Source organism: Sutterella sp. AM11-39 (genome assembly GCF_003472385.1).
Classification (GTDB): domain Bacteria; phylum Pseudomonadota; class Gammaproteobacteria; order Burkholderiales; family Burkholderiaceae_F; genus Duodenibacillus; species Duodenibacillus intestinigallinarum.
The window spans coordinates 57,672-105,579 of record NZ_QRLV01000008.1; the positions used below are offsets into that span (position 1 = coordinate 57,672).

At 56.9% G+C, this 47,908-nt stretch carries 33 protein-coding genes and 3 pseudogenes (1 of these 36 running past the window's edge); 12 read left to right on the top strand and 24 right to left on the bottom strand.

Annotated elements, in window-relative coordinates; genetic code table 11:
* The 3 genes from ligA to smc form a co-directional block, all read right to left on the bottom strand.
* Positions 1–506 carry the 5' end (the start) of an NAD-dependent DNA ligase LigA gene (gene ligA, locus DW133_RS07480; RefSeq protein ID WP_369907945.1) on the bottom strand. The gene continues 1,639 nt to the left of window position 1, outside the view, so the window shows 506 of its 2,145 coding nt (coding positions 1–506); its start codon is at positions 504–506; its stop codon lies off the left edge, out of view.
* An 83-nt stretch (positions 507–589) separates the two neighbouring features.
* Complete coding sequence (locus DW133_RS07485; RefSeq protein WP_118276032.1) at positions 590–1,750, bottom strand: hypothetical protein; 1,161 nt, start codon at positions 1,748–1,750, stop codon at positions 590–592.
* Positions 1,751–1,805: 55 nt separating this feature from the next.
* Positions 1,806–5,321, bottom strand: a complete 3,516-nt coding sequence (gene smc, locus DW133_RS07490) for a chromosome segregation protein SMC (protein ID WP_118276033.1) — start codon at positions 5,319–5,321, stop codon at positions 1,806–1,808.
* Positions 5,322–5,501: 180 nt separating this feature from the next.
* Here smc and dapC point away from each other — a divergent pair, with 180 nt between their 5' ends.
* The 5 genes from dapC to DW133_RS07515 all read left to right on the top strand — a co-directional run bounded on the left by dapC (position 5,502) and on the right by DW133_RS07515 (position 11,638).
* The gene (dapC, locus tag DW133_RS07495; protein ID WP_118276064.1) at positions 5,502–6,719 is read left to right on the top strand and encodes a succinyldiaminopimelate transaminase; all 1,218 of its coding nucleotides are present in this window, start codon (positions 5,502–5,504) and stop codon (positions 6,717–6,719) included.
* Between the two features lie 93 nt (positions 6,720–6,812).
* On the top strand, positions 6,813–7,634 hold the full coding sequence (gene dapD, locus DW133_RS07500; RefSeq protein WP_118276034.1) for a 2,3,4,5-tetrahydropyridine-2,6-dicarboxylate N-succinyltransferase: 822 nt from the start codon (positions 6,813–6,815) through the stop codon (positions 7,632–7,634).
* A gap of 6 nt (positions 7,635–7,640) precedes the next feature.
* Positions 7,641–8,774 (top strand): succinyl-diaminopimelate desuccinylase, encoded by a 1,134-nt coding sequence (dapE, locus tag DW133_RS07505; protein WP_118276035.1) that lies wholly within the window; start codon positions 7,641–7,643, stop codon positions 8,772–8,774.
* Positions 8,774–9,673, top strand: a complete 900-nt coding sequence (gene prmB, locus DW133_RS07510; RefSeq protein WP_118276036.1) for a 50S ribosomal protein L3 N(5)-glutamine methyltransferase — start codon at positions 8,774–8,776, stop codon at positions 9,671–9,673. Before dapE ends, prmB begins: the two co-directional genes overlap by 1 nt.
* Before the next feature lie 60 nt (positions 9,674–9,733).
* Positions 9,734–11,638: an ABC-F family ATP-binding cassette domain-containing protein gene (locus tag DW133_RS07515; RefSeq protein ID WP_118276037.1), complete on the top strand. Its 1,905-nt coding sequence runs from the start codon at positions 9,734–9,736 to the stop codon at positions 11,636–11,638.
* Between the two features lie 78 nt (positions 11,639–11,716).
* Here DW133_RS07515 and DW133_RS07520 read toward each other — a convergent pair whose 3' ends face one another.
* The 13 genes and pseudogenes from DW133_RS07520 to accD form a co-directional block, all read right to left on the bottom strand.
* Positions 11,717–12,460 carry a MipA/OmpV family protein gene (locus DW133_RS07520; RefSeq protein WP_118276038.1) on the bottom strand — a complete coding sequence of 248 codons (744 nt, stop codon included), beginning with the start codon at positions 12,458–12,460 and terminating at the stop codon, positions 11,717–11,719.
* 99 nt (positions 12,461–12,559) lie between these two features.
* The gene (locus DW133_RS07525; protein WP_118276039.1) at positions 12,560–13,186 is read right to left on the bottom strand and encodes a response regulator transcription factor; all 627 of its coding nucleotides are present in this window, start codon (positions 13,184–13,186) and stop codon (positions 12,560–12,562) included.
* 9 nt (positions 13,187–13,195) lie between these two features.
* Positions 13,196–15,037, bottom strand: a complete 1,842-nt coding sequence (locus DW133_RS07530; RefSeq protein ID WP_158571155.1) for a sensor histidine kinase — start codon at positions 15,035–15,037, stop codon at positions 13,196–13,198.
* A 195-nt stretch (positions 15,038–15,232) separates the two neighbouring features.
* Positions 15,233–17,065: a carbon starvation protein A gene (locus DW133_RS07535; RefSeq protein WP_118276041.1), complete on the bottom strand. Its 1,833-nt coding sequence runs from the start codon at positions 17,063–17,065 to the stop codon at positions 15,233–15,235.
* Between the two features lie 225 nt (positions 17,066–17,290).
* A complete protein-coding gene (locus DW133_RS07540; RefSeq protein WP_118276042.1) occupies positions 17,291–17,986 on the bottom strand; it encodes a fumarylacetoacetate hydrolase family protein in 696 nt (231 codons plus the stop codon).
* Positions 17,987–18,061: 75 nt separating this feature from the next.
* A complete protein-coding gene (pssA, locus tag DW133_RS07545) occupies positions 18,062–19,012 on the bottom strand; it encodes a CDP-diacylglycerol--serine O-phosphatidyltransferase (protein ID WP_118276043.1) in 951 nt (316 codons plus the stop codon).
* A gap of 272 nt (positions 19,013–19,284) precedes the next feature.
* Positions 19,285–19,929: pseudogene (locus DW133_RS07550) on the bottom strand (phosphatidylserine decarboxylase); the annotation flags it as partial.
* A 35-nt stretch (positions 19,930–19,964) separates the two neighbouring features.
* Complete coding sequence (locus tag DW133_RS07555; RefSeq protein ID WP_118276045.1) at positions 19,965–20,186, bottom strand: hypothetical protein; 222 nt, start codon at positions 20,184–20,186, stop codon at positions 19,965–19,967.
* Positions 20,187–20,302: 116 nt separating this feature from the next.
* On the bottom strand, positions 20,303–20,818 hold the full coding sequence (locus DW133_RS07560; RefSeq protein WP_118276046.1) for a peptidylprolyl isomerase: 516 nt from the start codon (positions 20,816–20,818) through the stop codon (positions 20,303–20,305).
* A gap of 23 nt (positions 20,819–20,841) precedes the next feature.
* On the bottom strand, positions 20,842–21,258 hold the full coding sequence (locus DW133_RS07565; protein ID WP_158571156.1) for a DUF805 domain-containing protein: 417 nt from the start codon (positions 21,256–21,258) through the stop codon (positions 20,842–20,844).
* 96 nt (positions 21,259–21,354) lie between these two features.
* The gene (gene bamC, locus DW133_RS07570; protein ID WP_118276048.1) at positions 21,355–22,512 is read right to left on the bottom strand and encodes an outer membrane protein assembly factor BamC; all 1,158 of its coding nucleotides are present in this window, start codon (positions 22,510–22,512) and stop codon (positions 21,355–21,357) included.
* 196 nt (positions 22,513–22,708) lie between these two features.
* A complete protein-coding gene (dapA, locus tag DW133_RS07575) occupies positions 22,709–23,602 on the bottom strand; it encodes a 4-hydroxy-tetrahydrodipicolinate synthase (protein WP_118276065.1) in 894 nt (297 codons plus the stop codon).
* Positions 23,603–23,659: 57 nt separating this feature from the next.
* Positions 23,660–24,541, bottom strand: a complete 882-nt coding sequence (accD, locus tag DW133_RS07580) for an acetyl-CoA carboxylase, carboxyltransferase subunit beta (protein ID WP_118276049.1) — start codon at positions 24,539–24,541, stop codon at positions 23,660–23,662.
* Between the two features lie 267 nt (positions 24,542–24,808).
* On the opposite strand from accD, the gene DW133_RS07585 reads away from it, so the two are divergent.
* On the top strand, positions 24,809–25,636 hold the full coding sequence (locus DW133_RS07585; protein ID WP_118276050.1) for a ZIP family metal transporter: 828 nt from the start codon (positions 24,809–24,811) through the stop codon (positions 25,634–25,636).
* Positions 25,637–25,712: 76 nt separating this feature from the next.
* Here the strand turns inward: DW133_RS07585 and DW133_RS07590 are convergent, their stop codons facing one another.
* On the bottom strand, positions 25,713–26,228 hold the full coding sequence (locus DW133_RS07590; RefSeq protein ID WP_118276066.1) for a DNA starvation/stationary phase protection protein: 516 nt from the start codon (positions 26,226–26,228) through the stop codon (positions 25,713–25,715).
* A gap of 215 nt (positions 26,229–26,443) precedes the next feature.
* A complete protein-coding gene (locus DW133_RS07595; RefSeq protein ID WP_199588851.1) occupies positions 26,444–27,895 on the bottom strand; it encodes a sodium:alanine symporter family protein in 1,452 nt (483 codons plus the stop codon).
* A gap of 178 nt (positions 27,896–28,073) precedes the next feature.
* Here DW133_RS07595 and DW133_RS07600 point away from each other — a divergent pair, with 178 nt between their 5' ends.
* Positions 28,074–29,093, top strand: coding sequence for a tRNA-dihydrouridine synthase (locus DW133_RS07600; protein ID WP_118276051.1), 1,020 nt, complete (start codon positions 28,074–28,076; stop codon positions 29,091–29,093).
* Between the two features lie 6 nt (positions 29,094–29,099).
* Here the strand turns inward: DW133_RS07600 and DW133_RS07605 are convergent, their stop codons facing one another.
* The 4 genes from DW133_RS07605 to DW133_RS07620 are packed head-to-tail and all read right to left on the bottom strand — an operon-like array spanning position 29,100 to position 38,669.
* Entirely contained in the window at positions 29,100–29,570 is a 471-nt protein-coding gene (locus DW133_RS07605; RefSeq protein WP_118276052.1) for a YbaK/EbsC family protein, read from the bottom strand.
* Positions 29,571–29,572: 2 nt separating this feature from the next.
* A complete protein-coding gene (locus tag DW133_RS07610; RefSeq protein ID WP_158571157.1) occupies positions 29,573–31,597 on the bottom strand; it encodes an ATP-dependent RecD-like DNA helicase in 2,025 nt (674 codons plus the stop codon).
* Positions 31,590–35,126 carry a UvrD-helicase domain-containing protein gene (locus tag DW133_RS07615; RefSeq protein ID WP_118276054.1) on the bottom strand — a complete coding sequence of 1,179 codons (3,537 nt, stop codon included), beginning with the start codon at positions 35,124–35,126 and terminating at the stop codon, positions 31,590–31,592. Before DW133_RS07615 ends, DW133_RS07610 begins: the two co-directional genes overlap by 8 nt.
* Before the next feature lie 3 nt (positions 35,127–35,129).
* Complete coding sequence (locus DW133_RS07620) at positions 35,130–38,669, bottom strand: exodeoxyribonuclease V subunit gamma (RefSeq protein WP_147408899.1); 3,540 nt, start codon at positions 38,667–38,669, stop codon at positions 35,130–35,132.
* Between the two features lie 304 nt (positions 38,670–38,973).
* Between DW133_RS07620 and DW133_RS07625 the strand changes: the two genes are divergently transcribed.
* Together DW133_RS07625 and DW133_RS07630 are read left to right on the top strand one after the other, a co-directional pair.
* The gene (locus DW133_RS07625) at positions 38,974–41,811 is read left to right on the top strand and encodes a valine--tRNA ligase (RefSeq protein ID WP_118276056.1); all 2,838 of its coding nucleotides are present in this window, start codon (positions 38,974–38,976) and stop codon (positions 41,809–41,811) included.
* A 19-nt stretch (positions 41,812–41,830) separates the two neighbouring features.
* Complete coding sequence (locus tag DW133_RS07630) at positions 41,831–42,631, top strand: hypothetical protein (RefSeq protein ID WP_147408900.1); 801 nt, start codon at positions 41,831–41,833, stop codon at positions 42,629–42,631.
* Between the two features lie 6 nt (positions 42,632–42,637).
* Here the strand turns inward: DW133_RS07630 and DW133_RS07635 are convergent, their stop codons facing one another.
* Together DW133_RS07635 and htpX are read right to left on the bottom strand one after the other, a co-directional pair.
* Complete coding sequence (locus tag DW133_RS07635; protein ID WP_118276058.1) at positions 42,638–44,122, bottom strand: amino acid permease; 1,485 nt, start codon at positions 44,120–44,122, stop codon at positions 42,638–42,640.
* Between the two features lie 280 nt (positions 44,123–44,402).
* Positions 44,403–45,290, bottom strand: a complete 888-nt coding sequence (gene htpX / locus DW133_RS07640) for a protease HtpX (RefSeq protein WP_118276059.1) — start codon at positions 45,288–45,290, stop codon at positions 44,403–44,405.
* Positions 45,291–45,569: 279 nt separating this feature from the next.
* On the opposite strand from htpX, the gene yjgA reads away from it, so the two are divergent.
* The 3 genes and pseudogenes from yjgA to DW133_RS10210 all read left to right on the top strand — a co-directional run.
* Positions 45,570–46,133, top strand: a complete 564-nt coding sequence (yjgA, locus tag DW133_RS07645; RefSeq protein WP_118276060.1) for a ribosome biogenesis factor YjgA — start codon at positions 45,570–45,572, stop codon at positions 46,131–46,133.
* Positions 46,134–46,200: 67 nt separating this feature from the next.
* Positions 46,201–46,806 (top strand): annotated as a pseudogene (mog, locus tag DW133_RS10205) (molybdopterin adenylyltransferase); the annotation flags it as partial.
* Positions 46,807–47,199: 393 nt separating this feature from the next.
* A pseudogene (locus DW133_RS10210) lies at positions 47,200–47,817 on the top strand (alpha/beta hydrolase); the annotation flags it as partial.
* Between the last annotated feature and the right edge of the window lie 91 nt (positions 47,818–47,908).

Below are 47,908 nucleotides of genomic sequence, written 5' to 3' on the forward strand. Positions count from 1 at the left end.
ATGGAACGAATCGTGCGGGCATTGGCCGTCACATCTTCGCCAAAGGTTCCGTCACCACGCGTCTGCGCGCCCACGAGAACGCCGTTTTCGTATCGAAGATTAACGGCAAGCCCGTCAAACTTGAGTTCCGCGTCATAGACAATCGCCGCGTCCGTTTCGTTGAGCCCCAATTCCTTGCGCACGCGCTCGTCAAAGGCCAGAGCGCCCTCATCTGTGAAATCCGTTTCGGTTCGGATGGAAAGCATGGGCACTGCGTGACGCACCTTGGTGAGATCGCTGCGTACCTCTCCGCCCACACGCAAGGTCGGGGACGTAGCCGACTTCAACTGCGGATAGCGTTCTTCGAGCTCGCTCAAAGCCCGGAAAATTCGGTCGTACTCGGCGTCCGGCACGGACGGGTTGTCCAATACGTAATACTCGTAATTCCACCGATCCAACAGCTCGGCGTACTGTTGCATGCGTGTGCGCACTTCTGCGTCGGGCCCATCAAAACGGTCGTCCGTCACGGTCTTGTTTCCTTTTTTCAACTTGAAAAAGCCTCCGGAGCAAGCGGCGCCGGAGGCTCTTTGTACCGCAAAATCCTCGGCCGTCAGTCAGCCGAGAAAATCAGGCAGGCACGGCGGGAACCGGCGGGAACGCCATGCTCGGCCATGGTGTTGTGCATGCCCTTGAGAGCCGACTCGATGCGGCTTGCAGCGCGCGAGCCAATCGGATTGCCCGAAGCATCCGTCATCACGGCGTCGATTCGGCAGCAAAGATCGTTGGCAATCGCAAAGAACTGGCTCAGGGGATCGGAAGCGGGCGCCATCAGCGGCACTTCGAACGAAAGCTCGATTTCGTTGCCGAGTGCCTGCGGGGGCAGGATATGGAAGACAGCCGTCGAAATACCGGGCACGTACCTCTGATATCGATCGCTTTCCTTCACGAAGCCGCAAGCCTTGGCCGCAGCGTCGAGCTCTTCCTCTCCGATGTCCTTGGCGGCCACGAGCTTAACGCACAGGCGCTTGTCAAAGGCCTGAATGATGCGCTGGATGCGCTCGGCGCCCTGAATCATTTCGTTGGAGTCGGGCGTTTCGGATTCTCCCTTGAGTTCGATTGCGAACTGCTCGGCATGAATCATGAATTTCGAAGCCGTCGGCTGATCGACGCAGCGCGAACGATTGGCAAGCAGCATCGAAAGATAAATCTGCGTGCACTCGGTCACGCGATCGGCGCCGTCGTACCACAGGCCGCTGACCTTGTCGAAGCACTGAACGCGCACGAGATCCTTCAGAAGAGGTTCAGCCTCAATATCGGCAATGCGCTGCTTGAGCAGGCGAATATCGAAAGAACCGTCAAGCGGCGTGATGTTGATCACGGCTTCTACCGCCGGATCCACTTCCGGCTTGCGGCGCTGAACGGTCGGCGCGCGCAGGGCATCCTGGGACACAACCGGTTGCGCAACGGGTTCAGCCGGCTGCTGAACCGGCACCGAAACGGTTTCTTCGAGCGGCTGAGTGGAAACCGCGGCAGCAGCTCCTGCCGCAGCCTCAGGGTCTTCATCGGCAGCCGTAAGTACCGGCACCGACTCCTCGTCAACGGATGCATTGTCGGAAAGAGCGCCTGCATTGCGTTTGTCGCCCGCGGCTTTCTTGAGCAGATTGTCGCCAACTTCCTGTGCGTGCTTGTCTTTCTTATGCTGGAAGTACCAGACGACACCAATGACAATCGCAATGAAAATAGCTATGTACAGGGGTTCAATATTAGGCATGCGCCTGACTCCGTTAACGTTTGAACAATCGGAAATTGTAGTGCAAGAGACCGTTTTATTGGGCTGCCATCTCGGAGGCCTGCTCCACATCCACTGATACGACACGAGAAACGCCGGGCTCTTTCATGGTAACGCCGACCAGGGTTCGCAAATGCTCCATCGTGACTCGGTGATGCGTAATCATCATGAACTGCGTGTTGCTGCTCATCTGCAGGATGCGACGGGCCAGTCGATCCTGATTGGCTTCATCGAGCGGTGCGTCGACTTCGTCAAGCAAACAGAAGGGAGCCGGGTTGAGTTTGAAGATGGCAAAGACGAGCGCCGTGGCCGTCATTGCCTGCTCTCCGCCCGAAAGCAGTTTGACGCTGGCGTTTTTCTTGCCCGGCGGCTGAGCCGACACCTCGACGCCCGCTTCCAGAATCTCTTCGCCGCTCATCCGCAGTTCGGCACTGCCGCCGCCGAAAAGCCCCGTAAACATCTCCCGGAAGTTCTTGTTGACCTCCGTAAATGTGGTGCGCAACAGCTCTCGGGTTTCGGCATCGATCTTGCGAATCGTTGCTTCCAGGTTGGCGATGGCTTCTTCCAAGTCCGCCACCTGTCGTTCGGTTTCTTCCATCGCGCGGCGGCTTTCCTGAAGGTTCTCAAGCGCGGCATGGTTGACCGCTCCCAGCGCGGCAATGGCTTCGTTTAGGCGCGAAACGCGGCTCTTGAGCGTGGACGCGCGCAACCCCTCTTCCTGCACCTGCAACGCCAGCGCCTGACGATCGGCCTGAGCGGCATCCAAGTGCTCGGTAAAGACCGCGCTTTGCGTAATCCAGCTTTCTCGGCGCACCTTGAGGTCCGCGATTTCCTGCAGCAACGGCGTCTGGGCGGCGTTCAAATCCGCATTGCGGGTGCGTGCGGCTTCAAGTTCCTCTTCGGCTCGGGCGCACTCAGCCTCGGCCGCCTTGTGCGCTTCGTTTTTGCCGTTGAGTTCCTCAAGCACGCGCGACAGCCCCTCGCGTTGGGCAGTCTCGTCCAGGCTTTCGCGGCGAGCGGCCAGTTCTTCCATATGCGCCGTCAGATTTTCAATTTCCTCGTCGGCTCCGCTCTGTCGCTCCTTCGCATCGCGCACGCGTTCCTGATTGGTCTGCAACTGCACGCGCATGAGTTCGATCTGACTTTCCAGACTTCTGACTTTTTCCGTCAGAGCCGACGAAGCGTGTTCAGCCTCTTCAAGCGCCACCTTGGCGTCAAGCGTCTTTTGTTGAACCTCTGCAAGCGTCTGATCAGCTTGCTCGAACGCCGCATCCGTCTCTTCCTGCTGCGCCATGAGTTCTTCGTGACGCATTTTCAGTTCGGCTTCCTGATCGGCCGTTCGACGGCTCTTTTCACGCCAGGCATCAATGGCGGCGGACAGTGCCGAATATTCGACCTGCAGCATGTGCAGCTCGTTGCGGCTTGCATCGGCCGCGCGGCTCGTTTCGGCAGCCTGCGCTTGAGCCACTTTCAGGGCCCCCTGCTGAGCCACCAGTTTTTCGTCAATCGCATCGAGCTCATCGCGCTCGCGTGTGGACTGTTCCGAAAGCGTGCGAATTTCGGCCGCCCGAGACATGACGCCGGCACTTTCGCTCTCCTCAGCCCAGAAGCTGATCGAAATCGCGTCAACAATATGGCCCTTTGGCGTGACAAAACGCTCGCCACGGGCAAGTTCCGAGCGTCGAGCCACCGCCTCATCGAGCGTATCGGTGACATAAACGCCGGCAAGCCATTCCTCGAGCGCCCCTTTTACCTTAGGGTCGTCCGAGGCGACTTTTTCGGCAAGCGGTTTGGCAAGCTTAGGCAGAGATGCCGTCTGCCCCTTGGGCTCACCGTAAAACACGAGGCGCGCGGGAGGCGGATCGTATTCAAAACCGGCCGCTCGTTCGAGAACGCTCATGTTGAGCGCCCCTGCTTTGGCGCTTAACACCGCTTCGAGCGCCACGGCCCAACCGTCTTCAACCGTAATCTTTTCGAAAAGACGCGCGGCTTGGGAGAGTCCCATTTTGCCGAGCCATGCCGGAAGCTTGCCTTCGGCCTGAGACTTTTGCTGCAGCGCTTCAAGCGCCTGCAGTCGAGCTACGGTACGGGCGTGAATCGCACTCAGGCGTTCCTTTTGAGCACGGGTCTCATCGTTGGCGTTGCGAGACAACTCAAGCTCGGTCTTTTTTTCCTCAACCGTTGCCGTCAGTTCTTCAAACTGCGCCTGCGTCTCTTCAATCAGCGCCGAAAGCTCGGCAAAGCGCTCTTCATCGGGCGCCTGCCCCGATCGGCGCTCGGCTTCGATCGCTTCCAGCCGCGCTTCAACGTCGTTTAATTCACGCGTCAAAGCCTGCATCTGGACGTTTAGAACTTCCATTCGCTTTTCATGTGCGGCAGCATCCTGTCGGGCCTTTTCGTAAGCCTCTTTTTTCTCCTCGCATTCCTGCTGAAGTTCCAGTGCGCTTTCCTGAGCGGCCGCACACTCTTCGGTCATGGCCTCAGCGTTTTCGCGCAGTTCCTGCTCCTTGGCGGCGAGTTCGGCCAACCGACTCAAAGCGGTATCCCGTTCGTTGCGGCGTCGTGCAATGCTCTCTGCCGCATTGGCGATTTCGCGGGCAAGCGAATCCTTTTCCGTAATGATGCGTGCAATCGCCCCTTCGAGTTCAGTGACGCGGGCATTGGCCTGCCAAGCCGCTTCGCGCGCCTTGTCAGCCGCTTCGCGCCTAACGCGGGCCTCTTCCTTTAAAGCATCAATCTGCGTTGTAAGTTTTTGCAGTTCGCCTCTTCCCTGCAGCAAATCGGCTTCACGCGCCGCAATCTGCGCGTTGACCTTATTGACCGCCGCTCCCGCATCTTGCTCCTGCAGGAAGTACCACAAGAGTTCCGCCGTATCCCTTTGGCCGGTGAGTTCCTTCCATCGAGCGGCCACTTCGGCTTCGGCCGTCAGGCGCTCGATTTCGGTACGCTTCGTCTCCTGCAGGTAGCTGACCTTCTCAAGATTGTTGCGCGTACCGGCCAGCGCCGTTTCGGTTTCACGGCGACGATCCTTGTACTTGCTCACGCCGGCGGCTTCTTCCAGATACACGCGCAGCTCCTCAGGCTTGGCCTTGATGAAGTTGCTGATCATGCCCTGGCTGATAATCGCGTAGGAGCGGGGCCCCAGGCCGGTGCCCATGAAGATGTCCTGCACGTCGCGGCGGCGCACCTGCTGATTGTTGATGAGGTACGCATTGCTGCCGTCGCGCGTGACGACGCGCTTGACGGAAAGCTCCGTATAGCGCCCCCAGGCCCCCTTGATCGTGCCGTCGGAGTTGTCGAGCACCAGTTCGACCGAAGCGCGGGAAGATGCCGGACGATTCACCGAACCCGAAAAAATGAGTTCGCTCATGGACGTCGAGCCGCGCAATTCGGAGACGCGCGCTTCGCCCAGCACCCAGCGGATGGCGTCAATCACATTGGATTTGCCGCAGCCATTGGGGCCGACAATACCGGCCACCGCCCCCGGAAATTCGATGACGGTGGTATCGGCAAAGCTCTTGAAGCCGGAAATGCGAAGCTGTTTTAGACGCACGGTTTGTTAAGTGAAAAAGGATGCCAACAAAAAAGAAAGCGCCTGAAAAAGAAACATGCGGCGCTTGTGTTCGGATTGTACCGTCACCGCGCATTTTCAAGGCAAAAGCCACCTTATAATTTTTTGGATGTGCCCGCGCCGTTTTTCACTAAGGCCTCTTCTTTTACAAAGGATTCTCCCGTGCCCAATCCCGGACTTTCTCGCACCCGCCCCTACCCTTTTGCCCGACTGCGCAAACTCTTCGAGGGAATTGTTCCGGCCGAAGGCAAACTCAAGCCGATTTCGCTCGGCATCGGCGAACCCTGTCATCCGATTCCTCAGTGCATTGGCGAAGCGATTGCTCAGAACATTTCGCTCATGAGCTCCTACCCGGGCACGGCAGGCAACCCTGCCCTGCGTGAAGCCATCAGCGCCTGGTGCGAACGCCGCTACGGGCTGGCCCCGGATCCCGCGACCGAAATCCTGCCGGTGCTCGGCACCCGCGAAGCCCTTTTCAGTCTGGTCCAATGCCTTGTCGACCCGACCGTCAAAGGCGGCGCCAAAGTCGTGATGCCCGTTCCCTTCTATCAGATCTACGAAGGCGCAACGTTTCTGGCCGGAGCCGATCCCGTGTACTTGCCGCTGACGCGCGAAAACGGCTACAAACTCGATTTGTCCGTATTGAGTCCCGAAACACTTTCTCAAACTCAGCTTGTCTACATATGCTCTCCGGGCAACCCGACGGGATCCGTCTTTGATTTGGACGACTGGAAAAAACTCTTTGCTCTTTCGGATCAATACGGTTTTGTCATAGCAAGCGACGAGTGCTACAGCGAAATTTATTTCGAAGAAGGCAACGCTCCGATCGGCGCCATGACGGCGGCCAAAGCCTGCGGCCGAACCGATCTGAAAAACATCATCGTATTAAACAGCCTTTCCAAGCGCAGCAATGCGCCGGGTCTGCGCAGTGGCTTTGTGGCCGGTGACCGCTCGCTCATCGCCTCTTACCTTCTTTACCGCACCTATCACGGCTCGGCCATGAACCCGATGATTCAGGCCGCTTCAATTGCTGCCTGGAACGACGAGGCGCACGTCGTGGAAAACCGCCGTCTGTATCGTGAAAAATTTGCCGTCGCGCAACCCATTCTGAACTCTGTGATTGACGCGCCCATGCCGCAGGCTAGCTTCTACCTCTGGGCCAACGTCGGTGAAGACGATGAAGTCTTTGCTCGCGAACTCTATCGTCAGACGGGTGTCACGGTGCTGCCGGGCTCCTACCTGTCGCGTAACGTGACACTTGCCGACGGCTCAACCATGAACCCGGGCGCAGGCTACGTGCGCATCGCACTGGTTGCCGAGCCCGAGCGCATCGGCGAAGCGGCAGAGCGCATCCGCAACTTTGCTCTATCGCGCAAGTGACCTATCATCCGTAAAACCGATTTTTTAACAAACGGCGCGCAGGGAGGCTCGGTACGCGAGCAAGTGCGCCAACCTTTGAAAGGAACACAAGAAATGACTCAGGAACTTACCTCCATTATCGAATCCGCATGGGACAGCCGCGATCAGTGGAATGCCGAAACGATCGCTACCGATCAGCGTGAAGCCATCATGAGCGTGCTCGCGGGCCTGAACAACGGCTCGATGCGCGTGGCAGAAAAGACCGCCGAAGGGTGGCTTACGAACCAGTGGATCAAGAAGGCAGTTCTTCTGAGTTTCCGTCTGATGCCCAACGAAGTGATGAAGGCCGGTCCCTTTACCTGGTACGACAAGCTGCCCGTGAAGTTCCACGACAACGACGGCCAGAAGATTTCCGAGTCCGGCATCCGCGCCATCCCCGGCGCCATCGCCCGCTACGGCTCCTTCATTGAACCGGGCGCCGTGCTGATGCCCTCCTTCGTAAACGTCGGCGCACGCGTGGGCTCTGGCACGATGGTCGATACGTGGGCCACCGTGGGCTCCTGCGCTCAGGTCGGCAAGAACTGCCACCTCTCGGGCGGCGTTGGCATCGGCGGCGTTCTCGAACCCGTGCAGGCCGGCCCCACGATCATTGAGGACAACTGCTTCATCGGCGCGCGCAGCGAAATCGTCGAAGGCGTGGTCGTCGAAGAAAACTCCGTGATTTCCATGGGCGTTTTCATCGGTCAGTCAACCAAGATCTACGACCGCACAACGGGCGAAGTCCTGCGCGGCCGTGTGCCGGCCGGTTCCGTGGTCGTCCCGGGCTCGTTGCCGAGCAAGGACGGCACTTACAACCTCAACTGCGCCGTCATCGTCAAGCGCGTCGATGCCAAGACCCGCTCCAAGACCTCCATCAACGATCTGCTGCGCGACTGATCGGTCATGCCCGTCATTGATCTAGCCCAAAAGCTGCTTGCCCGCCCCTCGGTCACGCCCGACGAAGCAGGATGCATGGCCGTTTTGCAAGCAGCGCTTGAGCCCTCGGGTTTTGCGTTTGAAATCGAACGCACGCCCAACGGCACCACCAACGCCTGGATCACGCACGGCAACGGCGCGCCCCTATTCGTCTTTGCCGGACACGTTGATGTGGTTCCGGCAGGCGATCCTGCCCTATGGACAACGCCTCCTTTTGAGCCGACCGTGCGAGATGGCAAGCTCTACGCCCGCGGCGCAGCCGACATGAAAGGATCTGTTGCGGCAGCCGCCGTTGCCTTTGCGCGTCTGGTTCAGGAAAAACCGGATCATCCGGGAACGCTTGCTTTTCTGATCACTTCTGACGAAGAAGGCGACGGATATGAAGGTACCAAACGTGTGGTACAAAAGCTCAAAGATGAAGGTGTGACGATTGACGCCTGCATCGTTGGCGAACCCTCTTGCTCGAGGTTTTTCGGTGACACGATCAAAAACGGTCGTCGGGGTTCTCTAAACGGAAAAATCACGATTCGGGGCAAGGCCGGACACGTCGCCTACCCGCATCTGGCGCGCAACCCCATTCACGAAGCTGCACCGTTTTTTGCCGAACTCGCTGCTAAGCAATGGGATCAGGGCAACGACTACTTCGGTCCGACCACCTTCCAGATTTCCAACATTCAGGCCGGCGTTGGCGCCGTCAATGTGGTCCCCGGAGAACTCACGGCGCTCTTTAACATTCGATTCAACACCGAGTGGACGGCTGAGCGCCTCATCAAGACCATCGAGGATCTTGCCGCCAAATACACAATTGACGCGCGCTTTGAATGGAAGCGCAGCGCCGAACCGTTTGTAACGAATCCGGGCAGCATGACGCAAAAGCTGACACAGGCCATTGCCGACGTCACGGGGGTGAGGCCCGAACTTTCAACCAGCGGCGGTACCTCGGACGCGCGCTTTATCAGCAGCATCAGCCGCGAAACCGTAGAATTCGGGCCTATCAACGCAACGATTCACAGCGTCAACGAATGTGCGGGCATCGACGAACTCGAAGCGCTCGCCGAAATCTACTACCGCACCGCTAAAGCGTATTTGGAGAACTTCTGATGTCTCATCATCAATATCCGACCGAACTGCACACCGTCTGCGACGTGGTTCGCTGGGCCATGAGCGAGATGGAGCGCTTTGACGTGAGTCTCGGGCACGGCACGGCCGACTACTGGGAAGAAGCCACTTTTCTTGTGCTGCGCACCCTCAAGCTTCCGTTTGACCGCCTCGAAGCCTTCTGGAATGCGCACCTCACGCAGGACGAGCTCTGGGAAGTTCTGAAAAACATCGAGTCTCGCGTGCACAACAAGGTCCCCGCGCCGTATCTCGTGCACGAGGCCTGGCTCACCGAACACCCCTTCTATGTGGACGAGCGCGTGCTGATTCCGCGCAGCTACATTGCCGAACTTCTTGAAGAAGGGCTCGAGCCTTGGGTTGAGCCTGAAAACGTACACACGGTGTTGGACATGTGCACCGGCAGCGGTTGCCTTGCGATCCTCGCGCAGATGGCATTTTCCAAAGCGCAGGTCACGGGCGCCGACATCAGTGCCGATGCACTCGAAGTCGCCAAAATCAACCGCTCGAAGTACGGCCTTGACGACACGCTGGAACTTGTCCAGACCGACATCTTCTCGCATCTGGGCAAGCGCAAGTTCGACCTCATCATCTCCAATCCTCCATACGTGACGCAACAAGCCATGGAAGAGCTCCCTGCCGAATACCGTCACGAACCGGCGCTGGCTCTGGAAGCCGGAGACGACGGAATGGACTTCATGCGCCGCTTCATGCCCGCGCTCAAAGAACACCTGACGGAAAACGGCGTAGCCATCGTTGAAATCGGAGACGGCCGCGAAGCGTTCGAGGCTATCTGGCCCGAACTGCCCGTCACGTGGCTTTCGACCGAAGAAGAAGAAGACATGGTCTTTGCCGTGCGCGCCGAAGACCTTCAGCACCTGTAAGCCGACACTTTTGCCAATGTTTGTCAGGGCGCGGCTTTCTCGCGCCCTGAAATTGTTTCCATGCTCAGACTCCAACACCTTTCGATTGTGCGCGGCACGCGTACGCTGTACGACAACGTCAATCTGGTCGCCTCCGACGGCGAGCGCATTGCGCTCGTCGGTGAGAACGGAAGCGGCAAATCGTCGCTTTTTGCCGCCATTCTGGGCGAACTGAGTCCTGAATCGGGCACCATCGACGTGCCGGAACTGGTTTCCGAAGTCGCGCAGAGCGTGGAAGAGACCGATCGCGAAGCGTTGCAGTACGTGCTTGAAGGCCACGCTCCGCTCGTGGCGGCCCAAGCTGAGCAATTCGCCGCACACGAAAGCGGCGACGACATGCGCATTGCTGCGGCCGCCGCACATCTGGCGGAAATCAACGAAGGCGCTGTAAAGGCCCAGGCGCTCACGATCATGAACGGTCTGGGCTTTCTGCCAGGGGATGAAAACCGTACCGTGCGTGAATTCTCGGGCGGCTGGCGCAATCGCCTGGCTTTGGCTCGTTGTCTCATTAACCCGGCACAGCTGCTGCTTTTGGACGAACCCACCAACCACCTGGACATCGACAGTCTCATCTGGCTTGAAGCCTGGCTCAAGCGTCTGACCTGCACTGTCATCATCATCAGCCACGACCGAGAGTTTCTCGATCGTGCCGTGCAGACGACTTGGGCTGTTGAAGACGGTACCATCACGCGCTACGGCGGCAACTATTCGTTCTACGAAATGCAGCGCGTCCAGAACCTGCGCCTGCAGGAGGCCAACCGCAAAGCCTATGAGCGTACGGCCGCTCACCTCAAAAGCTACATCGAGCGCTTCCGCTACAAGGCCACGAAGGCGCGTCAGGCACAGTCGCGCATCAAGATGCTCGAGCGTCTCGAAGTCGTCGAACCCGTGCGCAGCGCCACCAGCTGGCGCTTTGCGTTCGAACAGCCCGAACGCATGCCCACGCAGCTGGTAACCCTTGAAGATGTTGCGGCCGGCTATGGTGAGAACCGCGTTCTAAGCGGCGTCAATCTCTGTATCCGCTCGGGCGAACGCATCGGTGTGCTCGGCGTCAACGGCGCGGGCAAGTCCACGCTCATCAAGACGCTCGTCGGAAAGCTCGAACCTCTGCACGGCACGGTGCGCGACGGCCAGGGACTTCAGATCGGCTACTTTGCTCAGCATCAGCTCGAAGCACTCGATCCCGACGAAACGCCTCTTGACGTCATGAAGCGAAAAGCCCTCTTGGTTCGTGAACAGCAGCTAAGAGACCATCTCGGAAAATTCCGCTTTTCGGGCGACAAGGTCGACACTTTGATCGGCGTTCTTTCGGGCGGCGAAAAAGCTCGCCTGGCTCTTGCTCTGATTGTCTGGGACAAGCCCAATCTGATCGTCTTGGACGAACCGACCAACCATTTGGACATGGCCACCCGCGAAGCGCTCACCGTGGCGCTTTCTTCCTTTGAAGGCACCTTGCTGCTCGTCTCACACGACCGCCATCTTCTGCGCAGCGTCTGCGACAAGCTCATTTTGGTGCACGACGGCGCCGTGACCGAATACGACGGTGACCTCGACGACTACGCGGCTTTTGTTCTGCAGCACCGAAAGCTGTCGCAGACAGCCGACAAGCCCGTGACTCCGCAGCAAGCTTCTGCAGGAATCAATCGCAAAGAACAACGCAAACTCGAAGCTCTTGAGCGCAACCGCATTGCGGCACTCAAAAAGCCGCTTCTCGCGAAGCTCGCCAAGGTGGAAAAGGAAATGGGCAAGGTCAGCGAAGAGCTTGCCTCGCTAGACGCACAGCTTGCTGACACCGCATGGTACGAAAAGACGCCTGCTGAAACCGTAGCCGACGTCACGCGCCGGCGCGGTGAAGCAGCCGGCGTTCTCGAAGAGCTTGAAGCTCAGTGGCTCGAGGTTTCCGAACAAATCGAAGCCTGCGTCTGACGCTAATCTCTCGTTTTTTGGAAAAAAACGAGCAGATCGCCCGACAAGCGCTGCTCGTTTTCTTTGTGTCAGACTTGTTTAGAAGCGCCAGTTGACGCCGCCGCCAAAGCCCAGACGCACGCTGTCTTCAACCATCGGGCTGTCCTTGACTTCGCTGCCGAGGTGACGTACGGAGCCTTCCAGCCAGATCGAGAGGTGATCGTTGAAGCTGTAGTCAAACACCATGCGGGCGTAGGGTGTCACGGAGCTGTCGGCTTCGTATTCTTCCAGACCGCTTCTGGCGGACTCGGCTGCGGAAATACCGTAGTAGTAGTCGTTGAAGTTGGCGCTCGACCAGGTCACACCGATCATCGGCGTGATCCCCAAGCGCTGGATCTGAAAGCGCTTGGCGGCATTCACGTCAACGAGAATGCCGTTGCTCTCGCCCAGAATGTCTCCGGAAATCTTGGCGCCGAAACTGGCCCAATCACCGGTGTAGCGGTAGCTCAGATTAAGAAAGGCGCTCGCATCGCGATCGTCCAACTGCTTCATCTGACGGTCGTCACTGTCGCCGGCATCAAATTCAAGCGGCATATACGACACGCCGAGCATGACGGCATGCTTGGGACTCTTCAAAAGATAGCCGCCCGCTTCCAGGCCGTGCAGATAGAAGTATTCCGTCTCGGCGTTCATGATCGGAGCCGGAACAACTTCGATATCCACGCCTTTGTATTCGCTGGCGTTCATGTGGATACCCGCACCGAGCGCGTATTCCGCAGCGAAAGTGCTGCCGGCGCACAGGGCGCATGTTGCGGCGACCGCCAGAGTGATTGTTTTGTTCATGGTGGTAATGATCGAAAAAGTTCGGCAAAAATTCTCTTGCCGGTAAAAAAAGTTTTCTGGATTTTGACATTGGCGCCGCCGGCGCAGGGGCCAAAAAATTCAAATTGCGCCGGCGCTTTTGAGAATATTTTTAAGATGTTCCGGACTGGCTGCCGAAAGCTTCTTCATTGCGTGTGAGCGATGCAGTTCAGCCGTACGCGGCGAAATGCCGAGTCGCTCACCGACGATACGGCTCACAAGCCCCTGCGCCACCAGCTTAGCCACCTCGAGCTCGCGCTCCGTGAGCCTTTCAACCAACGCGGCCGCAGCCTCGTCGCTCACCTTGCCTTCGGCCTTCATGACGCTGTCGCCGGCAGCCCGCATCACCGAGCGCACGAGGCGCTCCTCATCAACCGGCTTTTGCAGGAAGTCGTAGGCGCCGTCAAGAATCGTCCGTACGGCCATGTCAATGTCGCCGTGTCCGGAAATAAACACGATCGGGATATTTGATTGCCGCTCGTTGAGTAGGCGTTGGCACTCCAAGCCCGTCAGTTCGGGCATACGCACGTCAAGCACGAGGCAGCCGGGCACAGACGGACGATCTTCGGCAAAAAAGCGGCGAGCCGAGGTGTAAGCCGCTACCTGCCAGCCGTCAAGCTCAAGATAGAGCTTTAAAGCCGCGCCGAGCGCTTCGTCGTCGTCAAGAATTCGAATCAGGGCCTTTTGCTTGATGTAATCGGGTTCCATGCTTGATTCCTAAGCCGTTCGGTCATTTTCGGTTTGTTGTTTATCGGCTTTCTGCTTCTTGGATCCGCGCAGATTGATATCAATGACAGCCGTCAAACCGCGCGTTCTGTTGCGCACAAAATGTAGCCGAGCGCCATGCGACTCGGCAATGCCGCGCACAATCTGCAGCCCAAGTCCGAGCCCCTCTTCCTTGACGCTCATCAGAGGTTGCGTCAGGCGCTCAAAGTCCGCCTCGCTGAGCGTCTCGCCGTTGTCCGAAACAGTCAGACGCACCTTGTCGATGGCAAGATGTTCGAGCCCCACGCGCACTGTCGGGCGTTCCGTATTTTGACAGGCCTCGCAGGCATTTTTCACAAGATTGTGCGTCACCAGTTCCCACTCCAGCGGATTGGCTTCAAAAATGACGCCCGGATCGGTTTCCACAAAAATGTCGACCTTCGGGTAACGCCCTGTGCTTCGAAAGGCGGCAATCGACTGATCAATAATGACTTTCAAGTCGACTTTTTGTCGTGATTTGCGAATGCCCTTGGCATACGAGCGCACATTGTCGATGATGCTGTTGGCTCTTTCAATCTGAGACTCAATATTGCCGAGCACCTCGGTAAGAAGCCGCGTGTTGGGCTCCTCGCGAGAGAGAATCTTTCTGGCGCTCTTGCTAAAGAGCAATGCAGCGCTCATCGGTTGCCGTAGCTCGTGCGCAATCATCGACGAGAGCTGACCGACAATACCGCTTTTTTGCAGACGCTCGATGCGCTCGTGCGTTTCGTTGGCCTGGGCTTTGAGTTCCTTTTCTCGCTCCAAAGCATCACGAAGTTCCTTGGTACGGATAGCCACGAGCCTTGTGACGCGTACCGAGTGAGCAATCCATGCCAGCAGAAAAACAAAAAACGCGATGATAAGGTTGCCGTATTCGTCCCATATGCGACTAAAGGTCCAATTGCGCATCCACTCATAAGGTCCCAAACGCAGTGAGCGGTATAGCTCGTCGACGGCACGGTAGTCGGTGCCGACCGTCCAGTAGTGACCGTCGCCGGTGGGCGCCATTGAAAAAGCTGCGTACACCACGGCTTTAGTAATTTCGGGAGGAGCGGCGGGAGCCGATGCGAGCACCCAACTCGGATACAGTTCAGTCGAGCGTTGACACACGCCGTTTTTCACCTGCGCGGGCGTTCTGTCACGCGGCTCAATGACGCGATACGAACCCCTTTCCTGCGGGTGCTTTTGCAGGTAATGTTCAAGCCAGCATTGACGCAGAATTGCCACGTCAACCTTACCTTCTCGCATCAGATCAAAACCCGCTTTGAGCCGGTCGTCGGGACCGACGAAAGCCACTGAACTGAAAAACTTTTCAAACGGATAACCGCGGCGGACGACCTCTCCCATCGGAATCAAATAACCTGTAAAGCCGCCTGCACTTGATGCTGCCGCCTTTTTCCCCTTCATGTCGACAAAGCTTTGAATTGTCGAATCCGAACGGACCACAAAAGCAGAACCTTCCCCATGATTGGGATCCGGATAAGCTTTGCTTGCCAGAGAAGCAACCGCCACCGCTCCGCTTTGCATCAGGCGCCAGTAAAAACCCGCGCTTGAAAGAAAAATATCGACCTCTTCATCACGAATGGCTTGCGCGAGCTCCGTCATCGTATATTCGCGCACGCGCACGTTCTCTTCGCCGAACGATCGACGAAGGGAGTGAATCGTAGCGTTTACCACCGCTTCGTTGGGAGACGGCCGCGTGTAGGCAACGATGCCGAAATTGATCGGTCGCGGCAATTGCACCGAGGTGGCATATGCGCCGAAATCATCCAGCCGCGAAACCAAATTGAGAACAATGCCGTCCTGCGCTGGCACAACAGTCTCGGCTCGGACTGTCACACAAAAAAAAGCGCAGCTTAAGGCCGTCAGAAATCTTTGGAAGCGGGTCATCTCAAAAAACACCGTCGGTTGCAGTACGTTCGAATTTTGCCGAAATTTGAGGACGCCCGAAACGCAAAACCTCGCCAAAGCGAGGTTTTGCAGTTTCATCAAAGCTAGGGAAGCGAAGACTTATTCTTCAACGACTTCCTTCACTTCAACGCCGTACTGATCGCGCGTGATGGTCTTCATGTTGATGAGAACCATCCAACGACGCAGCGTGCCGAAGATCACGAACGCCATCAGCAGCATCACAACGCAGGAGAGCGTAGCGAGCAGATGCTGGCCATTGGGCAGATATTGGTTGACAACCAACCAGATGCCGGCCCAGATCGTGATAACGGTCATCAGCAAGCCGGGCACGCCGGTCATCCAAGCATACTTGCCCTTGTTCATGCGCAGCAACACGGTCGTGCCGATCAAAAGCGTCACAGAGGCTAGCAACTGGTTGCAGATACCGAAGAGCGGCCAAATGCTGGAAATATCCCCCGAATACACAAGGTAGCCCCAGGAACCGGTAAACAGCACGCTGGTGATGATGATGCCCGGCACCCAATCCTTCTGATTGAACTTCGGCGAGATGTAGCGGCCGATCATTTCCTGCAGGAAGAAGCGACCGACGCGGGTGCCGGCGTCAACGGCGGTCAGAATGAAGACTGCTTCAAACATGATCGCGAAGTGGTACCAATAGGCCATCAGATCTTCCATCCAGGGAATACGGGAGAAGATGTAGGCCATGCCGACGGCGAGCGATACGGAGCCGCCCGGACGAGCAGCCAGAGTTTCCTGCACTTCAGCTTCAAGCATAGGCAGGTTCTGAACCTGCATGCCGAGTTCGGCAAACTTGGCAGCCGGCGCATTGATAGCGAAGTAGTCGGCAGGCACGAGCACGCAAGCCGCCACCAGAGCCATCACAGCCACGAAGCCTTCAGTAAGCATCGCACCGTAACCAACGAAAAGCACGTCCTTTTCGTTGCCGATCATCTTGGGCGTCGTACCCGTACCGATCGTGGCGTGGAAACCGGACAAAGCACCGCAGGCGATGGTAATGAAGATGAACGGAATCACAGGACCGCCCACAATCGGGCCGCCGCCGTGGATGAATTCGGTGATGGCGGGCATCTTGAACTCGGGCATCACAAAAAGAATGCCAAGAGCAAGAGCCAGAATCGTCCCGACCTTCAGGAAGGTCGACAGATAGTCACGCGGCAACAGCAACAGCCAGACCGGAAGCACCGAAGCAAAGAAGCCGTAGACCGGGATCAACACCGACATCGTCTTGCGGTCAATGTCAAGGAATCCGAAGTATTCGGGGTGCGAAGCAACCCACGGGCCGGAAAGGATGCACAGGAACAGCAGCACCACGCCCAGAAGCGTTGCGCCGAGAACGTCGCCCTTACGCCAAATCTGCAGGTACAGACCCATGATGATGGCGATCGGAATCGTTGCGACAACCGTGTAGGTCGACCACAGCGAGTCATGCATGGCGTTCACGCAAGCAATCGACAGACCGGCAAGCGTCAGGATCAAAATTGCGAGCACGGCCCAAGATGCCACAAAACCCGTGGTGGGATCGATTTCGCGCGTGGCAATATAAGCCAGCGAACGGCCCTTGTGACGCACCGAGCAAAACAGCACGACCATGTCATGCACGCCGCCGGCGAGCACACAGCCGATCAAAATCCACAACAAACCGGGCAAATAACCGAACTGTGCGGCAAGCACGGGACCGAGCAGCGGACCGGCAGCGGCAATAGCGGCAAAGTGATGCCCGAACAGCACGAACTTATCGGTCTTGACATAGTCCTGACCGTCAGCGTACTTCACAGCGGGGGTCACGCGGTTGGCATCCACGTTAAGCACCTTGGCTGCAATAAACAGGCCGTAGAAACGATATCCAATTGCAAAAACGCAGAGCGCTGCAAAGATGATCGTTACGGCATTGACTCCGTCGAACGACGACATGAGAGCTCCTTTCTCTTGAAAAATGTCTTTTTTGTTATCAACGGTCCCCGAGAGAGGCCGCAAAAAAATCTGCCTTGGAAACTATGGCAAGATTTTGAAACAGTTTATGCAGACAACATGTGAAATAAAAACCTTTGATTAGGTACTTACCCTAGCTAACGCATAAAAAAAAGACGGTTTTAAAAGAACCGCCTTCTTTTTGCCTAATTTTGGGCTTTTCGGTGCTTACACAAGCTCGAATTCGATCATGCCGATGCCGTTGCAGCCCGCGCGCACAATATCACCGCGATGCAGTGTGGAAACGCCTGAGGGACTGCCGGTAAAGACCAGATCGCCGGCCTTGAGTTCCCAATACGAGGAGATTTCGGCGAGCACTTCGGCAACCGACCAGATCATGTCGCGGGTGCTGCCCTTCTGCTTGCACTCGTTATTGACATAAAGCCACAGTTCAGTGTCGCTCGGATCAAGCACGTTTTCCTTGCGCACAATATGCGAAACAGGCCCCGAATAGTCAAAGCTCTTGGCAGTGGTCCAGGGACGGCCCTTGGCCTTGGCTTCGGCCTGCAGGTCGCGGCGAGTCAAGTCCACGCCCACGGCCCAACCCCAGATGCACTCGGCTGCCTGCTCGACCGTTAGATCCTTGCCGGACTTGCCGACGGCAACCACGAGTTCGACTTCATGCTGCAGGTTTTCGGTGTGCTGAGGAAACGGCACCTGAGCCGTTTTGCCTGCATCAATCGGGAATATCGCATCGGCGGGTTTGGCAAAAAAGCACGGCGTCGTCTTGCCAGTACCGCCCATTTCCTTGTCGTGATCAGCGTAATTGCGGCCGACGCAGTAGACACGGTTGACTGGGAAAAACACATTCTTTTCGCCGGAAACGGGCACAACGGCCTGCGGCGCGGGTGCAAACACAAACATGAAAACTCTCTTTGATGAAACAAAAATTTTCCCGCCCCAAAAACACCGTCTTGAAGCGGGACTTTGTAAATGGTATCAAGGCTTCACTGAGGGACTGGACTCGCTCTGTCGAGCACTCGGGTCAGTCTTCGTTTCGGCCGGTTCTTCTTCGGGGAAGTCAGGGCCCGCTTCAGCAACAGACTCGGGCTCAGACGAGCCAAAATCAACCGTGTATTCGCCAGGCAGCACGGGATTGGGCTTGTCGCTGATGAAAAGCCACAGCTGATAAGCGTAGCCGCTCAAGGCATACACGCAGAAGATCGTGAAGATTGCCAGCGGCGGATTGCTTGAAATCAGGATAAAGGCCAAAGCGCCCGCCACCATGACGATAAAGGGAGCGTTTTTGAGTGAAACGCCCGACTTACCGGAATAAAACGGCGCGTTGCAGACCATGGTGAGGCCCGCGTAGATCGTCAGCACGAAAGCAAACCAAGGCAACGATTCACCCAGGAAGGTCGGCATCTTGTTTTCAACGGCAAGCCACACGAAACCGGCCAGAAGCGCTGCGGCGGCCGGACTCGGCAGCCCCTGGAAGAAGCGTTTGTCAACAACGCCGACGTTGCAGTTAAACCGCGCCAAGCGCACACCCGCGCACAGACAGTACACGAAAGCCGCAGCCCAGCCCAAGCCGCCGAGCGTATACAGGCAGAACTTGTACATCACAAGGGCGGGAGCCACACCGAAAGCCGTCATGTCGGCAATCGAGTCGAACTGCACGCCGAACTCGCTTTGCGTGTGCGTCAGACGAGCCACGCGTCCGTCCATGCCGTCAAAGAGCATGCTGAGCATAATCATCAGCGCGGCCAGACCGAAGTTTTGCTCCATTGCCTGCACGATCGAAATGAACGCGCAGAAAAGCGAAGCCGTGGTGAACAGATTGGGCAACACAAAAAGACCGCGCGAGCGAACCTTCACAACCTTCTTGCGGCCAACTTCAATGATGCGTTGCCGTACCGGACGGCGACGGCGAATTCTTTCAACAGCCATACGATTTCTTGCCTGAGTGTTTTATCGGCGAGTGTTCAAAAAACAACGAGCCCGCGACCTACAGGGAATTCTTCCACTGGAAATTCTTTTTCGGTGCGGGCTCGCCTCTTTTTGGTAACCGAAGCTTTCAGTGTTTACTGAGCCTTGTCTTCGGGCTTGGCATCAACAGCGCTTGACTGCGCGGCAGCTTCGGGCGCTGCTTGTTCTTCGGCCGTGCCAACGGTTTCGGTCGTTTCTTCTTCATGTGCAACAGGCGGCTGCACGGGTTCGCCCAAGCGAGCAATCACGGTTTCCACACCGGTCGTCTTTTCACCAATTGATACAAGCACCTGAGCGCTCATCGGCAGATAGACGTCCACACGAGAACCGAAGCGAATGAAGCCGTAGCGTTCACCCTTCTTAACCACGTCGCCTACCATGCGATAGCACAGAATGCGGCGTGCGACGAGGCCGGCGATCTGCACGAAGCACACGCGCTGGCCGTCTTCGGTCACGACCGTCATCGCGTTACGTTCGTTCTGTTCGCTTGCCTTGTCAAGCGAAGCGTTGAGGTAGCGGCCGTGGAAGTATTCGATCTTTTCGATCTTGCCCGCAACCGGCGTCTTCTGGCTGTGAACATTGAAGACGTTCATGAAGATCGACACGAGCTTGGTCTGTTCACCCGTATAGGGGCAAACAGCCTCCTCAACCTTGATGACGCGGCCGTCGACGGGAGCCACCACGGCCTTTTCGTCATCGGTCATTTCACGAGCCGGATCACGGAAAAACTGCGCCACAAACAGAAACAGCAGCCAGAAAATGCCGGCAACGAAGCCACCGACAAAAATCTGCACGAGCAGGGCAAGCACAAAAGCGATGCCCATGATGGCCCAGCCTTCACGAGCAAAGAACGGATGCGGATAAATGCGTTCCAAGATAAAAGCTCCGTAGAGTTAGATCGGGTGTCGACGCCTTACATGCGGCGTTCAAGATGATGACGAATCGTCTCCAGCGCTTCGATGAGCACCGTGTCTTCAGCATGGTTCTTCTTGACGTATTCCAGCGACCAGCACGTCTTTTCCCATGCGCGGCGATTTGCTTCGAGCTCTCCGCGCAGCACCTGCGCCGCATGCTCCAAATCGGCCGGTTTAATGTCGAGGAAGTTAACGTCGGTTTCGTCTTGTCGCATGGTCATGGATGGTAACCCCGTCTTGTAATAACAAAGTGAAAATAGTTGAAATTTCAATTCACTGAGTATCGGACGCAAAGCCTGGCCTTGCGTTGCCCATCAGCAAATTATAAACGTCAGGCCTAATCGGTCTCGTCGTCGATGATTTTCTCGGCAAAACCCAGAAAGCCCGGCACCACCACTTCGTCGTTGCCGGTGACTTCGCCCTCGGGCTTGCTCACGGAAAGCACCTTGACTTCAAACTTCAGAGACCAACCGGCCAAAGGGTGGTTGGCGTCAAGCACGGCCATGCCTTCGGCAACATCCGTCACTCGCCAGTTTCTGCCGTCGGGCGTTTCGCCCGGGACGCTGGAAAACACCAGACCGGGAACGATCAGTTCCGGGTCGCCCAAGGACTCGACCGGTACAAGACGAATGGCCTCATCGTCAAAATCGCCGAAAGCTTCGTCGGGCTCAAGCTGAACGACCACCGTTTCACCCGCCTTCTTGCCTTCGAGCGCCTGCTCGAGCTTAGGAAAAATGTCACCGTGGCCGTGCAGATACGTCACTCCCTGCGGTTCGGTTTCTTCCAGAAGATTTTTTTGCAGATCAAACATGCGCACGTGGATGCCCACGACGCAATCCTTTTCAATAAGCATTCTTTACTCCGATTGCCTCGTTTCTACGAAGCGGTCGTGAGAGCGTTGAGATTGTTTCGGGTGGCGTATGGATCAGGACCGTAACGGTTTTCGTGCTGCTCTCCGACAAGGCAGCCGAGCACAAACCAGAAAATAGCTCCCAGTACGGGAACGAGAACGATCGGCAGAACCCACAGGCCGTTGCGGCCGACGTCGTGCAGTCGACGTACGGAAATGGAAACGGAAATGAGTGCAAGCCAGATTTGGAAAGCTCCGACGGCCACCGTCACGAAGTCCCAGGTGATTTCCGTCATAGTGGTCATGTAAAGCGTCGCGTAAAGCCAGCCGACAAGCCAGCCCAACACCGAGCACAACAATGCGGACACCCAGAAGACACGCCGCGGCACTCGCCCCGAAAAGCGCACGCTCAAGGCTTCGCCGATCACCGAACCAGAACTCACTTCTTTTTTCCTTGATAACACAAGCGGGACACACGCTCTTTGGACGCTGTCCCGCTTTTAGGCACATTCAAAATGTGCGTTGAACCGACGTTGCGATTAGCGCGTTTGTTCGCCGATCAGCGTGAGGATGCGCGGTGCGACACCCGTGGTATCGGCACGGCCGTCTTCACCGGTCACCGTCACGCGTGTCGTTTCGCCGTCCGGCGTCAGACGAATGCGGTAGGGAACCGGGTCAACCGCTTCGGCATTGGAGAAGAGGTTTGCAAAGAAGCCCTGTTCGCTCTTTTTCTGCTGTTCGTAGTCAGGATCCAGGTAGTTGATCATGAAGAGACCCTGCGTACGGTCGCGGTCGGTCACTTCGAAGCCGCCGCGATCGAGCGCAACACCGACGCGACGCCACGCACGATCGAACGGCTCGTCGATCACAACGGCAACGGGCTTGCCGTCTGCGCCTTCTTCGATATGGCTCATCGGTGAGTACTTCACGGCAGCCAGTTGTTCGAGAGCCTTCTGTTCTTCAGGTTTGGCCTTCGGATTGAACTCGGTCTCAAGCATCTGAGCCAGGCGCGTAAGCATCACGGCTTCGAGCTCGGGATCGCTCGGACCGGGCTGCCAAATCGTGCTCTCTTCCTGACGGCCCTTGAGCACTTCCACCATCTGGCGGTGCGTGATGAAGATGTTCGTCGTGCCGTCTTCAGCGCGTTCCATGCGGGCGCGGTACTGATCACGCGTGCCGGTGTCGTAAACGACGTCCAGCGCTTTACCGATGGTGGCACGAATGATGTCCTTCGGGAGATTGGCCTTGTTTTCGGCCCATTCCGTCTGGATGATGCCGGTCTTGGCATCCTGGTACTTCACAGCGAGGCCGACGCTTGCCCAGAAGTCCTGCAGCAAGGGCCAGACTCGATCAGGCGAGACCGCCACGTGAACATAACGGAACTGACCGTCGCGCACAACTTTGGCGTAATCGGTTTCAGGCAGAACCTGGGAGGGTTGATCGCCGCGAGCTTCCGCATCCATGCGAGCCTTGGCCGCTTCGGCATTGGCACTCACAATCTGGGGACGGGAAGGAACCGCAAAACGATCGTTGTTCGTCACGGTGTTGAGATCCGGCGGCACTTCCAGCGGAGCACGCGACGTAGAGGTTTCATACTGAACCTTTTCGTCGCCGAAGTTAACCCCGAGCGCATTACATCCGGTCAAAGCTGCAATTGCAGAAACAACAGCCGCAGCCCTCAAAGCACGATTCACCATAAAAGTGTTCTTTCCTTGAATAACGCCCGCTCAAGCAGCCTGACCTGACTGCGGGCGAAGAAACTGAATTTTGCGAAGTTTAGCAAAGGATGGCTTTTGCGACAGCCGCCGAACACAACTCGATACGAGTTACAGTCGGATCCAAGCCCGCAACCGGAGAGGGTCACGGGCTTGATTGAGTTGAAAATTCAACGATTCAGAACTCGACGCCGGCTTCGCGCATCGCCTTTTCGACCACCGGTCGATTGGCTTCCGAAAGCGGCGTGAGCGGCAGACGAATCCCCGAACCAATGCGTCCCATGCGGTAAAGCGCCCACTTCGGCGCCACCGGATTGGGTTCGCAGAAAAGCTTCTGGTGCAAAGGCATGAGTCGGTTGTTGATGGCGCGAGCCACGGCAACGTTGCCGGCCACGGCGGCCGAAGCCATTTCATGCATTTCGCGCGGCATGAGGTTGGCCGTCACCGAGATCACGCCCGTGCCGCCCACGAGCATCAAGGCCAAAGCCGAATCATCGTTGCCGGAATAGACGGCAAACTCCTTGTCGCCCACAACCTCCGGCAGGCGACGCAGCAGATCAATCGCACGAGCGATGTCGCCGGTAGCGTCCTTCAGACCAACGATATTGGGAATCTGAGCCAGTCGCAGCACGGTTTCGTTCTTGAGATCCGCAACCGTCCGACCGGGAACATTGTAGAGCCACATCGGCATATTGACCGCTTCGGCAATCGCCTTGAAGTGTTGGTAGAGGCCTTCCTGCGTGGGTTTGTTGTAGTAGGGAACTACCTGCAGCGAAACGTCAGCTCCGACGTCTCGGGCATGCTGCGTCAGTTCGATTGCTTCGGCCGTGGAGTTGCCGCCGGTACCGGCGATAACAGGCACGCGGCCGGCGACCTTCTTCACCGTAAAGGCCACAACTTCGTTGTGCTCGGCAATATCGAGCGTGGGCGACTCGCCCGTCGTACCCATCGTGACGATACCGTCCGTACCGCTGGCGATATGCCATTCAATCAAGCGTTCGTACGCATCCCAATCCACGGCGCCTTCGGGCGTCATCGGGGTGACCAAAGCCACCAAAGAACCCTGAATCAACATCATCTGCTCCCTGTTTTCATTGTTGAACTTTACCGTTGCGCCCGACGCAGTCCGTTATACCGAGGGGGTCGGCTTGTTCGACAGCAGCGCAATCAATTCGGAAACCACCTGACGCATGTCGCGACGATCGACAATCATGTCGATGGCTCCCTTTTCAAGCAGCATCTGCGAGCGCTGAAAGCCCGCAGGCAGCTTTTCGCGAACCGTCTGCTCGATGACGCGCGGACCGGCAAAACCGATCAGCGCCTGCGGTTCTGCAATTACCACGTCGCCCATGAAAGCAAAAGAGGCCGACACGCCGCCCATCGTCGGGTCGGTCAAAACGGACACGTACGGAATGCGTGCTTTTTCAAGCAGCGTCACGGCCGCATTGGTCTTGGCCATCTGCATGAGTGACAACAGGCCTTCCTGCATGCGGGCGCCGCCCGTGCTCGTGAAGGTCACAAACGGAATGTTTTCACGCAAAGCTCGTTCCACACCCAAAGCGAAGCGTTCGCCGACCACGCTGCCCATGGAGCCCCCCATGAACGCGAAGTCGAAAGCGGCCGCCACAACAGGGCGACGGCGCAGTTCGCCTCGCATGACAACCAGAGCGTCTGTTTCCTTCGTGGCGCCCTGAGAGGCTTCCAAACGGGTCGGATAAGACTTGGAGTCAACAAAACCGAGCGTATCAACGGGACGAACGTCCGCGCCGATTTCTTCGTGCACGCCCTTCCAATCGAGGAAGGCATCCAAACGCTTGCGACCGCTCAAGCGCAAATGATGGCCGCATTTCGGGCAGACCTGCAGAGAATCATCAAGCTCTTCCTTGTAGAGCACCTGATCGCATTTGGGACACTTCGTCCACAAGCCCGCAGGGATGGGACTTTTCTTTTTGTTTTCGGCATCGGCGGGTTTCGAAGCGATTTTTGGAAGGATGCGGGTGAGCCAGCTCATGGTTACTGAATAAATCGTCTGAAATGACACGCACGCACACGTCCCGTGCCTCCATTGAGACCGGCATCAAATGCGCACGCTAAAACCTTGGAACAAAACAAACTCCTGTTCCAATCTCGAATTCGAACGATTATACGGCACGCGTTTTGCGCTCATGGTCATCTTTTCGGCTAGGTTCGTCTCGGCGATTGCCCGAAAATACCACTCGGGACCGTTAAGATTGTTCTGTTTTTTTTAACTTGAATTTCCACTTGTTCTCTTTGCCGCATGCCTGATTTTTCGTTCTTCACCGATCTGATTCAGTCCGGTCCGCTTGCCGCCGTACTTTTGGGCACAGGCTTGTCTTTTGCCGCCACTGCATTGGGCGCTGCCGTGGTTTTCGTGCCGATGTCGCAGCAAAAAGCCCGGACGTTTCAGCCGCTTGCCATGGGTTTTGCTGCCGGAATCATGATTGCCGCCAGCGTCTGGTCGCTTTTGATACCTGCCATGGAGCACGCGCAGGAAAACGGCGTGAGCGGCTGGCTTCCGACAACCGGCGGATTCCTTTTGGGGGTCGCCTTTGTAGCGCTTCTGGACAAAATCACGCCGCACATGCACCCGGACTCAGAGACACCCGAAGGTCCCAGCGTTAAGCTTGACCGCACGACACTGCTGGTGAGTGCCGTGACGTTACACAATATCCCGGAAGGCATGAGTCTGGGGCTTGCCTTTTCCATCGCGGCACTCTCGCAGGACCCAGCCGCTCTTTCGGGCGCCTTTGCACTGGCGCTCGGCATGAGCATTCAGAACATCCCGGAAGGCGCGGCCGTATCGCTTCCTTTGGCCTGCGGCACCATGAGCCGCGCCAAAGCCTTTGCCGTGGGCGTTTTCAGCGGAGCCATGGAACCGCTTTTTGGCGTTTTAACCGTTCTTGCATTAAGCCTTGTCGTTCCCTATCTGCCATGGCTGTTGGCCTTCGCCGCCGGCGCCATGATGTACGTTGTTGTTGAAGAGCTGATTCCGGCTGCGCACTTAAACGAACACAGCGATCTGGGCACCTTGTCCGTCATGGCCGGCTTTGTTGTAATGATGCTTCTGGACACAACGCTGGGCTGAAAAAAAGCACCGCCGGAGAAATCTCCAACAGTGCTTTGCGAATCTTTCGGAGACGCTTAGCGCGTCTCGTCAACTTTTAGTGGTGGCAATTGCAGGACTGTTCTTCACCGCCGCAGCAGCAATCCTTTTGCATCGCCTTGAGGAACCACACGCGCTTGGCGTAGCTTTCAAGATAGCCGTCAAACTGAGCCGTGAGCAGGTAGTCGCCCATCTTGTCGGCGCCTTCGCGGATTTCCTTGGCCAAAGCCTGCATCTTGAGCACATCTTCGGTCACAATCTGCAGCACTTCAGACACCGAGAAGTCGCGGGCGTCGAGTTCTTCGACCGTGGCGATCTTCAGGAATTCGCTGAGACGAACCGGCGGGAAGCCACCGCGCATCTTCATAGCTTCGGCCACGGCGTCAAACTGTTCGAACAGTTCGTCGTAGAGACCCTCGGTGTATTCATGCACCTGGATGAAGGCGCGGCCAACGACGTTCCAGTGCAGGTTGTGCAGCTTGGCGTTCAGGACAGCGAGATTGGCGAGATAAACCTTGACGGGGCAGACGGCAGAGGTTTCGCAAGCCTGGTTGTTAGCATGAGGGCAGGTCATTTTCATTTCTCCTATCAAATCTGTGCGGCGATTCGTTCGCCGTGTTGAGTGCATTATGGGATACCGTTTCGTCCGCGTCCAATACTATTTGAGACCTCTTTTGATAGCTTTTCTCTATAACACTCAAAAAAGCCTTGTTTCGTCTGGAAAATCTCGAAAAAAACGGCAGCCGAAATTGCTTCCGACTGCCGTCAAGTCAATTGTAACCAATTGATTTACTGGACAATTTCCTCGTCTTTATTGCGAGGCCAGCACTGTACGCCGCGCATATTGCCCAGACATTTCGGATCGAATTCCGGATTCTCAATGCCGGCTTTCTTCTGCTTGATGTAATCGTCCAACGCCCTGTAGGCATAGCGTCCGATTATCGCAATGGACGCCAGGTTGACCAAAGCCATCAGTGCCATGAAGAGATCGGCGAGATTCCACACCAAACCCAGTTCGGTCACGCTGCCGATGAAAGCCATCAGCACCACCAGAGCACGGAAAATCCACAGCGCCGCCGGATGCTTGCTGATAAAGCCCATGTTCATTTCACCGTAGAAGTAGTTGCCGATGATGGAGCTAAACGCAAAGAAAAGCACCACGACCGTGATGAAATGGTTCATCCAGGAGCCGATCTCGGAGGAAAGCATGTGCTGGATGAGTTCGATGCCGGTGAGCCCTGATTCCTTCCAGCCCGGCACGATCAGAACGATCATGGCCGAAGCCGTACAGACAACCATGGTGTCGAAGTAAACGCCGAGCGCCTGAACCAGCCCCTGCTTGACCGGATGTGTAGCATCGGCCGCAGCGGCAGCGTTCGGAACGGCACCCATACCGGCTTCGTTCGAGAAGAGACCACGCTTGATGCCGGTCATCACGATCATGCCGAACGTCGCACCGTAGGCGGCGTCGAAGTCGAACGCGTTCGTGACGATTTCATAGAGCACGCGCGGGTACTGATCGATGTGCATGCAGGTAAAGAAGATCGCGACCATCAGGTAGGCGCCAGCCATGAAAGGCACCATCACGCCCACGACGCGGGCGATGCGAGTCAGACCACCGAAGATGATGAGTGCCGTGAGAACTGCAACCGTAAGCCCCGTGGCAAAGGTCGAAACACCCCAGCTCGTCTGCACGGACAAAGCCATCGTGTTTGCCTGAACCGAATTGAAGATCAGGCCGTAGGTCACCGAGATCAAGACCGCAAAGAGGCCCGCAAAGAAGGGAGAGCCAATCACGTTGCGGATGTAGTAGGCCGGACCACCCGCAAAACCGCCTTGAGGACGCTTGACCTTGTAGATCTGAGCAAGCGTCGATTCCACAAAGCCCGAAGCCGCGCCGATCGTTGCGATCACCCACATCCAGAACACGGCACCCGGACCACCGAGAACCACCGCGATGGCAATGCCCGCGATGTTGCCCACGCCCACGCGCGAAGCGGTTGACACGCAGAAGGCCTGGAACGTCGAGATATGCCCCTCGCGCGGCAAACTGCCGACGCCTTCGCCAATAAGGCGAAACATTTCGGGAATGCAGCGAATCTGAACGAACTTCGTTTTGTAGGTAAACCACAGCCCCAGCAGAATCAGGGCAGCGATGAGAATGTACGTCCAGAGAAAATTGTTGACCGTGCCGACAAGTTCTCCAAGGATATGCGCAAATTGATTTAATCCGTCAGTCAATGTTGTCGATCCCCCGTTGTATCTTCTTGTTTTTACTGTCGAAAAGAAAGGCCGCTATTTTACAGAAGCTTCGGAGCAATCTGAAAGCAGTAACTTTGGCGCATACCAACTTCTCGTTTGAGAGTCTAAGACTGTATCGATACAATGCCGCTCTCGCTTTTTTCGCCGATTCCCATTCATGCCGCTCTCCACTTTGCCCGAACTCACCGTTGCGCCCATGGAAGGTCTCACGACCGTTGTCTATCGCCGTCTGCACGCGCAGTTTTTCGGCGCAGCCGACCGCTACTACCTTCCGTTCGTCACGCCCACGCGTGAGCCGAAGTTCACCGATCGGCAGATGCGAGAACTTGCTCCGCAGGCCAATGAAGGAATCTGCGCCATTCCTCAGCTGCTCACGAGAAACGCCGACGATTTCATCTGGGCGGCCAAAGCTCTCGCCGATCTCGGATACAAAGAAGTCAATCTCAATTTGGGCTGCCCCGCGGGCACCGTTACCGCCAAAGGCAAAGGCTCGGGCTTTCTGCAGTATCCGACGGAGCTGCACGCCTTTTTGTCCCGCATTTTTGAAGCGGACTTGCCGATAGCCGTTTCACTCAAGACGCGAGTGGGCTATCGCTCACCCGACGAATTTGAAAACCTCGTCGACATATACGCGCGTTTCCCCATGACGCGGCTCATTGTGCATCCGCGCCTAAAAACGGATCTCTACCGCGGAGACGTGCGTCTGGAGGTTCTCGACAAGGTTCTGTCCTCTTTGCCGATGCCGCTGGGCTACAACGGCGACCTGATCACTCCCGGGGACATCGAAAAGGTCTCCTTGCGCTACTCGGGCGCTCCGGGCGGTCTGGCCGAAATCATGGTTGGCCGGGCACTGATGGCCGATCCCGCCCTCTTTCGCAAATCCAAGGGCGGAAATGCGGCGAGCCTTTCGGAAATCCTTTCCTTTCACGAGGCGCTTTTTGAGGCCTACACGACGCTCTTCGAAAGTCAGAAAAACGCCATGATGCGCATGAAGGAATATTGGTTCTTTCAGCTATGTCTTTTCGGCGAAGACGGCGACGAAGCGCGCCTCCAGAAAGCCGCTTCAAAGATCTTCCGCTGCAAACAGATTCCCGACTTTGAAGCTGCGGTCCGAGAGGCGGCCGAAGGCTTCCCACTGCGCCGCGACGCTCGCTACGGCTGGCGCAAACCGCTCTGAATTTCGTTATTCCCGCACAACGGTCACGTCAACCCAACCTAGTGCGTGCGAGGCTTCAAACAGTTCCTGCGGCGTAAAACGCACCGCGCTTTTATCGTCTCCGCAGGCCGGGTAAACCGTCTCGAAGCGCTGTAGGCTTACATCGCAATAAATCTGCACGCCATCGTTGACGCCAAAGGGGCAAACACCGCCCGGAGCATGTCCCACGAGCGCTTCCACCTCTTCACCGCGGATCATCTGCGCTTTGAAGCCGAAGTGCTCCCTAAACTTGGCGTTTGACAATTTCACGTCGCCCGCAGCCAGCACCAGAACGGCGCCGTCGGGCGAGCGCAGCGCCAACGTCTTGGCAATGTGCGCGGGCTCGCAGCCCAAAGCCTGGGCGGCCAGCGCCACCGTTGCCGTGTTGGCTTCGAAAAAGCGTACGCGATCGCCCCACCCTTCGGTCTGCAATTGAGCCAGAGCTCGTTCTCTCGACATAGTTATCTCCTTGTTTTCTGCATTCTGTCCTTGGCTTCGACAATACGTCGAATCAAACCGCCCTGACGCTGAACCGGCGTGCGCAGCGCCTTTTTCACCACGGTAAGATTTCCGAAGACGTCCAGCGATCCATAGGTCGTCTGCTTACCGTTGCGCTCATCGCGCACGCGGGTGACGGCGGTGTAGAAAAGCTCTCGCGTAGCCAGCCCCGAGTTAGGATCCTGGGGCATGAGTACGGCAACGTGATGGTATTCCGAGCCTTGCGATTGATGAATCGTAATGGCAAAAGCAGGCTCAATGTGACCGATCAGGCCGAATCGCACCAGGCGTGCGCTGTCCGGAAAATAGACGTTGGCCTGCGTTGCATCGAATTCAGCTCCTTCAAACCAGCTCTGCCCCGGCATCACCACACCAATGTCGCCGTTGTAGACCTCAAGCATCGAGTCGTTGCGGCGGACAATCATCGGACGAAACGCCGGATAAGGAATACCCTCTTTGACAAAAATCGATTCGGCAAACGCGTTGACGGCTTGCGCGCTCATCGGACCCTCGCGGTTAGAGGCAAGTACGCCAACGGAAAAGTAGAGCCGCGCAAGCTCACGCGCCGCATCGTGAAGCGACTTTTCTGTGCGATTGCGCCGCAGTTCCGCAATTACCTTGAGCGGCGAGGACAATTCGTTTTCAAACCACTTCTTAAAGCTCGCCGACAGATCGCCCTTGGGGGCATCCTCGTGCAGTCGCAGCGGATTGTCGACTCGCGGATCGTTGTCGCTGTTTTCGACAAAAGCGTCCGTCACAATCAGTTCCTCACCTTCGCGGCTTGCCTCTGCAATTTTTCCGAGCGCCTTGCTTGCATCAAAACGCCAGCTCTTTGTGAGATGGCTGATGTTATCGGCCAGCGGCCCTTTCAGGTCGCTCACGTCCGCAAAAAACGAACCGGGACCGACGGCGGCAAGCTGGAAGCGATCGCCGAGCAGAATCACTTTGGTTCTGTCGGCATCAATGCACTTGAACAAATTGCTTGCCAGGCGGATATCGATCATGGACGACTCGTCAACCACAACGATGTCAGCTTGAAGAGGATTGTTCTTGCTCGGCGTTCTGCCGTCGGCTCCGGGCGTGTAGAGCAAACGGTGCAGCGTCTTGGCTTCCAGCCCCATAAGCTTTTCCTGAATGCCTTTTTCCTCAATGCGGCTGACGTTGTTTGCCACAGCCTCCTTCATGCGCGAGGCAGCTTTACCGGTCGGCGCGGCAAGCTGAATGATCGCTTCGGGATCGTTCTCGATAAGACACTTGAGAATGTTGACCACGGCGGTGGTTTTGCCGGTTCCGGGACCTCCGCTGATCACTGTGAGACGGTTGGCCAAAGCAATGGTGGCGGCACGTTGCGCTTCATGCAGAGCGTCAACTTTGGCTACGGCCACAGAATCAAAGCCAAGTCTTGCCAGGTACTCGCCGAGCGTCTGTTCCTGCGCGTAAGACTTCTGCGTATAGACAAGCGTCTCGGCATCGGTCGTTTCGCTCACCAGCAAAGCCGGACCGCCATCAAAGACGCCTACGCCGGCCGTCATGCCGGGAAGTCCCACCAGACCGAAATTGCAGAGTTCATTGACCAGCGCTTCAAACGTCAGCGTTTGCGCCAGAGGCTCAAATACCTTTCCGGCCGAAGAAGCGCGCCGCTGCATCGTGTCGTTGTAGAGTTCCAGGTGACGCTTGAACTTTTCTTTCCCGACGCACAGACTGCCGTTTTTGAGCGCATCGAAAACGCAGAACATCAAAAGCGACAACTTGTCTTCAATATCGGGACCTATACCGCTTTCGCCATGCCGCTGCAGCATGCTGACGGCGGCACGCGCACGCATGCGCGCCGCGTCCAGATCGGCGTCCGTGGCTGCCGCGTTCGAGCCCAGGAGCCGGAGCGTTTTCGTCACAGTCTGCTGCTCGCGTACCTGCGCGGCATAAAGCACAGGACCGAAATCCAGACTCTGCTGTCGGCTGTCGTTTTGTGCGCGTCGATTTCTAGTCATTGCTGTCACCCAAAAGCGCATCGAGCGCATCCACCGCCTCTCGCGGACAATCAAAATACACGCCGGTTCGTCTTCCCTTTTCGTCCAATGCGCACTGTGCGTTCACCCCGCGCACAAAAACGTAAAAGGCGCCACCGATAGCGTTCCATACCGTTTCCTGCGTCAACCCCGCTGTTGCCATCAGATGACGCTTAAGCGCCGTCAAATAAATCACGTACTGCAGCGCGTAATGCTTGCGCTCAATTTCCCCGCGCAGCGCCTCTTGCGAATAATCCTCTGGCGAGGCTCCCAACCAGTTGCTCTTCCAGTCGAGGATGTAATACTTGCCGTCGGCAACGAACACCATGTCGATCGCACCGGTCAGATACCCTTGCAAAACATTGTCCCGGAGGCTTTGCATCGGGAAACCGTGCGAGGACATGCACTCGGCTACATCCTTGGAGCGAAGCTTCGAATTGGGAACCGAAAGCAGGAACGGCATTTCGCACTGACGCTCGCCGAACGTGAGTCGATCGAGCACAAAGGGTGGTGTCGCTTCATTCGAACCGATCGTCTTTGCGTTAAAAAGCTCACATGAAACGGTGTTTCTAACGTAACCGGCAATGAGTTCAGCGCCGGCCTCGAGCACGGCCTCACGCTGCTGCGGGTCCGCCCGCCTTAGCAATGCGGAAGCAGCCAGCAACGGCCGAATGTTTTCAAGAACGGCTTCACGGTTTTCCGGTTTGGCGTTCATCACGCGCTCAAGTAGCTTGTGAATCCAGTCGCCGGCCGCCGCACCGCGTAGTAACAACTGCGCCTGCAGTAGGTGCTCGTTCTGCCCTTCTTCAATCTCAACGGTCGCATCCTGCTCGCCCGCGGAGGCAGCAAAGGCGCGTTGATTTTCTTCATCGGCTTCCAAAACGGCATCGGCGCCTTCGAATTCCTCGGCTTCGAACTCTTCACCGACACTTGCGCCCAAACCGGAGGCGATTGCCGTAAAGCTCGATCGATGCCAGGCCGAATGAACGCTCACCGGATCGGCAGCCTGTACGCGTAGGGCCTGCACACTCATGACGGGAGCGGCAGGGGGAACGCTCGAGCGGATTTCAAAAAGATCCTCCCCCGAACAGGTTTCCGACGGCACAAGGTTTTGCTGCAAATCTCGACAAAGCGCCTCGCAGACGACCCGAACGTCGGGCAACTGTCCTGATTGCTTGATCGATGCAAGATAGCGCCGGCGGGTTTCTTCGGCGGCATTACGCACAATTCCCAAAACGTCAACATACTCCTTCATCGTTTGGGCAACCGGAGAAACCTCGCCGGTCATCGCCTGTACATAGGCGTTGTTCGCACTGTCCCTGGAGTATTGCCTGCTGTTGGCTGCGATAAAAAGCGGCAACACCAGACGGGACGACGCACGCGTCATGGCCACGTAGGCCTGACGCAAAAGCTCGAGCTGCCTACCCTCGAATACTTTGCCGCTTGCGTCTTCCCTTTCATTGGGATTGACACTAACCTCATCGCTGTCGGCGCCGCCGGACATCCAGAAAGTTTCGGCGTCCCGCCTTTGTGACCTCATAGACTCGGTTTGCACCAGATATACGACCGGGTATTCGAGCCCTTTGCTGGCGTGAACGGTCACCACCCGAACCACGTTTTCATCATTGGGCTTTCTCACGCAATGGTTTTCATTGGGCCGACTAGGGTGCGCCAAGCGCGTCATGGCGCGCAAAACGGCTCCGGGCGAACCCACTTGCCGATAAATTTCCTGAAGAAGCTCACCGAGCTGTTCGTGGTTCATCAGCATCGCAACGCCGCCTTGAATAGGCAGCAGCCGTTCCTGCAGGCGGCGTTCGCGAGCTATGTAAGACAAAGCCGCTGCAGGGCCACTCGCCTCGAATCGCTCAAGAGCGTTTTGAAGGAGCTGCCGATCGGCACCCGCCGCCGACAAATCCTCGCGAATGTCACTGAGCGTTCGTCCGATCAGCCGTGTGGCTCGGGCCGTCGCAAACTTTTTTGTATCCGTCGGCGAAAGCATCGCTTCAAAAACAGCTCTCACGTCGTCGGCTTCAGACGTCGTAAACACGTTCGTCTGATCGTCAAGCAGCGTGCGTACGCCGCGCGCGAGCAGTTCGCGCTGAACGTGCTGTGAGGCGGAACGCTTTTTAACCAGAATCGCGATGTCACCGGGACGCAGCACGCGCCATTGTCCGTGTCGATAGATATAAACCGATCCGTCCAGCAAAGAGGCGATGTCATCGGCCATGTATTTGGCTTCGGCCTGTCTTACGGCCTCGATTTTGGAGCCTGACAGCGTTTCGTCGTCCACCCAAAGACTCATGACCGGCACAAATTCCGGTTTGCCATCGCGAATCCTCACCAATGGCATGGCCGAAGCACCGGTTTTGAGATCCGAATAGCGAATGTCGGCAGACAGAAAACTGCCTGAGGAACCGTTAGCGGAGAAAAATGCATTGACGGCCGTCACCAGTGCCGGGGTCGAACGGTAGTTGGTCTCGAGCGTACGAAGCCCTGCCGTTTCGCTTTGGCCGCCCATTTGCTCGATGTCATTTCTCGCTTGCAGATAGACATCGAGCTCTGCGCCGCGAAAGGCATAGATCGCCTGCTTGGGATCGCCCACAAAAAAGACGCTCTTGGGAGCCTGGGGCACATCGGCCAAAAACAACGCTTTAAAAATTCGGTACTGGATGCGATCGGTATCCTGAAACTCATCGATCAGGACGGCATCGTAACGATTGCGGATGCGCTCAAGGGCCGAATCGCCGCTTTGAACAAGCGAATACATCTCGGTCAGAAGCGCGGAAAAACTCTTGACGCCGTGCAGCCGCTCAAGTTCGCGTACGCGCCGCGGACCTTCCTGCAGAAAGCGCTCGAAAAGCTCCTTAAGCGCCGGATCGCTCAAATCGTCACTGTCAATCCGAGCCTGAGGCTTAACGCTGCTGCCATGTTCTCCGAGCTTGGAAAGTAACTGCGGCAACGATCCCCACTCAAGCACTTTGGCTCTTTGCTCGGGCGTCAGCGCCGGCAATTCACGCCGCAAAAAGGCTTGAGTGACTTCGGCTTCAAAACCGGTATCACTCACGAACTCAACGTCGTAGGCACCGGCACGCGTAAAGATGAATTCACTCAGCATCTTCTGGCAAAAGCCGTGAATCGTCAGAATGCTCGCCTCGTCAAAATGTTCGAGAGCACTTTCGATCAGCGCTGCCGGATCATGCTCACGCAAACGGGAGCGCTCGAAAAAAGTTTCGAATTCGGATTGCTCGTCGCCGTTTTTGAGCACTGCGGACGCTTTGAAGAAAAGCGCACGCACGCGCTCGCGCAGCTCGGCCGTCGCCGCATTGGTAAAGGTCACGACAAGGATTCTGTCAATGGACACCGCCTCTTCAATCACCAAACGCAACACGATGCGCTCAAGGGCAAACGTTTTTCCCGTGCCGGCGCTTGCTTCCACGAGCCAGCGCCCGCTTAGGTCAGCCGTCTGAACATCAAAGCCGGACGTCAATTCTTTTCTCTCGGTTTCGTTCATCTCTCAATTCCTTGCGTCCGTCTCAATTCCGATGTCCTCGAAGCTGGCCACTGCTGCGTTAAAGATTTCTTCGGGACTTCCCTTCGGTTTCTTTGATTTTTTCGAGGTTGTCGGCTTTTCGGCAATATCGAACATACCGGCTATGGCCACCACCGCTTCCTTGAGCTTTTTGCAGCTTGCAGCCGCCAGATCGCCGTCTTTGAGTCCCCGCCAGATCAGGGAAGTTCCATCGCAGGCCGAATCGTCTGCCAGAATCGGTCGGGCCTCAGCATGACAGTTGACAAGAGCAAGCATGCTTGTCACCACATCCTGCAGCAACCCTGTCGTATTGCTCGCCCCTTCATCGTCACTGACATGCCAGCGGTAATGAAATGTCCCCTTCGACTCATCCCCGCCGAAGAATACGAAATCGATCGGCTTGTACCCCTTTTTTAAGGTCATCAGATTAACCGCGGCAAACTGCAGAAAAGTCCTCAGCAGATCGTTTTCGGAAATGCCGATCACTCCGACAACGATTTCGTCCTTGTTGTTTTTAAAGCCGTCGTGGTCAGGCACCGCAAGCGTACTGAACGGTCGATTTCGCATTTCCTCAAACACAAGCCGTCCGCCTTCAACACGCACGGGCACCCCTGCGTCAGAAAGCATCTCTTCGGTCAGCTTTTCGTGCATCTGACCGAGCACATCCACGAACTTCTCGACCAACAGCCGGCGTACGCTCTGCTCGCCAATTGTCGGGTCGCAGGAAGTAACCTCCAGGATTTCATCCTCCGTCATCCCTTCGGCAAACGCTCTGTCCATACGGCGACGAACTTTGCTCCTGAATAAGAAGTCCCTGCTGCCGTATCGCCGGATCGGCGTCGTCTCCGCCTGCTCGTACGAAGCAGAGGTCAAACCGATCAGCTTGAGCGAGTTGTTTTCGGCGTAAGTAAAGAACTTGACAAGGCTGTCGACCGACAAAGTTGCTCGTCGACTGACGGAAATCGGAGCGTCGGCAAAAGGCTCCTCCTGAGCCAAATAGCCGCTCTCAATAGCCTTATTGACGGCTGCGGCAAGCGAAGCACTGCGGCAGCGAAGCACTCCCATCTGCGGCAAGAAGCTTTCGGACGAAGCAGCCAGTGCCGGCACAGTCTTGGTGAGTTTGCGTTCGATTTCCGTAGGATCGTCGAGCCCCTCGGCCAGAGCTTGCTTCAAATCCTGCAAAACGACCGAAGGATTGGCAGGTACCGAACCCGAACCGATCGAATACGACACATAGAAATGGCGTTGCGCTGCAAGCAGCAAATCCAAAAAGACGCCGCGGTTGCTCTCGCGCGAGTCCCTGTCGCCGCGACGCGCCACGTGAAGTTCCTTGCCGTCGACAACAAGCTTGGCGGCCGTGAGATCAAACTCTTCGCGTCGCGAACTGCCCGGGAAAGATTCACCGTCGTTGAGTCCGATGACTGCGACACACTTAAACGGCATGCCGACGAAGTCTCCCGTGCGTGCAAACGTGACTCGCCCCGTGGCTCGCGCCGTCGTCTTGTTCGTACGCATCGTCTTTTCCAGCGCCGAACACCAGGTCTCAAACGTAATTTCCTGAGCGCCGAGCACTTCGGTTGCGCTTTGCGCCAGCGACGCGGCTCGCAGCACAAAAGCAATCATCTCGGGCGACTTGGCGTATCCCGCAAAGAGCGTGTCGGCAAAGCGACGCGTGGTTTCAAGCCACGCCTCAGCCGTTTGCCGCTCAGGCATTTGGCCGATGTCAAGAAACGCACTCGCCAAGGCCAGCAAGAAGTCAAAGGTCTCGCCATCTTCTTCAGTCCCATCGAATCCCCCGAGCTCACAGCCGCTCACGGCAAACACATCGTGAGCGACAAGTCCGTCCGACTGTCCCACAAGATTGCCCGCGACCAGACGCTCGAGCGCACGTTCAAGCGTGCCTTCATACGCATCGCCCCCTTCGGGCCAAGCCGCAGAACGCGCGATCGCACTTTTGGCGTGCGCCTCGCTGAGTCCCCAGCGGTATCCGGCTGCCGCAAGCCAGTTGGAGATCAGAGAAACATTGGCGTTGCCCTGAGAACGTGCAGCGGCAAAGGCTGGCATCTCCAACAGTTCGATGAATTCCGATGCGGTGGCCGCACCGCCCACAAAACGCATGGCGGCAAGCATGGCGCGCGCGGCGCTGTTGACGTCAAGCTCCGACTGACCGGCTATGTGGTAACTCAGGTATTCTTCCTCGCTTCTGGCTCCCATCACCGCCGCAATGACGCCAGCCATCGCATCGATGTCCGGCGTCACCACCAAAAAGTCGGACGCCTTGAGCGGTTCGTCCGTCTTTGCCGAAGCCTCAATCATGGAAGCGATCCAGTCGCACAGCGTCTGCACTTCGCGAACAGCGTTGGGTGCTCGAACGATCAGGAAAGAATCATCGTCATCGGCCACCGTTTGGGGTAATGCATTCGGATCGTCTTCAAGCACCGCCTGCTGCAGCGAACCCAAAACATTGTTTTCGCGAGGACGCAGGTAAATATCAGCGGACTGCTCGGCTTTAGCTTTGAGTTGGAGCATATCGGCGAGCGCCTCCGCACCCACCGTTTGATTGTGCGGCTCGGTGCGCGGAACCTCAGGCAAGTCGTCCTCCAAAAAGACGGCATCTTCGCCCGTGTCCTGAGTTACGAAACAACGTAGACGATCGATCAGGGCGCGGCGCACGGCCGCGTTGCGGTGAAACCAGGTAAAGCCGTCTTCTCCCTTGACCGTCGGATCGAACCAAAACGCCGACGAGGGGTTCTGGACATAAAGATAGACGCAACGGCGACGGGATTCAGCCAACAACTGCGGCAGAGCCAGAGGAGGCAATTCCCTCGGTATGAAGACGTAAAGCGGATCGATGTTTTTTTCGGATTCGCGCATGCGCTCGAGCCACGTCTCGGGAATTTTCAAAAAAGTATCGGCCGTGGGCCACAGCTTGGTACCGTCGGCCTTGGTACGGGAACAAAGTTCCAGCCAGAGCGCCTTTTGCCAGGCAAAGTCCGGGTGTTGCATCAAAACGGTGGCTTCGCGCGTGGTCCGTTCGACATTGTTGTTTGTCAGACTTTTGCCCGCCCAGTTCCAGAGCCAATCGGCGCGATAGGAAAAATAAGTCGAAAAAAGACTGGCGATGCGGCTTACCAACGGCCATAAAGCCGCAGAGGCGTTGTCCTCAATGTATTTTTTAAGGCGCGCGCATTCGGGCCGTGCAAGGAACGCCTGATCGGTGACGACGGCGTAAATTCCCCACTCGAGCGCTCTCGCACGTCCGCTCACATCGGGAGAGCCGTGGTTCATCCGATCGAGCCATGCCTGCGTCGTCACAAAGCGAATACCGCTTGCAATGCCCTGGGCATCGGCCAAAGAACGATTGAGCTCGTCCTTGACGGCTTCGTCCGGCACCACCACTTCGGCAGAGAAAAAGACCGAACGCAAACTTGCTGCCGACTGTCGCCTCAAGATGAGGGCATTCATGAAAAGCGCCTTGAGAACGTCGTAAGAATTGCTGAAATACGGATAGATCACTGCTCTCACCAATCGGGCCTTTGGGCACCACGCTCAAAAAGAGTCGATGCTGCGGCTTTTTTGTTGCAAATCGGCAATACGACTGCCGTCGGTTCTCGAATTTTATGCGCGGCCGGTCGCGCGTTGAGCAAGCCGGCCGCAGACGTGCGAAAATACGGCCTCAATAAAAATTGGATATACCGCTTGTGTGCCGCGGCATGTTCCACCTGACGGACTGCGCGCGGGTTTTGTTGTGCGTGGAAAACCGATCGGACCCTCGCCTGCGGCGCGACGAGCAAATGAATTTTGCAAAGTCTTCTTTTCTAAACGCGTCATGAGCAATACGAAAGAACTCGCCAAGAGCTTTGAACCCGCCGGCATTGAAGAACGCTGGTATCCCGTCTGGGAACAGCGCGGTTATTTCGACGCGGGGCTTGATCCTTCCAAGCCCTCGTTCAGCATCCAGTTGCCCCCGCCCAACATCACGGGCATTCTTCACATGGGGCACGCCTTCAACCAGACCGTCATGGATTCGCTCACGCGCTACTACCGAATGTCGGGCTACAACACGATGTGGCTGCCCGGTACCGACCACGCAGGCATTGCCACGCAGATCGTGGTGGAACGTCTGTTGCAGAAGGAAGGCAAAGACAAGCGCGACATCGGCCGCGACGCATTCGTCGAACGTATCTGGGAGTGGCAAAAGTTCTCCGGCGGCACGATTCTCAATCAGATGCGCCGCCTGGGCGACAGTCTCGACTGGAAGCGTCTGTACTTCACGATGAACGACAAGCTTTCGGCCGTCGTTCGCGAAACGTTCGTCCAACTCTACAACGAAGGTCTCATCTACAAGGGCCTTCGTCTGGTCAACTGGGACCCGAAACTGCAGTCGGCTGTCTCCGATCTTGAAGTCGAAAGCGAAGAAGAAAACGGCCACATGTGGGAAATCCGCTACCCGGCCGTGGATGGTTCCGAAGGCGTCGTGGTTGCCACTACCCGTCCGGAAACACTCTTCGGCGATCAGGCCGTTGCTGTTCACCCCGACGACGAACGCTACAAGCACCTGGTGGGCAAGATGCTCAAGCTGCCGCTCACCGACCGCGAAATTCCCGTCATCGCCGACGAGTATGTCGACAAGGATTTCGGTTCGGGCTGCGTGAAGATCACGCCGGCTCACGACTTTAACGACTTTGAAGTCGGCAAGCGTCACAACCTCGAAATGCTGAGCGTTCTCGACAAGACCGCTCACATGAATGAAAACTGCCCGGCCAAGTACCGCGGCATGGATCGCTACGAATGCCGCAAGGCCGCCGTGGAAGACCTCAAAGCGCTCGGCCTTCTGGTCAACATCAAGGCGCACAAGCACATGGTGCCGCGCGTGTCCCGCACGGGCGAAATCGTCGAACCGATGCTCTCGGAACAGTGGTACATGGCCATGAGTAAGCCGGCCGGCGAAGGCACCCGCTATCCGGGCAAGTCCATCGCCGAGGTCGGTCTCGAAGCCGTTGAATCGGGCGAAGTCAACATTTTCCCGAAAGAATGGCAGGGTGTTTACCGTCAGTGGCTGGAAAACATCCAGGATTGGTGCATTTCGCGTCAGCTCTGGTGGGGCCACCGCATCCCGGCCTGGTACGACGAAGCGGGCAACGTCTATGTCGCCCGCAACGAAGATGAAGCTCAACAGCAGGCAGGCGAAGGCGTCAAGCTCACGCAGGACGACGATGTGCTCGATACGTGGTTCTCGTCTGCCATGGTGCCCTTCTCCACGATCGGCTGGCCCAACCCGCAAGGCGATGAAAAGACGGCGTTTGACCTTTATCTGCCCTCTTCCGTACTGGTGACCGGCTACGACATCATCTTCTTCTGGGTCGCCCGCATGGTCATGATGACCAAGCACTTCACCGGCCGCGTCTCCTTCAAGAACGTGTACATCCACGGTCTGGTGCGCGACGCCGAAGGCAAGAAGATGAGCAAGAGCGAAGGCAACACGCTCGATCCGCTCGACATCATCGAAGGCATTGATCTCGAATCACTCGTGGCAAAGAACACTCGCGGTCTGCGTCAGCCCGAAAAGGCCCCGATGGTGGAAGCCAAGACACGCAAGAACTATCCCGACGGCATCGCCGCGCACGGCGCCGACGCACTGCGCTTTACGATGGCCGCCTACGCCACGCTCGGCCGCAACGTCAACTTCGACATCAAACGCTGCGAAGGCTACCGCAATTTCTGCAACAAGCTCTGGAACGCCACGCGCTTCGTGCTGATGAACATTGAAGGCAAGGACTGCGGTCTGGGTGCCGACGCCGGCAAGCCGATGAATCTTTCGATCGTCGACCGCTGGATTCTCGACGAATACAACCGCACGGTCGATGCGGTGCACAAGGGTTTTGCCGAGTACCGTCTCGACAACGTCGCCAACGCCATTTACAGCTTCGTCTGGAACGAGTTCTGCGACTGGTATCTGGAACTTGCCAAGGTTCAGATCAACGGCAGCGACGAGGCCGCAGCACGCGCCACGCGTCATACTCTGGCCACGGTGCTCGAAAGCGTTCTGCGTCTGGCTCACCCGATCATTCCGTTCATCACCGAAGAACTTTGGCAGAAGGTGTCGGTTGCGGCAGGCGTGCGCGGCGAAGACGAAGAAACGAGCGTCATGATCGCCCCGTACCCGCAGTTTGACGCGGCTCAGCTCGACGAAGAAGCCCGAGCCAAGACCGCGCTCGTCAAGCAGATGATCGACGCCGTTCGCAATCTCCGCGGAGAAATGAAGCTTGCTCCGTCCGTTCGCGTGCCGCTTCTCGTCGAAGGCGACGAACAGACCATTGAGGCTATCGGTCCCTACATTGCCTTCCTCGGTCGTCTGTCGGGTGTCGAACACGTCGCCTCGATCGACAAGGCCAACGAAGGCTCGATCGCTCCGGTGGCCATCGTGCGCGACTTCAAGTTGATGCTCAAGGTTGAAATTGATGTGGCCGCTGAACGCGTCCGCCTCACCAAGGAAATCGAACGCGTCGACGGCGAAATCGCCAAGTGCAACGCCAAGCTCGGCAACGAACGCTTCGTTGCGCGCGCTCCGGCTGCCGTTGTGGAACAGGAACGCACGCGTCTGGCCAACTTCACCGATTTGGCCTCGAAGCTGCGCGAACAGCTCGCCAAGCTGCCGACGGCCTAACGCCAGACCGACACGCACTGTGACCACTCGTCTTCCCGTCCCGGAGGTCGTCCGAACCCAGGAAAACACCCTGGGCGGGATTCTGGTGGTCACTCAGCCCGGGTACGGACCTGAGGAATACTCGTCCGCGCGCCGGGCTTTTTTGTTTGACAAAAGCGTGGATCGAGGCCCTGTTTTAAACCGATTCGGCGACTGGTTTGAACTGTGGGGCATTGATGTCAAACGCGTTCGCGGCACCGAAGGCGCCTTCGAGCGAAGTTTCTTTACGCTCGAATGGCCCGAGGTTCCCGTTTCCGGTCACGGTCCTCAAACCGTCCCCCGCATTGCTGAGCACGTCTTTGCGCTGCGCGATGTCATTCTGCAGCGACGCCCGCGACTTGTTATCTTTCTTTCCTGCTACCTGTGGCAGGCAGTCAACCAGCCCTCGAGTCTTGCGGCTCTCTCGGACGCGTGCGGCTCTCCGCTCGATCATGGCCGACGCATCACCACCGAACGATTGGCCGCCTACGTGCAGAAGTGGTCGAAGCTGCAGATGCTCGCGTTGCCGCAGCCATCGAAAAACACCACGGAGAAATGCGTGCGCGCCATGGCTCAGGGCGTGCGTCAGGCGCTCGAAGCCTGCGCCTCGCAGCCCGAGAGCGTACAAGATCCCTTAATGCAGTCGGCGCTTGATTTTCTCTACCTTGATCGCGACAAAACCATTCGTCTGATGGCCGCCGGCCTGCACATTCAAAAGGAACGCGCCGCCGCAATTTTCGAAGCGCTGGAAAACCGCGTCTGGATTCAGGACGGCGTCTCGGGCCCAAAACTCAAGCGTTAATTTTTTCTATCGCCGAGCCTTCAATTCGGCAAATCGGGCTGAGAATTCCATGTCCTCATAACGCACGAAACGATCTTTGGGATGCGTAAGCCGATAGCCGAGCCAGATGCCGACAAAGATCAGAATTCCGATGTAGGTGGCAAGAACTCCGAGCCAATCACCGTTGAATACGGCTTCGGTGTTTTGCCCCAGCGCTACGACCAAGCACACCGCAAATGCATAGAGCGTGCCCAGCGGAAACACGGGCGATCGGTATGGCAGCAGACTCAGATCGTAGCCTTGTTTTTGCATGCCGCGACGAAAACGCCAGTGACTCAAGCCGATACCCAGCCAGCACATGAAGCCGCCCATGCCCGTGGTGTTGAGCAGCCACACGTAGACGCTCTGCGTCTGCAGGAAGGTCGTAAGAAAACACAGGGCCGAAAGAGCCGTTACTGCATAGAGCGCATTGCGCGGCACACCGGAGGCGGAAACCTTGGCAAACGTGCTCGGCAGGCGTCCTTCCTGAGCAAGCGTGTGCACCAGACGCGTAGCGGCGTACATGCCGGAGTTTCCTGCGGAAAGCACCGTCGTGAGCACCACGACATTCATCAGCGCTGCAGCCCATGGAAAGCCCGCGTTTTCAAAAACAAGCGTAAAAGGACTGAGTGCGATGTCGGCAAGATCATTTTCGAGCAGACGCGGATCGTTGTGCGGAATCAGCAGACCTATCACAACGATGCTCAGCACGTAGAAGAGAATGATGCGCCAGAAGATCGTACGAATGGCGGCCGGAATCGTTCGGTCCGGATCCTTCGATTCGCCTGCGGCCACCCCTACGAGCTCAGTACCCTGAAAGGAATAGCCGACTACCATCGCCACACCCAGAAATGCGGCAAATCCGCCGACAAAACTTCCTTCGCCGTTCAGGTTCCAGTTTTTAAGCCCCACGGCGTCATGGCCGGGCAGAACGCCGGCAGCCAACATAAAGCCCGTGATAATGAAGGCGATGACGGCGCAAACCTTTACAGAAGCAAACCAAAACTCCGCCTCGCCGAAGCTTTTGGCAGAAAAGAAGTTGATGCAGAACATCACGCCCAGAAACAAAGCGCTCCAGATCCATCCGGGGACATCGGCAAACCAGTACTGCATGATGATCTGCGCGGCCACCAGATCCACAGCCACTGCGATCGCCCAGTTGTAGCTGTAGTTGATGCCCATCGCCAGACCGAAGCCCTTGTCGACGTACTTTTCTCCGTAAACAGCAAAGGAACCCGAAACCGGCTCAAAAGCCGATAGTTCCGCCAAGGCAGTCATCAGGAAGTAGACCATCACGCCGATCAGAGCATAAGCGAGCAGTGCTCCGGAGGGACCGGCCTGAGACACGGGGGCGCCGGAGGCCAGAAAAAGTCCCGTTCCGATGGAACCGCCGAGCGAAAGCATGACGAGGTGCCGAATCGAAAGCGTGCGCTTTAATCCGGTTTGAGTGTGTGCTTGGCGGCTCGACTGCATGAACGGAAACTCCTTGGGTATTTTTCCCGCCCAAAGGATACACGGTCAGCTGAGGTATTTAACTCGCTTCCATGCCTGTTTTGCGGCAATCACAGTCGGAATATTCTGCAAACCATCACAGCCGTCCGCAATCTAACCGTCTGCTGAGAGATGCCGGCAGGTTGGCAGATCGGCGATAGCAGCTTTGTTTTTTGGGGACGCAAAAAAGGCGTCCGGGGACAATCCAAGACGCCTTTTGCTGTTCAACGGTCCGCCGCAGCGAACTGCTTGATGAAAGATATCAGCGGCCGTTGCGCAGAGCTGCGATGCGATCCTCGATGGAAGGATGCGAGGCAAAGAGGCTGCCGATGCCGCCCGAGATACCGAAGCCCTTGACGGCTGCAGGCAGTTCTGCAGGCTGCATGGTGCCCAGTCGCTGCAGAGCGCTGATCATGGGTTCGGGGCTGTTCATTACCTGGGCAGCGCCAGCATCGGCACGGAATTCACGGTAGCGGCTGAAAGCAGCCACGATGATGCCGGCCAGCAGACCGAAGGCAATGTCGAGCACGATGCTCGTCACGTAGTAGCCGATGCCGGGGGCGTCGTCTTCGTTGCGCAGAATCTGACGGTCAACAACCCAGCCAATCAGGCGGGACAGGAAGACCACAAACGTATTGGTCACACCCTGAACCAATGTCATGGTGACCATGTCACCATTGGCAACGTGGCTCATTTCGTGGGCCAGAACGGCTTCCACTTCCTTCTGATTCATCATGCTCAGAAGCCCGGTGGAGACAGCCACCAGAGAACTGTTCTTGGAGGCGCCCGTCGCAAAAGCGTTGGGTTCACCTTCGTAGATGCCGACTTCAGGCATCTGCAGACCAAGCTTGTCGGCCTGAGAGCGAACCACACCAACGAGCCACTGTTCCAGACCGGGAGAAGGATTATCCGTATTGATCAGCTGCACTCCCATGGTCATCTTGGCCATGGACTTGCTCATGAAAAGCGAAATGATCGAACCGGCAAAGCCCACCACCAGGGCGAACACAAAAAGTGCGCCCACATTAAGACTCTTTCCGGCCATTTGACCGAAATTGATGCCCGTGAGCATGCTCACGACGGTAAGAACGATGCCGAGCATCACCACCACGGCGATGTTCGTGAGAATCAAAAGCGCAATTCGCTTCATATGCTTTCTAGTTGACCTTGAATTTTGACGTATTGTTTACACGGACAACGAATGTTGTCGCGGCTTTACTTGCCCCGAAAGTGTAATAAGGAATGCGAATTTCCTTCGCTTGCAAATGCTGTTTTTATTAACAAATTGTTTTTGACGCGGTAGTAGTTACCATTAGCTTGGAAAGTCTCTCCGAGCATCTGAGGCCTTGCGGTACAATCCTCGAGATTTTGACAAAAGCGCAGCGTCCGAAGTAGCCGCGTTTTTCTTCTGAACTAGCTTTTTTTACACATGAACATTGACGACCGTCTGCAGGACGAGGAATCCGACGACATCTACGAAGGCCCGTCCAAATCGCAAAAGAAACGAGAAGCCGAAGCATTGCAGAAACTTGGCGGCGAACTCGCCAAGCTCGCTCCCGACGCCTTTGAGCGCGTCACCGGTCTGCCCGAAGACATCCGCGACGCGATTTTGGAATACCGTCGCCTAAAGTCCTTCGGTGCCCTGCGCCGTCAAATGCAGCTGATCGGCAAACTGATGCGTCGCCTCGATTACGATGCCGTGCGCGAGGCCATTGACCGCGCCACAGGCGCAAGTCGTGCCGCCGCTGCCGCTCACCAGCGCGCTGAAAAACTGCGCGACGCGCTTCTTTCCGACAACGACAAACTAACCGAATACGTCTCTTCGCACCCGGAAGTCGACGTTCAGCAGCTGCGCACTCTGATTCGTCTGGCACGCAAAGAAAAGGAAGCTGCCAAGCCGCCTAAGTATTTCCGCGAACTCTATCGCTTCCTGCATGCGGCCGAACTCCCGGCTCTGACGCTCGAAAAGGCAGACGACGAAGAAGTCGCATAATCTCATGCGGCTTTCAGGCCTTTCTCCTGTCCTCCTTTTGCACGACCTGTTTTGAGGAACGATTCACATGTTGGCACAACGCAATTCGGAAAATGAACTGATCTGCGGTCTGATTTCCATCTCGGACCGCGCTAGCCGCGGCGAGTACGTCGATGAAGGCATTCCCGCGCTCGAAGCCTGGCTTCACGATGCCATCATCACGCCGGTGCAGTTTCATACCCGTCTGATCGCCGACGATCGCTACACGATTGAAGAAACCATCCGCGAGCTCGTCGACCGCGTCGGTTGCGATCTGGTCTTTACCACTGGCGGCACAGGTCCGTCCCGCCGAGACGTAACGCCGGAAGCCACACTTGCCGTGGGCACCCGCGAACTTCCCGGTTTTGCCGAACAGATGCGCCGCATTTCGCTCAATTTTGTGCCAACCGCCATTTTGTCGCGTCAGGTGGCCGTTTTGCGCGAAACGCCCACGCACGCTGCGCTGATCGTAAATCTTCCTGGCCGTCCCAAGTCCATCTCGGAGACGCTCGGCGGCTTTCGAAGCGACGACGGCGAAGTAATCGATGCCGGTATTTTTGCCTCCATCCCCTACTGCATCGACCTGATCGGCGGTCCGTACATCGAAACCAACCCTGAAATCATCGCCGCGTTCCGTCCTAAAAACGCCGTGCGCAAACACGTGTCCGAACAGCCTGCCACACCGCAGGAACCGGCTTCGTCCCCCTCGCAAGAGCAGGCTCAGCCCGCGCAGCGCATTCTGCGACAGGCACCCACGCGCATTGTCACGCCCGAAACGCATGCCAATCCGAACAATGCCGCCAGTTTTGCCGCTGCGTTTGCTCAACCTCAGCTGCAGCCGCAACAAGTCCAGCAACCCCGCGTGCAAAAGGTTCTTCGTCCGCACTCAACGGATACAAACGCCAAACCCGCGATGAGCCCTGAAATGATCGCCCGCCGATCGGTGCAGCACGGCATTCCCCTCTTTGCCACCCGCACCCGCACCGCACCTGAACCACTCGAAGTCATCGTGCGCGATCCCGAAGACGGCTCCACGCCCGAATGCACCGTCATCTGGCTGCACGGGCTCGGTGCCGACGCTCAGGATTTCCTCACCCTGCCGCAACAATTGAGAGAATTCGGAGCTCCTGCCGCCCGTTTCATCTTCCCCAACGCCCCGGAACGCGAACTGACGGTGCGTCCGGGCTACAAGACGCGCGCATGGTACGACCTGCTCTCAAATGATTTCGGCTCTCAAAATGAAGATCGACAGGGACTGGCAAAGATGCACCAGCGCATCTCGCAGATCATCAATGAAATCGTTACAAGTGGCCTTCGTGCCGAACGCATCTTCCTGGGCGGGTTTTCGATGGGGGCGGCCATGTCGCTTTACAGCTCCGTACGACAAGTCCGTACGCTTGCAGGCTGCATCGCGCTTTCAGGCTACTTTCCTGCTGCCGATCTGATCGAAAAGGACATCACGCCGGCCGGTCGCGGTACACCTGTCTTCATGGCCCACGGTGCCTTTGACAGCGTGATTCCGTCGGTGCTTGCTGAACACGGTGCCGATCTGCTCGAAAACACGCTCGACACCCTCATCTGGCGTGAATACAACATCGATCACGAAATCTGCCCGGACGAACTAATGAACGTCGCTCAGTTTATGAGCACGGCTCTGCAACGTTAACCGACTTCGACAGCGCGAGAACATCGCGCTGTTTTTTTTGAGGCTTCGGGCATATCTGTGGGTAGTGGATGTGCCCGAATCTTACGCAAAG

Bases quoted from the DNA above. Each gene is read 5' to 3' on its own strand.
- DW133_RS07485 (WP_118276032.1), bottom strand. From the start codon at position 1,750: ATGCCTAATATTGAACCCCTGTACATAGCTATTTTCATTGCGATTGTC.
- dapD (WP_118276034.1), top strand. From the start codon at position 6,813: ATGACTCAGGAACTTACCTCCATTATCGAATCCGCATGGGACAGCCGC.
- dapE (WP_118276035.1), top strand. From the start codon at position 7,641: ATGCCCGTCATTGATCTAGCCCAAAAGCTGCTTGCCCGCCCCTCGGTC.
- prmB (WP_118276036.1), top strand. From the start codon at position 8,774: ATGTCTCATCATCAATATCCGACCGAACTGCACACCGTCTGCGACGTG.
- DW133_RS07515 (WP_118276037.1), top strand. From the start codon at position 9,734: ATGCTCAGACTCCAACACCTTTCGATTGTGCGCGGCACGCGTACGCTG.
- DW133_RS07520 (WP_118276038.1), bottom strand. From the start codon at position 12,460: ATGAACAAAACAATCACTCTGGCGGTCGCCGCAACATGCGCCCTGTGC.
- DW133_RS07525 (WP_118276039.1), bottom strand. From the start codon at position 13,186: ATGGAACCCGATTACATCAAGCAAAAGGCCCTGATTCGAATTCTTGAC.
- DW133_RS07535 (WP_118276041.1), bottom strand. From the start codon at position 17,065: ATGTCGTCGTTCGACGGAGTCAATGCCGTAACGATCATCTTTGCAGCG.
- DW133_RS07540 (WP_118276042.1), bottom strand. From the start codon at position 17,986: ATGTTTGTGTTTGCACCCGCGCCGCAGGCCGTTGTGCCCGTTTCCGGC.
- pssA (WP_118276043.1), bottom strand. From the start codon at position 19,012: ATGGCTGTTGAAAGAATTCGCCGTCGCCGTCCGGTACGGCAACGCATC.
- DW133_RS07555 (WP_118276045.1), bottom strand. From the start codon at position 20,186: ATGACCATGCGACAAGACGAAACCGACGTTAACTTCCTCGACATTAAA.
- DW133_RS07560 (WP_118276046.1), bottom strand. From the start codon at position 20,818: ATGCTTATTGAAAAGGATTGCGTCGTGGGCATCCACGTGCGCATGTTT.
- bamC (WP_118276048.1), bottom strand. From the start codon at position 22,512: ATGGTGAATCGTGCTTTGAGGGCTGCGGCTGTTGTTTCTGCAATTGCA.
- accD (WP_118276049.1), bottom strand. From the start codon at position 24,541: ATGAGCTGGCTCACCCGCATCCTTCCAAAAATCGCTTCGAAACCCGCC.
- DW133_RS07585 (WP_118276050.1), top strand. From the start codon at position 24,809: ATGCCTGATTTTTCGTTCTTCACCGATCTGATTCAGTCCGGTCCGCTT.
- DW133_RS07590 (WP_118276066.1), bottom strand. From the start codon at position 26,228: ATGACCTGCCCTCATGCTAACAACCAGGCTTGCGAAACCTCTGCCGTC.
- DW133_RS07600 (WP_118276051.1), top strand. From the start codon at position 28,074: ATGCCGCTCTCCACTTTGCCCGAACTCACCGTTGCGCCCATGGAAGGT.
- DW133_RS07605 (WP_118276052.1), bottom strand. From the start codon at position 29,570: ATGTCGAGAGAACGAGCTCTGGCTCAATTGCAGACCGAAGGGTGGGGC.
- DW133_RS07610 (WP_158571157.1), bottom strand. From the start codon at position 31,597: ATGACTAGAAATCGACGCGCACAAAACGACAGCCGACAGCAGAGTCTG.
- DW133_RS07615 (WP_118276054.1), bottom strand. From the start codon at position 35,126: ATGAACGAAACCGAGAGAAAAGAATTGACGTCCGGCTTTGATGTTCAG.
- DW133_RS07625 (WP_118276056.1), top strand. From the start codon at position 38,974: ATGAGCAATACGAAAGAACTCGCCAAGAGCTTTGAACCCGCCGGCATT.
- DW133_RS07635 (WP_118276058.1), bottom strand. From the start codon at position 44,122: ATGCAGTCGAGCCGCCAAGCACACACTCAAACCGGATTAAAGCGCACG.
- htpX (WP_118276059.1), bottom strand. From the start codon at position 45,290: ATGAAGCGAATTGCGCTTTTGATTCTCACGAACATCGCCGTGGTGGTG.
- yjgA (WP_118276060.1), top strand. From the start codon at position 45,570: ATGAACATTGACGACCGTCTGCAGGACGAGGAATCCGACGACATCTAC.